General features: G+C 68.1%; 51 protein-coding genes and 9 pseudogenes (1 of these 60 only partly in view). 30 read left to right on the forward strand and 30 right to left on the reverse strand.

The genetic code is table 11. The features are described 5' to 3' along the window. Positions 1–159 precede the first annotated feature (159 nt). Together AOZ13_RS15845 and AOZ13_RS15370 are read right to left on the reverse strand one after the other, a co-directional pair. Positions 160–1,245 carry a TaqI-like C-terminal specificity domain-containing protein gene (locus tag AOZ13_RS15845; protein ID WP_449404295.1) on the reverse strand — a complete coding sequence of 362 codons (1,086 nt, stop codon included), beginning with the start codon at positions 1,243–1,245 and terminating at the stop codon, positions 160–162. Positions 1,246–1,569: 324 nt separating this feature from the next. Beyond that, a pseudogene (locus AOZ13_RS15370) lies at positions 1,570–4,280 on the reverse strand (Eco57I restriction-modification methylase domain-containing protein); the annotation flags it as partial. Positions 4,281–4,805: 525 nt separating this feature from the next. Here AOZ13_RS15370 and AOZ13_RS01705 point away from each other — a divergent pair. From AOZ13_RS01705 to dpsA (AOZ13_RS01725), 5 genes and pseudogenes are all read left to right on the forward strand, one after another. Next, the gene (locus AOZ13_RS01705; protein WP_020220785.1) at positions 4,806–6,143 is read left to right on the forward strand and encodes a ribonuclease J; all 1,338 of its coding nucleotides are present in this window, start codon (positions 4,806–4,808) and stop codon (positions 6,141–6,143) included. A gap of 515 nt (positions 6,144–6,658) precedes the next feature. Continuing rightward, positions 6,659–7,225 (forward strand): annotated as a pseudogene (locus AOZ13_RS15565) (NAD(P)H-binding protein). A 127-nt stretch (positions 7,226–7,352) separates the two neighbouring features. Further along, a complete protein-coding gene (dpsA, locus tag AOZ13_RS01715) occupies positions 7,353–7,898 on the forward strand; it encodes a DNA starvation/stationary phase protection protein DpsA (protein ID WP_020220788.1) in 546 nt (181 codons plus the stop codon). A 5-nt stretch (positions 7,899–7,903) separates the two neighbouring features. After that, a complete protein-coding gene (dpsA, locus tag AOZ13_RS01720) occupies positions 7,904–8,482 on the forward strand; it encodes a DNA starvation/stationary phase protection protein DpsA (RefSeq protein WP_049933690.1) in 579 nt (192 codons plus the stop codon). Continuing rightward, a complete protein-coding gene (gene dpsA, locus AOZ13_RS01725; protein WP_020220791.1) occupies positions 8,479–9,039 on the forward strand; it encodes a DNA starvation/stationary phase protection protein DpsA in 561 nt (186 codons plus the stop codon). The genes dpsA (AOZ13_RS01720) and dpsA (AOZ13_RS01725) overlap by 4 nt, the downstream gene beginning before the upstream one ends. 69 nt (positions 9,040–9,108) lie before the next feature. Here the strand turns inward: dpsA (AOZ13_RS01725) and AOZ13_RS01730 are convergent, their stop codons facing one another. Beyond that, positions 9,109–9,303 carry a hypothetical protein gene (locus AOZ13_RS01730; protein WP_020220792.1) on the reverse strand — a complete coding sequence of 65 codons (195 nt, stop codon included), beginning with the start codon at positions 9,301–9,303 and terminating at the stop codon, positions 9,109–9,111. A 299-nt stretch (positions 9,304–9,602) separates the two neighbouring features. On the opposite strand from AOZ13_RS01730, the gene AOZ13_RS01735 reads away from it, so the two are divergent. Beyond that, on the forward strand, positions 9,603–12,233 hold the full coding sequence (locus tag AOZ13_RS01735) for a heavy metal translocating P-type ATPase (protein WP_049933691.1): 2,631 nt from the start codon (positions 9,603–9,605) through the stop codon (positions 12,231–12,233). Positions 12,234–12,517: 284 nt separating this feature from the next. After that, positions 12,518–13,714, forward strand: a complete 1,197-nt coding sequence (locus AOZ13_RS01740; RefSeq protein WP_020221937.1) for an MFS transporter — start codon at positions 12,518–12,520, stop codon at positions 13,712–13,714. 133 nt (positions 13,715–13,847) lie between these two features. Here the strand turns inward: AOZ13_RS01740 and AOZ13_RS01745 are convergent, their stop codons facing one another. From AOZ13_RS01745 to AOZ13_RS15195, 4 genes are all read right to left on the reverse strand, one after another. Then, positions 13,848–14,345 carry an acyl-CoA thioesterase gene (locus AOZ13_RS01745; RefSeq protein ID WP_020221936.1) on the reverse strand — a complete coding sequence of 166 codons (498 nt, stop codon included), beginning with the start codon at positions 14,343–14,345 and terminating at the stop codon, positions 13,848–13,850. Between the two features lie 108 nt (positions 14,346–14,453). Further along, a complete protein-coding gene (locus tag AOZ13_RS01750; RefSeq protein ID WP_021779639.1) occupies positions 14,454–15,035 on the reverse strand; it encodes a response regulator in 582 nt (193 codons plus the stop codon). Positions 15,036–15,307: 272 nt separating this feature from the next. Next, positions 15,308–16,825 (reverse strand): arginine/ornithine antiporter ArcD, encoded by a 1,518-nt coding sequence (gene arcD, locus AOZ13_RS01755; protein WP_021779640.1) that lies wholly within the window; start codon positions 16,823–16,825, stop codon positions 15,308–15,310. 136 nt (positions 16,826–16,961) lie between these two features. Next, entirely contained in the window at positions 16,962–17,090 is a 129-nt protein-coding gene (locus AOZ13_RS15195) for a hypothetical protein (RefSeq protein WP_020221933.1), read from the reverse strand. A gap of 177 nt (positions 17,091–17,267) precedes the next feature. On the opposite strand from AOZ13_RS15195, the gene AOZ13_RS01760 reads away from it, so the two are divergent. From AOZ13_RS01760 to AOZ13_RS14705, 7 genes and pseudogenes are all read left to right on the forward strand, one after another. Beyond that, on the forward strand, positions 17,268–18,215 hold the full coding sequence (locus tag AOZ13_RS01760) for a transcription initiation factor IIB (protein WP_021779641.1): 948 nt from the start codon (positions 17,268–17,270) through the stop codon (positions 18,213–18,215). A 52-nt stretch (positions 18,216–18,267) separates the two neighbouring features. Continuing rightward, positions 18,268–18,696, forward strand: a complete 429-nt coding sequence (locus tag AOZ13_RS01765; protein ID WP_021779642.1) for a hypothetical protein — start codon at positions 18,268–18,270, stop codon at positions 18,694–18,696. Positions 18,697–18,791: 95 nt separating this feature from the next. Then, complete coding sequence (locus tag AOZ13_RS01770) at positions 18,792–20,027, forward strand: glycosyltransferase (RefSeq protein ID WP_021779643.1); 1,236 nt, start codon at positions 18,792–18,794, stop codon at positions 20,025–20,027. Positions 20,028–20,063: 36 nt separating this feature from the next. Further along, positions 20,064–20,216, forward strand: a pseudogene (locus AOZ13_RS15375) (DUF6735 family protein); the annotation flags it as partial. A gap of 58 nt (positions 20,217–20,274) precedes the next feature. Continuing rightward, a complete protein-coding gene (locus tag AOZ13_RS01775; RefSeq protein WP_021779644.1) occupies positions 20,275–21,036 on the forward strand; it encodes an alpha/beta fold hydrolase in 762 nt (253 codons plus the stop codon). A gap of 97 nt (positions 21,037–21,133) precedes the next feature. Further along, a pseudogene (locus AOZ13_RS01780) lies at positions 21,134–22,323 on the forward strand (ABC transporter substrate-binding protein). Between the two features lie 50 nt (positions 22,324–22,373). Further along, positions 22,374–22,532, forward strand: a pseudogene (locus AOZ13_RS14705) (RNA-guided endonuclease TnpB family protein); the annotation flags it as partial. 13 nt (positions 22,533–22,545) lie between these two features. Here AOZ13_RS14705 and AOZ13_RS01785 read toward each other — a convergent pair. The 4 genes from AOZ13_RS01785 to AOZ13_RS01800 form a co-directional block, all read right to left on the reverse strand. Further along, positions 22,546–23,541 carry a ribonucleotide-diphosphate reductase subunit beta gene (locus AOZ13_RS01785; RefSeq protein WP_020221291.1) on the reverse strand — a complete coding sequence of 332 codons (996 nt, stop codon included), beginning with the start codon at positions 23,539–23,541 and terminating at the stop codon, positions 22,546–22,548. 5 nt (positions 23,542–23,546) lie between these two features. Then, the gene (locus AOZ13_RS01790) at positions 23,547–26,057 is read right to left on the reverse strand and encodes a ribonucleoside-diphosphate reductase subunit alpha (RefSeq protein WP_020221292.1); all 2,511 of its coding nucleotides are present in this window, start codon (positions 26,055–26,057) and stop codon (positions 23,547–23,549) included. A 198-nt stretch (positions 26,058–26,255) separates the two neighbouring features. After that, a complete protein-coding gene (locus AOZ13_RS01795; RefSeq protein ID WP_021779647.1) occupies positions 26,256–26,597 on the reverse strand; it encodes a PadR family transcriptional regulator in 342 nt (113 codons plus the stop codon). A gap of 200 nt (positions 26,598–26,797) precedes the next feature. Then, positions 26,798–27,169 carry a response regulator gene (locus AOZ13_RS01800; protein ID WP_020221294.1) on the reverse strand — a complete coding sequence of 124 codons (372 nt, stop codon included), beginning with the start codon at positions 27,167–27,169 and terminating at the stop codon, positions 26,798–26,800. Between the two features lie 306 nt (positions 27,170–27,475). On the opposite strand from AOZ13_RS01800, the pseudogene AOZ13_RS01805 reads away from it, so the two are divergent. Then, positions 27,476–28,446: pseudogene (locus AOZ13_RS01805) on the forward strand (phosphoadenosine phosphosulfate reductase family protein). A gap of 37 nt (positions 28,447–28,483) precedes the next feature. Further along, positions 28,484–28,696, forward strand: a complete 213-nt coding sequence (locus AOZ13_RS01810; protein WP_049933695.1) for a hypothetical protein — start codon at positions 28,484–28,486, stop codon at positions 28,694–28,696. A gap of 11 nt (positions 28,697–28,707) precedes the next feature. Here the strand turns inward: AOZ13_RS01810 and AOZ13_RS01815 are convergent, their stop codons facing one another. Continuing rightward, complete coding sequence (locus AOZ13_RS01815; RefSeq protein ID WP_021779650.1) at positions 28,708–28,923, reverse strand: hypothetical protein; 216 nt, start codon at positions 28,921–28,923, stop codon at positions 28,708–28,710. Between the two features lie 118 nt (positions 28,924–29,041). On the opposite strand from AOZ13_RS01815, the gene AOZ13_RS01820 reads away from it, so the two are divergent. Continuing rightward, positions 29,042–31,645 carry a beta strand repeat-containing protein gene (locus tag AOZ13_RS01820; protein ID WP_020221515.1) on the forward strand — a complete coding sequence of 868 codons (2,604 nt, stop codon included), beginning with the start codon at positions 29,042–29,044 and terminating at the stop codon, positions 31,643–31,645. 54 nt (positions 31,646–31,699) lie between these two features. Here AOZ13_RS01820 and AOZ13_RS01825 read toward each other — a convergent pair whose 3' ends face one another. Then, complete coding sequence (locus AOZ13_RS01825) at positions 31,700–32,686, reverse strand: hypothetical protein (protein WP_020221514.1); 987 nt, start codon at positions 32,684–32,686, stop codon at positions 31,700–31,702. A gap of 81 nt (positions 32,687–32,767) precedes the next feature. Between AOZ13_RS01825 and AOZ13_RS01830 the strand changes: the two genes are divergently transcribed. Further along, positions 32,768–33,313, forward strand: a complete 546-nt coding sequence (locus AOZ13_RS01830) for a hypothetical protein (protein WP_020221513.1) — start codon at positions 32,768–32,770, stop codon at positions 33,311–33,313. 3 nt (positions 33,314–33,316) lie between these two features. Here AOZ13_RS01830 and AOZ13_RS01835 read toward each other — a convergent pair whose 3' ends face one another. Together AOZ13_RS01835 and AOZ13_RS01840 are read right to left on the reverse strand one after the other, a co-directional pair. Beyond that, positions 33,317–33,703: a hypothetical protein gene (locus AOZ13_RS01835; protein WP_020221512.1), complete on the reverse strand. Its 387-nt coding sequence runs from the start codon at positions 33,701–33,703 to the stop codon at positions 33,317–33,319. A 120-nt stretch (positions 33,704–33,823) separates the two neighbouring features. Further along, a complete protein-coding gene (locus AOZ13_RS01840) occupies positions 33,824–34,402 on the reverse strand; it encodes a hypothetical protein (RefSeq protein ID WP_020221511.1) in 579 nt (192 codons plus the stop codon). Positions 34,403–34,537: 135 nt separating this feature from the next. On the opposite strand from AOZ13_RS01840, the gene AOZ13_RS14125 reads away from it, so the two are divergent. Together AOZ13_RS14125 and AOZ13_RS01845 are read left to right on the forward strand one after the other, a co-directional pair. Next, positions 34,538–34,681, forward strand: a complete 144-nt coding sequence (locus AOZ13_RS14125; protein WP_021779652.1) for a hypothetical protein — start codon at positions 34,538–34,540, stop codon at positions 34,679–34,681. Positions 34,682–34,915: 234 nt separating this feature from the next. Next, positions 34,916–36,121, forward strand: a complete 1,206-nt coding sequence (locus tag AOZ13_RS01845) for an inorganic phosphate transporter (protein ID WP_021779653.1) — start codon at positions 34,916–34,918, stop codon at positions 36,119–36,121. A 14-nt stretch (positions 36,122–36,135) separates the two neighbouring features. Here AOZ13_RS01845 and AOZ13_RS01850 read toward each other — a convergent pair whose 3' ends face one another. Beyond that, entirely contained in the window at positions 36,136–36,468 is a 333-nt protein-coding gene (locus tag AOZ13_RS01850) for a hypothetical protein (RefSeq protein ID WP_020221508.1), read from the reverse strand. 127 nt (positions 36,469–36,595) lie between these two features. Between AOZ13_RS01850 and AOZ13_RS01855 the strand changes: the two genes are divergently transcribed. The 3 genes from AOZ13_RS01855 (at position 36,596) to AOZ13_RS01865 (ending at position 39,160) form a co-directional block, all read left to right on the forward strand. Next, complete coding sequence (locus tag AOZ13_RS01855; RefSeq protein ID WP_020221507.1) at positions 36,596–37,531, forward strand: alpha/beta fold hydrolase; 936 nt, start codon at positions 36,596–36,598, stop codon at positions 37,529–37,531. A 504-nt stretch (positions 37,532–38,035) separates the two neighbouring features. Further along, positions 38,036–38,521 (forward strand): hypothetical protein, encoded by a 486-nt coding sequence (locus AOZ13_RS01860; protein WP_021779655.1) that lies wholly within the window; start codon positions 38,036–38,038, stop codon positions 38,519–38,521. A 39-nt stretch (positions 38,522–38,560) separates the two neighbouring features. Then, positions 38,561–39,160 carry a TetR/AcrR family transcriptional regulator gene (locus AOZ13_RS01865; RefSeq protein WP_020222506.1) on the forward strand — a complete coding sequence of 200 codons (600 nt, stop codon included), beginning with the start codon at positions 38,561–38,563 and terminating at the stop codon, positions 39,158–39,160. A gap of 85 nt (positions 39,161–39,245) precedes the next feature. Here the strand turns inward: AOZ13_RS01865 and AOZ13_RS01870 are convergent, their stop codons facing one another. From AOZ13_RS01870 to glpR, 9 genes and pseudogenes are all read right to left on the reverse strand, one after another. Continuing rightward, the gene (locus AOZ13_RS01870; protein WP_020222507.1) at positions 39,246–40,175 is read right to left on the reverse strand and encodes a sulfide-dependent adenosine diphosphate thiazole synthase; all 930 of its coding nucleotides are present in this window, start codon (positions 40,173–40,175) and stop codon (positions 39,246–39,248) included. A 120-nt stretch (positions 40,176–40,295) separates the two neighbouring features. After that, positions 40,296–41,288, reverse strand: a complete 993-nt coding sequence (gene fba, locus AOZ13_RS01875; protein WP_049933707.1) for a class II fructose-bisphosphate aldolase — start codon at positions 41,286–41,288, stop codon at positions 40,296–40,298. A gap of 114 nt (positions 41,289–41,402) precedes the next feature. Continuing rightward, positions 41,403–41,849, reverse strand: a pseudogene (locus AOZ13_RS01880) (PTS fructose transporter subunit IIB); the annotation flags it as partial. A 3-nt stretch (positions 41,850–41,852) separates the two neighbouring features. After that, a pseudogene (ptsP, locus tag AOZ13_RS01885) lies at positions 41,853–43,540 on the reverse strand (phosphoenolpyruvate--protein phosphotransferase). A gap of 4 nt (positions 43,541–43,544) precedes the next feature. Further along, positions 43,545–43,822 (reverse strand): annotated as a pseudogene (locus tag AOZ13_RS15570) (HPr family phosphocarrier protein). Between the two features lies 1 nt (position 43,823). Then, on the reverse strand, positions 43,824–44,288 hold the full coding sequence (locus AOZ13_RS01895) for a PTS sugar transporter subunit IIA (protein WP_020222684.1): 465 nt from the start codon (positions 44,286–44,288) through the stop codon (positions 43,824–43,826). A gap of 51 nt (positions 44,289–44,339) precedes the next feature. Further along, positions 44,340–45,449, reverse strand: coding sequence for a PTS fructose transporter subunit IIC (locus tag AOZ13_RS01900; protein WP_021779658.1), 1,110 nt, complete (start codon positions 45,447–45,449; stop codon positions 44,340–44,342). A 73-nt stretch (positions 45,450–45,522) separates the two neighbouring features. Beyond that, positions 45,523–46,428, reverse strand: coding sequence for a 1-phosphofructokinase (gene pfkB / locus AOZ13_RS01905; protein ID WP_021779659.1), 906 nt, complete (start codon positions 46,426–46,428; stop codon positions 45,523–45,525). Further along, a complete protein-coding gene (gene glpR, locus AOZ13_RS01910) occupies positions 46,425–47,186 on the reverse strand; it encodes an HTH-type transcriptional regulator GlpR (protein WP_021779660.1) in 762 nt (253 codons plus the stop codon). Before glpR ends, pfkB begins: the two co-directional genes overlap by 4 nt. A 170-nt stretch (positions 47,187–47,356) precedes the next feature. On the opposite strand from glpR, the gene eif1A reads away from it, so the two are divergent. After that, positions 47,357–47,641: a translation initiation factor eIF-1A gene (gene eif1A, locus AOZ13_RS01915; RefSeq protein WP_020222819.1), complete on the forward strand. Its 285-nt coding sequence runs from the start codon at positions 47,357–47,359 to the stop codon at positions 47,639–47,641. A 66-nt stretch (positions 47,642–47,707) separates the two neighbouring features. After that, entirely contained in the window at positions 47,708–48,496 is a 789-nt protein-coding gene (locus AOZ13_RS01920; RefSeq protein WP_021779662.1) for an HpcH/HpaI aldolase family protein, read from the forward strand. Between the two features lie 143 nt (positions 48,497–48,639). Here the strand turns inward: AOZ13_RS01920 and AOZ13_RS01925 are convergent, their stop codons facing one another. Both AOZ13_RS01925 and AOZ13_RS01930 read right to left on the reverse strand, forming a co-directional pair. Then, a complete protein-coding gene (locus tag AOZ13_RS01925; protein WP_020222562.1) occupies positions 48,640–49,872 on the reverse strand; it encodes an MFS transporter in 1,233 nt (410 codons plus the stop codon). Positions 49,873–50,075: 203 nt separating this feature from the next. Next, entirely contained in the window at positions 50,076–51,011 is a 936-nt protein-coding gene (locus AOZ13_RS01930) for an amino acid kinase family protein (protein WP_021779663.1), read from the reverse strand. Between the two features lie 76 nt (positions 51,012–51,087). On the opposite strand from AOZ13_RS01930, the gene AOZ13_RS01935 reads away from it, so the two are divergent. Beyond that, positions 51,088–51,531, forward strand: coding sequence for a hypothetical protein (locus tag AOZ13_RS01935; RefSeq protein ID WP_021779664.1), 444 nt, complete (start codon positions 51,088–51,090; stop codon positions 51,529–51,531). Positions 51,532–51,573: 42 nt separating this feature from the next. Here the strand turns inward: AOZ13_RS01935 and AOZ13_RS01940 are convergent, their stop codons facing one another. From AOZ13_RS01940 to AOZ13_RS01950, 3 genes are all read right to left on the reverse strand, one after another. Then, the gene (locus tag AOZ13_RS01940) at positions 51,574–51,984 is read right to left on the reverse strand and encodes a disulfide bond formation protein B (RefSeq protein WP_020222579.1); all 411 of its coding nucleotides are present in this window, start codon (positions 51,982–51,984) and stop codon (positions 51,574–51,576) included. 37 nt (positions 51,985–52,021) lie between these two features. Beyond that, positions 52,022–53,332 carry an MFS transporter gene (locus AOZ13_RS01945; protein WP_020222580.1) on the reverse strand — a complete coding sequence of 437 codons (1,311 nt, stop codon included), beginning with the start codon at positions 53,330–53,332 and terminating at the stop codon, positions 52,022–52,024. Between the two features lie 231 nt (positions 53,333–53,563). Further along, entirely contained in the window at positions 53,564–53,800 is a 237-nt protein-coding gene (locus AOZ13_RS01950) for a heavy-metal-associated domain-containing protein (RefSeq protein WP_020222581.1), read from the reverse strand. Between the two features lie 59 nt (positions 53,801–53,859). On the opposite strand from AOZ13_RS01950, the gene AOZ13_RS01955 reads away from it, so the two are divergent. The 4 genes from AOZ13_RS01955 to AOZ13_RS01965 form a co-directional block, all read left to right on the forward strand. Beyond that, positions 53,860–54,807 (forward strand): DMT family transporter, encoded by a 948-nt coding sequence (locus AOZ13_RS01955; protein WP_021779665.1) that lies wholly within the window; start codon positions 53,860–53,862, stop codon positions 54,805–54,807. A gap of 81 nt (positions 54,808–54,888) precedes the next feature. Next, a complete protein-coding gene (locus AOZ13_RS01960) occupies positions 54,889–55,452 on the forward strand; it encodes a hypothetical protein (RefSeq protein WP_021779666.1) in 564 nt (187 codons plus the stop codon). 213 nt (positions 55,453–55,665) lie between these two features. Continuing rightward, positions 55,666–55,884: a hypothetical protein gene (locus AOZ13_RS14710; protein ID WP_049933702.1), complete on the forward strand. Its 219-nt coding sequence runs from the start codon at positions 55,666–55,668 to the stop codon at positions 55,882–55,884. Between the two features lie 191 nt (positions 55,885–56,075). Continuing rightward, positions 56,076–56,451 carry the start of an NADH-ubiquinone oxidoreductase-F iron-sulfur binding region domain-containing protein gene (locus tag AOZ13_RS01965; RefSeq protein ID WP_234402808.1) on the forward strand. It continues 677 nt past the right edge of the window, so 376 of the gene's 1,053 nt are visible here — the first part of the coding sequence; its start codon is at positions 56,076–56,078; its stop codon lies beyond the right edge, outside the window.

Consider the following 56,451-nt stretch of genomic DNA (forward strand, 5'->3'; position numbering starts at 1 on the left):
TGATCCCGAAGTCACTCGGTATCTGGTGTGTGCCTGATCGATGGTGAGCACTTCACTCTCGACACGCGGGTCACTCGGTATCTGGTGTGTCGGTCGCACCATCGCCTCCCCCACGCTCGACGGGAAAGCGCCTCGCGTCGCTCGGCGACGGGGACGACGCTACTCTCCGACCGCCTCTTCGACGATCTCGATTTCCTCGTCGCTCAGCCCGTAGAGGTCGTAGACGATCTCGTCGATGAGCGCGTCCGTCTGTTCGATCTTCGCGTCGAGGTCGTCCGCGCGGGCCTTCGTCTCCGCGTAGCGTTCGAGGTCCGCCGCCACGTCGTCGGGATCGGGGAGCGTGACGGCTTGTAGGCGATCCACGAGCGAGTTCGTCTTCGTCGCGTTATCGCGGAAGCCCGCGAAGCCGTCGGCCTTCTCGACGGCGACGGGGACGAACGCCTCGACGAGCGCGGCCGCGGTCTCCTCGAGGTCCGCGAGCGCGAACGCCTCCACGTAGTCGGTCTCCGTGTACCCCCACTGGTCCGTCTCGTGGGCGTCCTCGTCGTCGGGCTTGTAGCGCGCCGTCGCCTCGATCGTCACCGTCCGGCCGTCGCGTCGCGTCCGGACGTCGCCGACGCGGAGCTTCTCGTAGTCCTCCGTCGTCGCGTCGAGGACGTTCGCGGACGTCGGCTGATACAGTCCGACGTCCGGGAGCGCGGGGCCGTCGGCGTAGTTGCCGAGGTAGTCGAGGAGGGAGAGATTGAGGGCGTGGCGGCGGCGTTTCAGGTCGGAGATTGTTTTCACTTCCTCTGTGAGCCGGTCTTGACTATCGGCCTTCGCAATTGGCAAGTGTCTAACGTCATCTGGATAAACGTTCAATCCATCGCTTACTGAGTACTCAAAATAAAATTCAAGAAGTGTTGAGTTCAGTATGCCAGTGAGATATCGAATGTCTATATCCTTACCAAATTCAGAAATCGTATCGACGTTTGGAATCGAACGCCGATTTCTGATTTCTTCTGGGATTTCTGTGAGATCGGAACCCCGAACGACAAAGACAACCTTTTCATTTCCGTACATTTCATCGTTATCGCATGCTACTTTCAAATCATTCGAAATCTCACTAACAACTGCTTTATCATTCTCAAATAGCTCCGGAAAGGCAGGTCGGTGTAATTCATCCATAGCATATACCAGATATTCGCCATCGTAGTCAATCCTGAAACGTTCAATATTACGACCCCGAATAAACGGCTTGATCATAGAATCTGGTCGTTCTGTGTGCCCTAGATCGCGTGCTCCTTCGAGTGCCTCAGCCTCATTCCCAAAAACGAATTTACTGAGGGAGCCCGGTTGAGCACCGAAACTAACATATGAGAACTCCCCAACACGCTCCGAGTCGATTTCAACTTGATCCAGTATGTCCGCTTTTTCCTCTGACAATCCTATAATTATCTTGTTTTCATATGTTTCCCTGAATATTGACTGGGGACAAGTATATGCCTCTCTTCGCTCAATCCCTGATTTAAACTGCGTTATAGATCTGTTTGGCGGCTCCTTTTCTACACGAACGACTACTGGAGAGTTCGTTACTCCATCAAACACATTTGCGTCTCTCAGATCCCAGAGTTCGTCCAGAATATAGTTATTCAATATGTCTTCACGTAATATTTCCCCATAATCTGAGACTAGCCATTTATCGGGAACGATCATCGATGAACCCCCCCTTGAGCCGTCAAATCTATTGACAACTCAAGAAATGGGATATATGCGTCTATACGTCCATATTCCGCTGATGGATACGTGTCTTTGAGATAGTCTATTGTCTTCTGCTCTACATTCTCAATGGATATATACGGCGGATTCCCGATCACGGCGTCGAACCCGGCGTCCGCCAATCGTTCGCCGTCCTCGCCGTAGAACGCGACGGGGAACTCCAGTTCCCAGTGGAAGAAGGCTTCCTCCTCGGCCATCGCTTGCGCGCTCCGGAACCAGTCCTGCTCGTCGATGTCGGCCCACGCGTCGTCGCGGAGGGCTTCGGCCATGCGTTCTTCGGCGTCGTCGGGGACGTCGAGGCCGAACTCGGCGGCGGTGTGGACGTTCGCCATCGCGAGCAGGCGCTGGTAGAGCGCGTCGTCGCGGACGTCCTCGTAGACGGCCTCCATCTCCTTGATGTCCGAGAGCGTCTCGTTGTCGATGGCGAGCAGGTCCGTGAATCGCTCCATGACGTGCTCTAAGGCGCGCTGGCGGGTGTGATCGAAGGACTGCTGGAGGGTGAGTTGGCCGGCGTCGGTGTCGTCCCCCTCGGCGTCGCCGAGGACGTCCTCGATGTCGCTCCCGACGAGGGAGTTGCCCGTTTTGAGGTGGTGATCGAGGAAGGCGAGGGGCTGCTCGGCGGCGAGGGTGCGCAGCCAGAGCGAGACCTTCGCGAGTTCGGTCGCGAGCGGGTTCAGGTCGACGCCGTAGAGGCAGCGCTGGGCGACCTTCCGGCGCGCCCAGTTGATGTCGCGGAGTTCGCCCTCCTCGGTGGTGGGGTCGCTGATGCGCGCGTCGTCGCCGGCCGCGGCGGCCTGCTGGTCTTGGCGCTCTTGGGCGTCGATGATCTCGCGCGCGAGGTAGTCGACGGCGTTCACGAGGAAGTGCCCGGATCCCATCGCGGGATCGAGCACCGTCAAGTCGAAGACGCGCTCGGCGAACTCCTCGGCGAACTGCCCACCGCCGGCCTGCTCGAAGGGGTCCTGTGCGAGGAGGTCCTCGCGAATGTCGTCGACGAGCGGGCCGAGCGTCTCGTCGACGATGTACTCGACGACGTACTCGGGCGTGTAGTACGACCCGGTGGCCTTGCGCTCGCCGGCGTCCGTGCGGAGGTAGACGTCGTCCGCCTCGACCGCGACGGCGTCGTCCGCGTCGGCGGGGGCGTACTCGCCGTCGTCGAGCGTCAGCGGCTCGTCCGCGACGTCGAGGCGGTATTCGAGCAGGCCCTCGTAGATCGACCCGAGGTGGCGCTCGTCGAGCGAGGAGTAATCGACGAAGACCCGGCCGTCGTCGCCGTTGACCTCGCCGTCGCCGTCGTCGTCGGCCTCGCGACGCGCGAGGAGGTCGATGACGGCCGCGAGGTGCCGATCACCGACGTCGTGGGCGGCGAGGAAGCGCGCCTCCGCGCCGTCGTCGGGGTCGGGGTCGGTGCGGAACAGCCCGCCGTTGTACGCGGGGACGGAGAGCGTGTCGGGGTCGATGTCCTTCGCCGCGCTCCCCTGATCGATGAGTTCGAAGAGTTCGTCGAGGGTGTCCCAGAGCGTCGTCTGCCACGGCTGGTAGTGTTGGCGCGTCTCGTCGCGCTTCGTCGCGACCTCGCGCTTCAGGTCGTTGAGCGCGTAGCTGTCGGCGTAGATGTCGTTGTCCGTGGGGAGGAGGTCGCGCCCCTCGCTCTCGGCGTAGAGCACGAAGATCAGCCGGTAGAGGTAGATGAGCGAGCTGTCGTGGACGAGATCGAGATCCGAGCGATCGAGGTCGTCGTGTCGGTCGAGGAACCCCGCGGCGAGGGTGCGGATCGCCTCGTAGATGTTGTCCTGCAAGTCCTCGCCGATCGCCTCCGCGAAGACGCTCGACTCGTCGTGGACGTCGTCGAGGAAGCACTCGCCCGAGGCGTCGGGGAGGAAGGCCTCGTGGCGGAAGAAGCAGTAGAAGTCCTTGAAGTCCGCCAGATCGGCGTCGCCGCTCTCGATGCCGTCGAGGAGCGCGGAGAGGTCGATCTCGTAGTAGGAGTCGAGGCGGTGGCTCGTCGGCCCGTAGTAGAGTCGCCACCGCTTCCCGTTCGTGAGGACGGCCCACTCGACCGGCGTCTCCTGCAGGTAGGCGTGGATCTGGTAGCTGGGGTTCTCGAAGTCGCGTTTCTCCTCGCCGCGCGTGTCGAGCTTTCGCCCCCAGCGCTTCGCGTCGGCGACGGCGACGGCCTCCGCGTAGAAGTCCTCGCGGTCGAACGCCGCGTCGGCCGCCTCGGCGCTCGGGAAGAAGCCGTAGTCGGGGCGGCGCGCGTTCCGCTGTACCGTCTCCTCGATCTCGAACGGGACGCCGAGAACGTCGAAGACCGGCCGGATGACGTTCCGTTCGAGTTGCGCTTCGTTGTAGTCGGCGACGCGGTCGCCCTTCTCCGCCCACAGGTCGCGGATCGACTCGTAGGCGTCGCGAACGGCGTCGTCGTCGACCGACAGCCACGGCTCGGTCTCCCGGAGATGGTCGTCGAGATAGTGATTCGAGAAGAGATCCCGGTTCGTCCGATAGGTGCGTGTCGGTTGCATCGTCGAGTGCGCCGCGCTGAATCGCGTGTCAGCGTCGTGTCTCGACGAGGGACCTGCTCCGACCTAACCCTTCCCCTCTCCGCTCGGTGATCCCGGGGTGTCGTGACCGGCCGCCCGTCGAGCGCCGCGCAATCGCGTCCTCGTGGACGCGGTCGTCGAACTGCGCCCCGACGTCGGCGACGGTCTCGGTCCGACGTGTCCGACGCGCGCGCGCGAGTCGCGTCGTGGGCGCGTCCGTGGATCGCACTGCGAAGAATACCGATCGTGAGGACGACGGACCGCGTCGCATCGTCGCTCGTCGGCTGGCGCGGGCCGAGTGCGTCGGAACCGGTGTCGCGGCGGCGAATCGAACCCGGAAGCTCTTAAGTCCCGGTCCCCTCTGTACGCATATCCGAAAGACGTGCGGTCCGCGACGACGCGCTCGTCGGGGACGCACCGCCATGTTCGACCGCGGTGGTCGGATGGGCTGTGCGTCGTCGTCGGTCGGATGCGTCGCCGCTGGAACGCATTGATCGGCCCATACACATGGAAATCGAAATCGCGACAATCGGCGGCTATCAGGAAGTCGGCCGCAACATGACTGCCGTCCGTGCGGGCGACGACATCGTCGTCTTCGACATGGGACTCAACCTCTCGCAGGTCCTCATTCACGACGACGTCCGGACGGAGCAGATGCACAGCCTCGACCTGATCGACATGGGCGCCATCCCGGATGACCGCGTCATGAGCGAACTCGAGGGCGACGTGAAGGCCATCGTGCCGACGCACGGCCACCTCGATCACATCGGCGCGATCGGGAAGCTCGCGCACCGCTACGACGCGCCCATCGTCGGGTCGCCGTTCACGATCGAACTCGTCCGACAGGAGATCGAGGACGAGTCGAAGTTCGACGTCGACAACGAACTCATCAAGATGGAGGGCGGCGAGACGATGGAGATCGGCGACGAGGTCGATATGGAGTTCGTCCACGTCACACACTCGATCGTCGGTGCCGTCAGCCCCGTTCTTCACACGCCCGAGGGCGCGGTCATCTACGGGCTGGACAAGCGCATCGACCACAACCCCGTGCTCGAGGATCCCTTCGACATGGAGCGCTTCCGCGAACTTGGCGACGAGGGCGTCTTCGCCTACATCGAGGACTGCACGAACGCGGGCCGGAAGGGCCGCACGCCGAGCGAGTCGCTCGCGCGCGAGCACCTCCGTGACACCCTCAAGAGCTTCGAGGACTACACGGGCGGTATCGTCGCGACGACGTTCTCCAGTCACGTCTCGCGCGTCTCCAGTCTCGTCGAGTTCGCGAAGGAGATCGGCCGCAAGCCCATCCTCCTCGGGCGCTCGATGGAGAAGTACACGAACACCGCGCGTGATCTGGGCTACCCGATCCCGGACGACCTCGAAATCTACGGCCATCGGCGCTCGCGCGAGCGCGCCTTCAAGCGCATCATGAACGAGGGGAAGGGCAACTTCCTCCCGGTCGTCACCGGCCATCAGGGCGAGCCGCGCGCGATGCTCACCCGGATGGCGCGCGACGAGACGCCGTTCAAGTTCGACGAGGGCGACAAGGTCGTCTTCAGCGCCCGGGTCATCCCGGAGCCGACGAACGAGGGTCAGCGATACGCCGCCGAGAAGCTCCTGAAGATGCAGGGCGCACGCATCTACGACGAGATCCACGTCTCCGGCCACCTCCGCGAGGAGGGCCACTATCAGATGCTCGACGCCGTCCGCCCCGACAACATCATCCCCGCCCACCAGTCCCTCAGCGGCATCGCGCCGTACGTCGACCTCGCGGAGTCGAAGGGGTACACCGTCGGCGAGGACCTCCACATCTCCCGCAACGGCAACATCGTCCAGCTGAACGAGTAACGCGGCTTCTCGTTTCTCCCCGTCCCCATTCTTTCACGCCGGCCAGCGGCGGCTCCGACGTCTCAGTGCCCGACGAGCGTCCACGTCCACTCGCCGTGCGTCCGCGGACCGAGAGTCACGGGTCGACGCGTGGCGGCGTCCCGCGTTCGGCCCCCGTACCGGCTGCGAGCGGTGTCGGCTGTCTCGCTGTCCCGCGTCGCGTTCATGCGCGCTGACCCGCCGGTGACGCCGCGCTCCGGTCGGTTCCGCGTCCGGACGCGAGCACGACGCGAGCACGACGCGAGACGTGGCGTTCTCGATGGCGCGGCCGTCACCGTTGACGGCGCGGCCGGTGGTCGAGTCCCCGGTGGGTTCGATCGTCTCCGTGCCGTTCGCGCGCGAGACGCCGTCCAGTTCTCAACGGCCGAGTTCGGGGGCCTCCGGCGGGCACGCCGGTATGGACGTCTCGCGACGCGCGTGGAGTGGCGGATTCGAACGGGCACAGCGTTCTTGGATGCGCCGCAGTCAGCGTCGGCATGGACGGACTCGTCGCGGGCGCGCACGGCGCGGTCGGCCAACACGTCACGCGCCTGCTCGCGGAGCACGACGACCACGAGGCGTACGGACTGGCGCGAAAGCCCGCGTTCGACGACGGGATCGACGCGCTCGGTGCGACGCCGGTCCGGGGCGACGTGACGAATCCGGACTCGCTCGCCGACGCGGTCGCCGGTCGGGACGCCGTGATCTTCGCGGCGGGTTCGAGCGGCGAGGACGTCACCAGAACGCGGAGTCGCCCGCGGAGAGTTCGGAGGGTCTCCGCGAGTACCTCCGGGCGAAGGCGGGGGCGGAGGCGGACGCGTACCTGCGGGAGAGCGATCTCACGCACACGATCGTCCGACCGGGGTCGCTGACGGACGAGGACGGCACGGGTCACGTTCGGACGGATGCGGACCTCGATCGGGAGCGCGACGGTCCCGCGCGAGGACACCGCGGCGACGCTCGTCGCGGCGCTCCCGATGGCGAGCACGTACGACCTCACGTTCGAGGTGCTCGCCGGCGACACCCCGATCGAGGTCGCGATCGGGGACCCGCTGGACGACTGAGCGACGGGACGGGATAGCGCCAACGCACATCTAATTCGGTTTAGGAGAACCTAAATTTAGGGTGGGTGAAAAAATATTCTCTATGGAGAAAACATTTAACTACGTGGGGCGCCTTGTTGCTACCACGATGAGCACCCAGAAGACAGTCCGTCGCGAAGCGGGTACCGTCGAGGAGAACGCGCTGCGACTCGATCGGGGGAAGGCCGAGCAGATCGTCGAAGCGCTCAACACGGACCTCGCCGCGTCCTACGTGCTGTACCACCAGCTTCGCAAGCACCACTGGAACGTCGAGGGTGCCGAGTTCAACGACCTCCACGAGTTCCTCGGCGACCGCGCCGAGGAGGCCGAGGACGCCGCCGACGACATCGCGGAGCGGGTTCAGGCGCTCGGTGGCGTCCCGGTGAGCGGCCCGGCCGCCCTCGGGGAGCACGCGCCCGTCGACTTCGAGGGCGAGGACGTCTACGACATCCGCACCTCGCTCGAGAACGACCGGGAGATGTACGGCGACATCATCGAGTCGGTCCGCGACCACGTCGCGCTCGCCGAGGACCTCGGCGACTACGCGACGAGCGAGCTCCTGCGCGACGTCCTCGAAGAGCTGGAGGACGACGCCCACGACATCGACCACTACCTCGAAGACGACACTCTCGTCCTCGAGAGCGCGACCAACTGAACACGATGGCAGAGTCACGGACCGGGCGTCTGGTGCGCGCGCTCGACGGCGCGGCCGTCCGTCAGGAGTGGGGGACGATCACGGAGAACGCCGTCCGGCTCGATCCCGAGGACGCCGCACGGATGGTCGAGGCGCTCAACGCCGACCACGCCGGCGCGTTCAATCTGTTCTACGTCCTGCGCAAGCACTACTGGATCGCGGAGGGCGCCGAGCACGAGGACGTCGCCGACGTGCTGAAAGAGCAATACGAACGCGCGCGCGAGCTGAACGACGACCTCGCGGAGCGCATCGCCACGCTCGGCGGCGTTCCGGCGAGCACGCCACCGAACCTGCAGGAGTACGCGCCGGTCCACTTGGAGGCCGAACATCACTTCGACCTCCGGGCGTCCCTCGAGGGCGACCTCGAGGGCTACGCCACGCTCGTCGCGAGCATGCGCGAGCACGTCGGGCTGGCGAAGGAACTCGGCGACGAGGCGACCGTCGAACTCCTGCAGGATCGCCTCGAAGTGCTCGAGGAGGACGCGAACGACATCGAGGAGTTCCTCGAAGACGATACGCTCGTCACGGGGGGGATGACGCGATGAGCGCGCCACACCTCCGCAACCCCGGCGAGGACGCCCTTCGACGGGAGTGGGACACCGTCGGCGACAACGAGCTTCGCCTCGATCGAGCCGACGCCGCGCGCGTCGTCGAGGCGCTCAACGCCGATCTCTCCGGGCTGTACATCCTGTTCAATCAGCTTCGCAAGCACTACTGGACGATGGAGGGCGCGGAGGTCCGGCCGGTGATCGAGTTCCTCGAGGACGCCGCGGACCGCCTCTCGGAGGCGACCGACGAGATCGCGATCCGCGTCCACGCGCTCGGCGGCGTCCCCGTCAACGGCCCGATGGGGATCCGCCAGCACGCCCCGATGCGCATCGAGGGCGCGGACGTCTACGCGCTTCGCCCCTCGATCCGAAACGACCTCGAGGCGTACGCGATCCTCGTCGCACAGATGCGCGAGCACGTCGAACTCGCACAGGACGTCGGCGACGAGACGACCGTGGAGATCCTCCGCGAGCACCTGCGGACCATCGAGGAGGACGCCCACGACGTCGAGAAGCTCCTCGCGGACGACACGCTCGTCCGCGCGGAGGAGTGACGAGCGCGGACGAGTCGCCAGAACGGAACCACCCTTCCTCCGGTTCTCCCCTTCCGTTCTCCCCTCCTCCTACGGTTCGGGCGTGACGGTCAGATCCGTCGAGATCCAGCCGTCGCTGTTCCCGTCTTCCGTGAAGACGCGTCGCTCCGAGTGGAGTTCGCGGCAGTTGACCGTGGGCGTCTCAGTCGTCGGCACGTTCCGGGCATCGTGGTCGTCCGAGTCGACCGGACGCTCGACCCGAGACGAACGACGCGATGATGACATACACCCCGTTTAGGGGAGCCTAAAGAAAAAGGTACGGATATCGACTCGACTCCGGAGACACCCGTCGTACGGGAAGCTCGGAGCCGTGGAAGGGCGATCCGTCGATCCGATCGCGGAACGATCCACGCCGGCGGCGAAGCGGGGGCGCTCGAAGACGCAGTGGTACTCGAAGACGTCGATGCCGGCCGTCGCGACCGTTCACATCGCGCGCCGGCGCTTCGGAAATCGAAGTTCCCGCGCCCGTTCGGTTACGTCTCGTAACGGCAAGTCGGTTGAACGTGGAGACCGTTGGGACTACCATGACGAGAACCGAGCGGATAGACGTCCAAGGGATGTCCTGCGCCAACTGTTCGGCGACGATCGAGGACGCCCTCTCCGCCCTCGACGGCGTGCGCGAGGCGAACGCGAACTTCGCGACCGACGAGGCGAGCGTCGAGTACGACCCCGAGTCGGTGTCGCTCGCGGCCGTCTACGACGCCATCGCGGACGCGGGGTACGAGCCGATCGACGAGGCGGTGACGGTCACCGTCACCGACATGTCGTGTGCGAACTGCTCGCAGACGGTGTCGGAGGCGCTTCTGGACGCACCGGGCGTCATCGACGCGGACGTGAACTTCGCGGTTGATGAGGCTCGCGTCAGGTACAACCCCGCGACGGCGTCGATGGGCGACCTCTACGACGCCATCGAGGGCGCGGGCTACTCGCCCGTCCGCGAGGAAGCGGGCGGCGACGGGGAGAGCGACGACGGTGAGAGCGCCGCGACGGCCGCGCGACGCGCCGAGACGCGCAAACAGCGCAACCTCGCGCTGTTCGGTGCGGCGTTCGCGGTCCCCCTGCTCGCGCTGATGCTCGAAGGGCTGTTCGCGCCCGACGCCCTCCCGGCGACGATCCCGGGCACCGATCTCCCGATGGCGCTCGTCGGCTTCGTCCTCGCGACTCCCGTCCAGTACCTCCTCGGACGGGAGTTCTACGAGAACGCGTACAAGGCGGTCGTGAGGAACGGCCGGGCGAACATGGACGTGCTGATCGCGCTCGGCTCCTCGACGGCCTACGTCTACAGCATCGCGACGCTGCTCGGCGTCGTCGCCGGCGGCACGTACTTCGATAGCGCCGTCTTCATCCTCACGTTCATCACCTTCGGCAACTACCTCGAAGCGCGCTCGAAGAGCCGCGCGGGCGAGGCCATCCAGTCCCTCCTCGAGATGGAGGCCGACACCGCGCGCGTCGTCGCGGACGGCGAGGAGCGCGAGGTCGAACTCTCCGAGGTCGAGGTCGGCGACCACCTCGTCGTCAAGCCCGGCGAGAAGGTCCCGACGGACGGCGTCGTCGTGGAGGGCGAGTCCGCCGTGGACGAGTCGATGGTGACGGGCGAGTCCGAACCGGTCGGGAAGACGTCCGGCGACGACGTCGTCGGCGGCACCGTCAACGAGAACGGCCGACTCGTCGTCGAGGCGACGAAGGTCGGCGAGGAGACGGCGCTCCAGCAGATCGTGGAGACGGTCCGCGAGGCCCAGTCGCGCCAGCCCGACGTGCAGAACCTCGCCGACCGTATCTCGGCGTATTTCGTCCCCGCGGTCATCGGGAACGCCCTCGTCTGGGGCGTCCTCTGGTACGCCTTCCCCGCGACGCTCGCGGGCTTCGTCCAGTGGCTTCCCCTCTGGGGACTGGTCAGCGGCGGTCCCGTCGTCGCCGGCGGGGCGGTGAGCGTCTTCGAGTTCGCCGTCGTCGTCTTCGCCTCCGCGGTGCTCGTCGCGTGCCCGTGCGCGCTCGGTCTCGCGACGCCCGCGGCGACGATGATCGGGACGTCGATCGGCGCGACCAACGGCGTCCTGTTCAAGGGCGGCGACGTCTTGGAGCGCGTCCGCGACGTCGACACCGTCGTCTTCGACAAGACCGGCACGCTCACCGAGGGCGAGATGACGCTCACGGACGTCGTCGCGCTCGATCGGAGCGCCGCCGCGGACGGCGGCGATCCGGCGGGCGAAACGCGCGCTGACGGCGGCGGTGCCGTCGCGACCGCGGAGGGCGACGAGAGCGCGACGCTCGCCGATCCCGAGACCGACCTGCTGTACGCCGCTGCGAGCGCCGAGTCCGGGAGCGAGCATCCGCTCGCCGAGGCCATCGTCGATGGCGCGGAGGAGCGCAGTCTCGACCTCGCGACGCCCGACGACTTCGAGAACGTCCCCGGGAAGGGCGTGCGCGCGACCGTGGACGGCCGCGAGGTGCTCGTCGGCAACCCGGGTCTCTTCGAGGAGCGCGGGATCGCGGTCGACGCCGCCGCCGAGGCCCGCGACCGACTCGAGCGCGAGGGGAAGACGGCGATGCTCGTCGCCATCGACGGGCGCCTCGCGGGCGTGCTCGCCACCGCGGACACCGTGAAGGAGTCCGCGAAGCGCGCCGTCGCCGGCGTGCAGGAGCGCGGGAAGACGGTGCGAATGCTCACGGGCGACAACGAGCGGACGGCGCGCGCCGTCGCCGACGAACTCGGCATTCCCGCCGAGAACGTCAGCGCGGAAGTCCTCCCCGGCGAGAAAGCGGACGCCGTCGAGTCCATCCAGTCCGACGGCTCGCGCGCGATGATGGTCGGCGACGGCGTGAACGACGCGCCCGCGCTCGCCGCCGCGTACGTCGGCGCCGCCATCGGCTCCGGGACCGACGTCGCCATCGAGGCCGCGGACGTCACGCTGATGCGCGACGACCCCGAGGACGTCCTCAAGGCCGTCAACATCTCGGACGCGACGCTCCGGAAGATCAAGCAGAACCTCTTCTGGGCGCTCGGCTACAACACCGTCCTCATCCCGCTCGCCTCGCTCGGGCTGATGATGCCCGCGCTCGCCGCGGGCGCGATGGCGTTCTCCAGCGTCAGCGTGCTCTCGAACAGCCTCCTGTTCAGGAGGTACGATCCGGACGAGCCGTACTCGGTGCTGTAGGCTCGTCCGGATTCTGCCCGGCGAATCTACCGCTTCATCGAGGCAGTCGTGTCGGTCGTTCAAAGCGATACCATCGAGAGGGACGAGTCCACCGAACCTCAGAACCCCGCTTATGAGGCGGTCGAATTCTGGCATAGACGCTCGGAACTCGACCGCCTCATCCTCCCCCTTAACACGACCGATCGACCGACAGCAACCCTTAGGTGGGGGACGACGCTACCGACCGATATGTCGATAGCGATAGAACGACGGTATCGTGCTGGAGTCGCCTCCCTCAGAGCGCGATGACGCGGCGCGCGTCCGGGCCGCTCGGCGTGACGGCGCTCGTGAGCGCCGATCACTTCGTCTCGCACGTCTTCCTGCTCGCGCTGCCGCCGCTGTTCCCGCTGATCGCGGGGACGTTCGACGTCTCGGTGACGCGTCTCGCGGTGAGTGTGACGCTCATCTTCGTCGCGCAGTTCCTCTGTCAGGTGCCGTCCGGCGAACTCGTCGACCGCGTCGGCGGGAAGCGCGTCGTCGTCGGCGGTCTCGCGCTGACCGCGTTGAGCATCGGTGCCGCGGGATTCGCGACGTCGTACCTGCAGGTGCTCGCGTGCGCGTTCGTCTCCGGGATCGGCCAGTCGCCGTTCCACCCGGCGAACTACGCGCTCCTCGACGCCGCGGGCGACGCCTCGAGCGAGGGCAAGCAGTTCAGCGTCCACTCCTTCGGCGGCTTCGTCGGCTTCGCGGCCGCGCCCGTGCTGACCACGGGTATCGCGGCGCTCGCGGACTGGCGGACGGCGCTGATCGCGCTCGGCGTCGCCGGTCTCGTCTACGCCGGCGTTCTCGCCGTCGCGCTCGCGCCGATCCATCGGCGCGTGCTCCGCGAGACGGCGGCCGACGACGCGTCGAACGATGGAGGGTCGATCCTCGGGAGTGTCGCGCTGCTCAAGCGCCCCCTCGTCGCCGGGATGTTCGCGTTCTTCCTGCTCGTGACGCTCTCTGACACCGGCATGCAGACGTACACGACGGCGTTCGCGGTGAATCGCCTCGGTCTCTCGACGGTCGTCGGGAACACGGCGTTGACCGCGTTCCTCGCCGTGACCGCCGTGTTCGTCCTCATCGGTGGGTGGCTCGCCGATCGGTACGACGTCTTCACGATCATCGTCGTCGGTCTCGCGTGGTCGGCGCTCGTGCTCGGGGTGGGCGTCACGCTCGATCTCGAAGCGACGACGTTCGTGGCCGCGTGGGCCGTCGCCGGCATCGGATTCGGCGTCTCGCTCCCGGCGCGCGATCGCATCACGAACGCGCTCTCGGGCGCCGAGGACACCGGCAAGAGCTTCGGTCTCGTCTACACGGGCCTCCCGATCGGCGGCGCGCTCGCGCCGGTCGTCCTCGGCGCGGTGATCGCCCGACTGTCGTACTTCGACGCCGTCGTCGCGATCGCGGTCTGTTTCTTCCTCGCCGCGGTCGTCGTCGCCGCGCTGCGACGGGCGCGCTGACGCTGTGGGCCGGCCTCCGTCCCCGTTCTCGGAGCGCGCTCGCTCGCCGTGCGACAGCGGTCGACGAGGTCGCGGGATCGCGGAGACGCGCGGTGAGATGCCGTGAGCGAGACGCGTCTCGCTGTGCGCTGTGCTATTCGCTGGCGCCCTCGTCTCCGAGGCGTTCGATCAGGGCTTCGCGGTGGTCGCGGCGTTCGTCGAGTGCGCGCTCGCGGAGGGCGCGTTCGTCCTCGCTCGGGCAGTCGAGGCTCGGGACGGAGACCGGGCGATCGTCGTCGTCGACGGCGACGAAGGTGAAGAAGGCCGTGGTGACGTCCCACTCCTCGTCGACTTCGGGGTCCTCGGCGCGGACGGTGGTCCGGACGGTGAGACTCGTGTTCCCGGTGTCGAAGACGTACGACTCGACGGTGACGACGTCGCCGGTCGCGATGGGCGCGTGGAAGTCCACGTGGTCGATGCTGGCGGTGACGACTTGATGGCCGGCGAAGCGCCGGCAGGCGACGGAGGAGACGACGTCCATCCACTCGAGGATGCGCCCGCCGAAGGCGCGCCCGAGGTGGTTGGTGTCGTTCGGCATCAGGACCTCGGTCCGCTCGGTGAACGACGACCCGAGCGTCGCTGCGTCTGTCATGAACGGCCGTACGGCGGCGTCCCATTTAACCGGTGTGTCCGCGTTGCGGCGTGTCCGCGTTGCGGTGTCCCCACACTCCGCTCGACCCCACCGTGTCCGCCGTTCCGGTCAGTCGGTGACGGCGAGATCGCGGTAGATCGCGCAGGTGCGCTCGTGGTCCTGCACGAGGGCGGGCGAGGGCGTGACGCTCGCGCGGAGGTCGTCGAGTTCGTCGAGGAGTTCGGCGTACCGCTCGTCGTCGCGGAGGGTGCCGGGATCGTGTACGTCTTCGAGGGCGGCGCGCCGGGCCGCGAGCGCGTAGTAGCGCGCGACGTCGCGCTCGTAGGTGTGACGCTCGTCGAGCGCGTCGACGGTCTCGACGAGGCGCTCGGCGTCGACGGGCTTGGTGAGGTAGTCGTCGATGTCGACGGTCGCGACCTCGAGTTCGGGATCGACGCCGGTGACGGCGGCGACGAGCGCGCCGTCGGTCAGCTCGTCGAACCGATGGAGGTAGTCGAGTCCGTCGCCGTCGGGCAGGCGCCGATCGAGCACGACGACGCGGACGGCCGGGTCGGCGGCGTCCAGCGCCTCCGCCACGGTCCCGGCGGTTCGGACGGTGTACCGGCCCTCCAGCCGGGTCGCGTACAGCGCCCGGAGGTCCGGATCGTCCTCCGTCACCAGCACCACCGGCATCGTCCCCTCCTCTCCCATAGATCGGGGTTCGTGTCCCTCGGGGACATGCTTTACCCTGATATCGAATGCGTTTTAAGTATACGCCGGGAGGTCGGCCACAACGCATCCGATGGCTGACGGGGGAGCGCCCAAATGGTCGTTCCCGCGGCGACCCGCTTGCCGTGTGCGCCGTGAACCGACACGATCGCTCGCCGCGGAGGAGGGCGCGTCTGGAGGGTGCGTCTGGAGGCCGTTCGGACCATTCGTCGTCCGAGTGGTGTCCCCGGGGGACGGAGGAGGAGTGTGTCGCCTCACTCCGCCTCTTCAGCCGCCCCCGGGCGTGGCGTCTCGACGCCGTCCGTCGTGCGGATCCGCCACCCGGTGAACCCCATGACGAGGAGGATGGCGGGACTCAGGAAGCCGAAGAAGTAGTAGGGCGCGTACCCCCAGCCGGCGACGCCGATGCCGAGCGGGACGACGCCGAGAACGCCCGCCATGTAGACCCCGCCGGAGTTCCACGGGACGAACGCGCTCGTGGTGGTGCCGGCGGCCTCGACGGCCCGCGAGAGGTTCGATGAGTCGAGACCGAAGTCCTCGTAGAGACCGCGGTAGGTCATGCCGGGGACGACGATGCTGATGTACTGATCGGCGGCGAGGACGTTCATCGCGAACGCGGTGACGGCCGTCGTCGCGGTGAGCGAGCCGACGCTGCGCGCGCGTTCGGCGATGGCGTGCGCGACGGCGGCGAGGACGCCCGCGCGGGTGAGCATTCCGCCGAGCGCGAGCGCCGCGAGGACGATGGTGACGACCCACGACGCGCCGACGAGACCGGACGAGGAGAGGAGGCTGTTCACGAGGTCGGACGCCGTCGAGGGACTCGTCCCGGACTGCGCGGCGGTGACGGCGTGCGTGACGGGCGCGCTGTGGAAGGCGAGGGGGTCGGTCGTGACAACGGATCCCTCTTGAAAGACGACGGTGGTGAGGATCCCGGCGAAGACGCCGGTGCCGAGCGATGGAAGCGCGGGGACGCCGTAGAGCGCGAGCGCGAACGTGAGGACGAGCGGGAAGAGAACGACGAGACCGACGTCGTAGCTCCCGGCGAGCGCGCTCCGGATGGTGTTCACCTGCCCGGCGGGGATGTGGCCGCCGGCGTGGAGTCCGAGGGCGGCGTAAGCGACGACGGAGACGACGAAGGCGATCGCGGTGCCGACGCGCATCGCGTCGACGTGTTCGAAGAGTTCCGTCTCGGTCGCGGCGGCGGCGAGGTTCGTCGTGTCGGAGAGCGGACTCTGCTTGTCGCCCGCGTACGCCCCGGAGAGGATGGCGCCCGCGGTCATCGGCGCGGGAATGCCGAGACCGTGACCGATGCCGATGAAGGCGACGCCGAGCGTGCCGGCGGTCGTCCACGACGATCCGATGGAGAAGGAGACGACGGCCGCGAGGATGCAGGCCGCGGGGAGGAACACCTTCGGCGTGAGGACTCCGAGACCGTAGTACATGATCGCGGGGATGGTGCCGGCGGCTATCCACGTCGAGATGAGCGCGTAGACGATGAAGAGGATGAGCACGGCCTGCAAGCCCATCGTGATGCTGTCCGCGGCGCCGTCGTAGAGGTCGCGCCAGTCGAGGTCGAACCATCGGCGCGCGCAGAGCGCGGTGAGGGCGACGCCGAGCAGGAGGGGGAACTGCGGGTCGAGACCGAAGACGAGTCGGCCCGCCCCGAGGAAGACGAGCATCCCGACGACGGGAACGAGCGCCTGTGCGAGCGTCGGGCGGCGCTCCGGCGGGAGTTCGTCGTACGAGAGCGGATCGAAGTCGAGATCGCTCATATGTGCCGTACCTCCGGAATGGAGACAGACGTGCCCGTCATCGTTTCGTAGTCACGCACACTCGGTGACGCGCACTCTTGTGGGTGTCGGGTCGTCTCGGACGAGACCGGCGAAACGAGAGACCGCGATCGGCGCGTCAGGAGACGAACGCGATTCCGTCGTCGACTGTCGGGTGACAGTCGGCACAGACGTATCCGTCGAAGTCGACGTCGGTGTATTTCCAGATCTGTCGTGGCGAGCCACCGCAGCGGTCACACGTGGGCATCGCGGTTCGTGGGTTCGTCGTTGTGACCCATAGTCGTTGCGTTCGGATCGGCGTCCGCCGGTGATATCCCGTGCCAATACATCGCACGTATCCGATTCTCACGTCGTGGGAACCGGGTCGCGATACTATGTGGCAGGGGTGTCTCGCCTCAGATACGCGAGCGTTGGGTGACCTACGATGCAAGCAACGACCACGGCCGTCGGCCGAGAACGCGAAGCGAACGAGACGACCACCGAGCGCACGGACGCCTGTCCGGAGTGTGGGGCCGCGCTCGAACGCGACGACGCGCGCGGCGAGGTGTCCTGTCGCGAGTGCGGACTCATCGTCGACGAGGACGTCGTCGATCGCGGCCCGGAGTGGCGTTCGTTCAACGACGGCGGCGACGAGAGTCGCTCGCGCGTCGGCGCCCCGACCACGAACCTGATGCACGATAAGGGGCTGAGTTCCGTCATCGGTTGGCAGGACAAGGACGCCTACGGGAAGCGACTCAGCGGGCGGAAACGCCGTCAGCTCGCCCGACTGCGTAAGTGGGACGAGCGCTTTCGCGCCCGCGACGACCAAGAGCGCAACCTCAAGCAGGCGCTCGGCGAGGTCGAGCGGATGACGAGCGCGCTCGGACTCCCCGAGAACGTCGGCGAGACCGCGGGCGTCGTCTACCGGCGCGCGCTCGACGAGGACCTCCTGCGCGGGCGTTCCATCGAGTCCGTCGCGACCGCGAGCGTCTACGCGGCCGCGCGACAGGCCGGCGTCCCGCGCAGCCTCGACGAAGTCGCGACCGTCTCGCGCGTCGATCGCCTCCGCGTCCAGCGCGCCTATCGGCAGGTGAGTCGCGAACTCGGTCTCGAAGTGCCGCCGACGGACCCCCGAGAGTACGTCGAGCGCTACGCGAGCGACCTCGACCTGCCGGGCGAGACGGCGCGACGCGCCCGTGAACTCCTCGACGGCGCCATCGAGGCGAACGTCCACAGCGGCAAGAGTCCGACGACGATGGCCGGCGCGGCCGTCTACGCCGCCGCGCGCCTCACCAACCACTCGGTGACGCAGGCCGAGGTGAGCGAGGTCGCGAACGTCGCGCGCGTCACCATCCGGTCGCGCTACAAGGAGCTTCTCGAAGCGCAGGAGTGATGCGCGAAATCCGAACCGGACCGCCTAACAGCGCCGCCGCCGAACGACGGGCATGGACCTCCGACCCGTCGCGTCGCGGCGCACCGCGGCGGCGGTCGCCGCCGTCGTCGTCGCCGCGTTCGGCTGCTACTTCGTCGTCGCGGCGCTCGTCCCCGACCTCTTCGGGACGTGGCCCCGACTCGGCGTCGCCGCCGTCGTCGCCGTCGCCGCGTGCTGTTTCGCCGTCAGTTTCGCCGCCCGAAGCCTCGGTGACGGCCCGTTCCCGTGGCGACTCGCCGACGCCGCCGTCGCCGCCATCTCCGCGCTCCTCCTCGTACAGGCGATCACGTTCGCCGTCGGAACGCCGCTGTCGCTCACCGCCGACGGCATCGTGCTCGCGTTCGTCCACCTCGTCCTCTGGACGGCGGCGCTGAGCACCGTCCTGCTCGTCGGGACCGCGCTACGCTCCGTCGGCGACGATCTCCCCGAGCCGTCGATGTAGCGCCCACCCACGCTCGCCGACGGGCGACACGTCGGACACGTCGCTCCCGCGGCCGCACCGTTCATATCACCCGCGCTCGAACGCTTTGGGAACCGATGCGTGCGTCCCCGTTCGCTCCGGACAGACTCATTGCCGGCGCGTTCGCCCTCGCGCTCGCCGTCGCCACCGTCGTCGTCCTCCACGGCGACGTCCATCCGTTCGTGGCGCACGTCCTGCGGCCGATCGCGTACGCCTCGCTGTGGGCCTTCCTCGGGATCTACGGCTTCGCGACGCTCTTCTGGACGTACGAGGTCCTCGAATCGTGGCGCTACTACGACCCCCCAGCGGCCGTCTCCGATCCCGAGAACTGTCAGGTACGCGTCCTCACGGTCGATGCGGAGGCCGTCGTTCAGAAGACCGTCGACGCGCTCCCGTGGAACGTCGCACCCGGCGACCGACACGTCATCGCCGAGGAACCACTCGACATCGATGGCGCGACCGTCCACGCCGTCCCCGACGAGTTCGAGTGCCGGGCCTCCGATAAAGGGCGCGCGCTGGAGTGGGCGCGCCGGAACGTCCCCTGCGATCGCGAGTTCGTCCTCTTCCTCGACGAGGACTCCCACGTTCGGCCGTTCGAGGGGTTCCCGGACGCGGACGTCGTCCAGTTCCGCGAGTGGCCCGAGTACACGGGATCGACGCTCTCGTTCTGGTGCGAACTCGTCCGCATCGGCTATCAGGCCGAACAGCGGGGCTTCGGTCTCCCCGAGGTCCCGCTGTACGCGTGGGGCGGCGGGATCGCCGTCCGCGCGACGATCGAGGACGAGGTGACGTGGGACTACCCGACGCTCATCGAGGACACCGTCTTCGTCTGGCGCGCCGTCCTCGAACACGACGCGGAGTACGTCGTCACCCCGGATCGCTTCCGGAATCAGGCCCCGCCGTCGATCCGCGAGCTGATCGGGCAGCGACGCCGCTGGCTCTCCGGCGGTCTCCGCGACGAACCGGTCCTCCCGCGGCACTACTGGGCGCTCTACGCCTTCCGGAACGTCACGTGGGCGTTCTCCCCCGTCGCGCCCCTCCTCCTCCTGATCGTCGGCTACCTCCCCGGCTCGATGCCCGGCGTCCACCTGTTCCACGTCCTCTCGTGGGGGATGTTCGTCTACGCGCTCGTCTGGTTCGTCCGCGGCTGGCGCTACTACGACGACATCGGACTCCACCACTGGCTCGCCGTCCCGCTCTACCCGCTCGTCATCGCCGTCCACTCGGTCGGCGCGGCGTGGGGTCTCGTCGACGAACCCGACACCTTTCGCTCGACCGAGAAGCGCCCGCAGGAGCGAGAACGCGACGCGTGAAGGCCGGGAGCCGGCCCGACGCGTCCCTTCACAGGCCATGGTGCGCTGCGCACGGTCGCGTGGCGCGACGGCGAGCCAGTTAACGACGAGTATGTGCGTGGGGAGTTCGACGCGCTCACAGCCGTCGTCGGCGACCGCCTTGATGCGGCGTCTTCGCGAGGGGCTTACCGCCCTCACCGCAGAGGCTAAACGCTACTGGCGCGTCGCCCACCACTTTCGTGTACCCCCCACCCCTTCGATCGGACGTATGCCCGCACATCCGGAGCTGTTCCGACGCCGCACCGACGTCCTCGCTGACGACCGCGGCTCGGGTCCCGCCGTCGTCTTCGCGCACGGGACGTTCATGGACCGGACGATGTTCGACCCGCAGGTGGCCGAGCTGACCCCGGACTACCGCTGTATCGCCTACGACTCCCGCGCGCGAACGGACGCCTACGTCGGCGACTACGACCTCGACGATCTGGCCGCCGACTGCGTCGAACTCATGGACGGCAAGGGGATCGACTCCTGCGTCCTCGTCGGCATGAGCGTGGGGGGCTTCACGGCGCTCCGGGTCGCGCTCGACTACCCCGACCGCATCGACGGTCTCGTCCTCATCGACGCGCCCGCCGGCCCGACGACCGACGCGGAGCGCGACGCCTACGAGCGCATCGTCACCGACCTCCGCGAGAGCGACCTCGTTCCGGGCACGCTCGCCCGACAGGTCGCGGAACGCGTCACGAGCGAGACCACCCGCGAGGAGAAACCCGAACTCCTCGAGGCGTGGGCGGAACGCTGGGAGACCTACCCCGGCGACGCCGTCGCGAACGAGTACGGCGCGTGGTACGAGAAGGACGGCGTCGAAGCGCGCCTCGACGAGATCGACGTCCCCGCGCTCGTCGTCCACGGCGAGGAGGACGTCTTCGACATCGAACGCGCCGAACGCACGGCCGACGGTCTCCCGGACGCGATCTCGTGCGCGTGCCCGAGGCCGGCCACCTCTCGAACCTCGAACGCCCGGCCGTCGTGAGCGACGCGCTCCGCACGTTCCTCGACGACGTGTGCGAGAGCTGACGGATCGGGACGGAACCGGAGGTGACTTATTGTTTTAGGGCGACCTAAAACATATGGCGGAACGAACGCGGACGCGACGCGACTACCTCGTCGGGACCGGCGCCCTCGTCGGCGGCGGGCTGCTCGCCGGTTGTAGCGGCGGGACGGACGGGGAATCGACGAGCACGACCGCGAGTACGACGACCGGGACCGGCGAGACGAGCACGACGAGCGAAGCGAGCGACGGCGGACCCCACGCCGTCTCGATGGCGCCGGTCGGCGACGTCACCTTCGAGTCCGTGCCCGAGACGTGGGTCGCGAGCAACGGCAGTTGGGCGGACATGGCGATCGCACTCGGGCGGGACGCCCCCGCGGCGCTCGTCACGCCGAATCGCTACCACACCGAGGTCTACGAGGAGTTCGACGGGATCGACGTGAACGCCGACGACGTCACGATGCTCTGGCCGAGCGGCGGTCTCGACAAAGAACTGTTCTACTCCGTCGGCGCCGACGTCCACGTCATCGATCCGAACTTCATCACGAGTCGCTCGGAGTGGACGCGATCGGACATCCGGCAGATCGCCGACGACGTCGGACCCTTCTTCGGGAACACCGGTTTCACGCACGCCTACGGGTGGCACGACGGATATCGGTACTACTCGCTCTACGAGGAGTTCGAGACGCTCGCGGCGGTCTTCCAGCAGCGCGAGCGCTACGAGGCGTTCGCGTCCCTCCACGAGTCGTTCCTCGACGACGTGCAGTCCCGCCTCCCGGCCGAGAGCGAGCGCCCGAGCATCGGCATCCTGATGACCACTTCGGCGGAGCGACGACGTTCTACCCCTATCCGATGAACGACGGGACGGCATACAAGCAGTACCGCGACCTCGGCGCGTCGAGCGCGCTCACCGCCGCCGGTATCGCGGACTTCTCCCAGTCCGGGAGCACCATCGACTACGAGGCGCTGCTCGACGCCGACCCGGACAAGCTCTTCCTCTGGGGCGGCACCGGTCAGTTCGAGCGAATGAGTCGGGACGAATTCGAGGACTCCGTACTCGCGTTCATGACGGACCACGAGACGGCGAGCGAGCTTACGGCCGTGCAGAACGGCGACGTCTATCGCGGCGGCGGACTCTATCAGGGACCGATCATCAACCTCGTCTGGACGGAGCGCGCCGCGTGGCAACTCTACCCCGACGAGTTCGACCGGGACGCGGAACTGTTCGATCGCGCGCGGGTCGAATCCATCGTCAGCGGGGCGTTCTGACGGCCGACGCGGTCGATCGGTCGGTCCGCCGACGTCACGAGTTGCTGGCAGTAGGGGCGGGACGCTCCGATTCAATGCCTGTGGAGACTGCACTCCCTGTGTCCACTCCGGTGGATGCAAAGCGCGTCGTGGAAGCAGGAAGCCCCGGGGTCGCTCGGAAGACGGAGTCTTCCGTGATGACGAGAGACGGAGTCTCTCGAACCACTTGACCCCGGGGTTTGTTCACCAGTCGAGGCTGCCGCCGGACTGGTACTCCGTGACCTTCGTCTCGAAGAAGTTCTTCTCCTTGTTCAGATCGACCTGCTCGCTCATCCACGGGAAGGGGTTGGGCGTCCCGTACTCCTCGTCCATGTCGAGCTGGCCGAGGCGGCGATCCGCGACGTACTCGACGTACTCCGCGAACTGCTCGGGACTCATGCCGAAGACCTCGTCGGGGCAGGCCTCGCGGGCGTAGATCTGTTCGAGGTTGACGGCTTCGGTGATCATCTCGCGGACCTCCGCCTCGAAGTCGTCCGTCCAGACACCGGGGTGCTCCGTACGGATCTGCCCGATGAGGTCGACGCCGAAGCCGACGTGGAGGGACTCGTCGCGCATGATGTACTCGAACTGCTGGCCGACGCCGACCATCTTGTTCTGGCGCTTCAGCCCGAGCATCATCGCGAAGCCGGCGTAGAAGAAGACGCCCTCCATGACGACGTAGAAGCCGACGAGGTCGCGAAGGAGTTCGCGGACGTCGTCCTCCGTGTCGAGGGTGAAGTCGGGGTCGTCGACGGCGCGCGTCAGGTCGACGACGTACTCGTCCTTCGCCTCGATGGCGGGGATGCGGTCGTACATCCCGTAGAGGTAGTCCGGCTCGAAGCCGAGGCTGTCGCAGCAGTAGATGAACGTGTCCGTGTGGATCGCCTCCTCGTAGGCCTGCCGGAGGAGGTACTGGCGACACTCGGGCGCGGTGACGTAGTCGTAGATGGCGAGGACGATGTTGTTCGCCGTCAGGGACTCGGCCGTCGAGAAGAACCCGAGGTTCCACTCGACGAGCCGGCGCTCGGCCTCGGAGAGTTCGTCGCCCTGCCACTGGGCGATGTCGTCCTGCATCGGGATCTCCTCGGGCACCCAGTTGTTGTTCACGCCGGCCTCGTAGTACTCGCGCGCCCAGTCGTAGTCGATGGGCAGGATCTTGTTCGGGTCGTGACCGTCGTCGTCGATGTTGAGGACAGACATGAGTTCTATTGGCAGGCGTCGCAGGTCGGATCCTCGACGGCGCAGAGTTCGGTTTCGCCGTCGGCGTCGCGGGCGCGTCCGCCGTCGGACCGGGTCTCCGACGCTCCTCGCGAACCGTCGGTTCCCTCACCGCCGTCCGCGGCGGCCTCCGCGTCGCTGCCGCGGTGTTGCGTCTTGCCGTACTCGTCCATGTCGAGGGTGGACTTCTCGATCTGGCTCGCCCCGAGCGTCCGCAGGTAGTAGGTGGACTTCACACCCATCTCCCACGCCCGCGTGTACACGTTATCGAGCAGGCTCCCGTCCGTGCTCGGGAAGAAGACGTTGTGCGAGACCGACTGGTCGATCCACGTCCCCCGGTGGGCGGTGAGGTCGAGTTGGTGGCGCGGATCGATCTCGAAGGCGCCCCGGTACAGCTCCTTCAGTTCGTCCGGGATCGCGTCGATCTCCTGAATCGAGCCGTCGTGGTACTTGATCCGCTCGCGGACCTCCTCGTTCCACAGATCGCGCTCCTTCAGGTCGGCGACGAGGCGGTCGTTGATGACGGTGAAGTCGCCGCTCATGTTCGACTTCACGTAGAGGTTCGAGTAGACCGGCTCGATGGAGGGCGAAGTGCCGTTGATCGTCGAGACGGTGGCGGTCGGCGCGATCGCCATCGTGTTCGAGTTGCGCATCCCGTGCTCCTCGATGGCCTCGCGGACGACGAACCAGTCCATCGTCTCCTCCCTGTCGGTCGGGATCTCGCGACCGCGCTCCTCCTCGAGGAGATCGACGGTGTCCTGCGGGAGGATCCCGCGATCCCACTTCGAGCCCTCGAAGGAGTCGTACGTGCCGCGCTCCCCGGCGAGTTCCGCGGATCCGAGGATGGCGTGGTAGGAGACGAACTCCTGCCAGCGATTCGCCTTCTCGATCGCCTCCTGTCCGTCCATCGCGATCCCGCACTCCATCAGCGCGGCGTGGAAGCCCATCGTCCCGAGCCCGATCGGTCGGTGGCGCATGTTGGAGCGCTCCGCGTTCTCCGTCGGGTAGAAGCAGAGATCGACGACGTTGTCGAGCATCCGCATCGCGGTCTCGATCGTATCGGCGAGGCGTTCGCGATCGAGTTCCGCGTTCTCGACGTGCGTCTCGTAGTTGACGCTCCCGAGGTTGCAGACCGCGGTCTCCTCTTGGCTCGTGTTCAGCGTGATCTCCGTGCAGAGGTTCGAGGAGTGGATCGTCCCCGCGTGATCCTGCGGCGAGCGGATGTTACAGGGGTCCTTGAACGTGATCCACGGGTGGCCGGTCTCGAACAGCCGAGTGAGGGTCTTGCGCCAGAGGTCCGCGGCGTCGACGACCTCGTACTCGTCGATCTCGCCGTTCTCGGCCTGCTCCTCGTAGCGCTCGTAGCGCTCGCGGAACTCGTCGCCGTACGTCTCGTGGAGTTCCGGCACCTCGTCCGGGGAGAAGAGCGTCCACGACTCGTCGTTCTGCACGCGCTCCATGAACAGATCCGGCACCCACGCGGCCGTGTTCATGTCGGGGGTGCGCCGGCGCTCGTCGCCCGTGTTCCGCTTCAGGTCGAGGAAGTCCGGGTAGTCGGCGTGCCACGCGGCGAGGTAGGCCGCGGCGGCGCCGCGACGCTTCCCGGAGCGGTTGATGGCGCCCGTCACGTCGTTCGAGATGCGGAGGAACGGGACGGTGCCGGTGGACTCGACGCCCGTCGAGGAGATGCGCGCGCCGGCCGCGCGGACGTTCGTCCAGTCGTTGCCGAGACCGCCCGACCACTTCGAGAGCTTCGCGTGCTCCTTGTACGCGTCGAAGATCCCCTCCAGATCGTCGGGGACGGTCGTGAGATAGCAGGAGGAGAGCTGCGGATGCGTCGTGCCCGCGTGGAAGAGCGTCGGCGAGGAGGGTGTGAACTCGAGTTTCGAGAGGACGCCGTAGAACTCCTCGGCGCGCTCATTCGGCTCGTCCTCCTCGAGGGCGAGACCCATCGCGACGCGCATCCAGAAGGCCTGCGGAAGCTCCATGCGCTCGTCGTCGGCGGTCTTGAGGAAGTAGCGCTGGTAGAGCGTGTCGAGCGCCATGTACTCGAACGTCTCGTCGCGCTCCGGTTCGAGGGCGTCGGCGAGGCGTTCGAGGTCGAAGTTCTCGACCATGCGCTCGTCGAGGATCTCGCGATCGACCATCTCGGCGACGTTCTCCCGGAACGTCTCTCGATACAGGCGGTCGCGTTCGAAGCCGGTGACGTCCTCGCCCGCGACCTCGCGGAAGTACTTCTGGAGGAAGACGTCGGCGGCGGCGCGCTTGTAGGCCGGATCGCGCTCGACGCGCGCGGTCAGCGCGTCGGTGGCGGCCTCGTAGATCTCCTCGGTGGAGGCCCCGTCGTAGAGGGCGTGGTCGGCCTCCGCGACGAGGTCCGCGAACGTTTCGTCTGTCAGGACGTCCCCGTCGCCCTCGCGGTCGAGCCGCGTCCGGGCGCGCTCGAGGACGGCGTGAACGGTGTCTCGTGGATCGTCGTGTGTCTGTGTCTGACTCATCGTAGCTGTTGACTGCTCTCGCTCGATCGACGGTGTCGCCACTGGGTAGGTGTCGCGCCGATCGAACGGTGATGTATCTGTCCGGCGGGACGGCCGCCCGCGGTGTCCTTGGGCCGTCTCCGGCGGTACTACGTGTTGTCTACCCGCGTTCGAATAAAGGTTTGCAAGTGACGTTGTAGAACTACAAGCGAAATTGAATTACGGTCCAGAGCGGGCGTTCAGCCACTCGCGACGCCGGTCGAGGGTCGTCCGCGCGAACGGCGTGATCCGGTACTCGTTCGCGCGGGCGTCGTCTCCGTCTCGCTTGTCCACGAACCCCGTCTCGACGAGGCGGTCGAGGTTCGCGTAGACGTGACTGTGATTGACCGTCTCCCCGTAGTACTCCTCGAGGAGCGTCTCGACTTCGAGTCCGTTGCACGGCTGGCACTCGGCGAGACGCCAGAGGAGATCGCGCTGGAACCCGGAGAGGTCCGCCATCGCGGCGTCGTGCTCGCGGCCGCCCGTCAGCGATCGGCTCGATATTGTGTCATCAGGTGGCATTGGCTGGGGAGGGCCGGCCGAGGCCGGCATCGAACGAACTGTTGTCGGCCGACCAAATGAATCTTGCAGTGGACAGCGTCGCGCGGACGGGCGCGGCGGTACGCTGTTGTGAGTGGCCGGGCGGCTAGTGCCGTCTCTCATCGCGCACAGTCAAGACACCGTAGTCGAGTCCCACGAGCGCGGATCCGCCTCTCGCGACCCTACGCGCCGATCTGCTCGCGAATCACGTCGGCGAGCGTGTCGACGCTCCCGGGTCCCTTTCGGACGAACGCCGCCGCGCCCGCCTCCTTCGCGTCGGCCGCCGCGCTCGGGTCGTCCACGCCCGTGAAGAAGACGACGGGGACGTCGGGGCGGCGCGAGCGCGCGTCGCGCAGGAGTTCGAGCGGGTCGTGTCCGGGCAGTCGGTAGTCGAGAACGAGGCAGTCGACGTCCGCGTCGTCGAGGCGTTCGAGCGCGTGCTCGCCGCTGGTCGTCGTCTCCACCGCGCAGTCGAGGTGCGAGCGCAACCGGAGTCCCACGACGTCCGCGAACTCCGGGTCGTCGTCGGCGTAGAGGACCGTCCGAGGCGTCATACCCCATTGACATGTACCGGTGGCTTCGCTGTTCCGGCCGAATCCGGAGGGAATCGCCGGAATTTCGGGGCGCGGACATCGCGAGCGGGACGCCACCGCGGTGCCCGAACGAATGACGTCGTACCGGAGCCGCTACGGCGCTGAAACGGCACGATCACGCGGTCTCACGCGCGCGTTCGATCGCGCGTGTGACGCGACGGCACGTTCGGAGTACCCGACAAGAACCGCCGGTTTCGCGGTCCACCGGTGAACGCTGACCGCACGCGCAACCCTTTAAGTCCGCCGCCGTTTATGGAGGACACAACGATGTCAGCGGACTTCCCGGACTACCTCGACGTCGACTACACCGACGGCGAAGGCGAGGACCCCGAGGACTACCCGAGCCTCGAGGACAAGATCGAGAAAGCCGTCGAGGTCGTGCGGACCGGTCTCGAAGAGTACGAGAACCCCGCGATCATGTGGACGGGTGGGAAGGACTCGACGCTCACCCTCTACTTCGTCAAGGAGGTCGCCGAGGAGTACGGCTACGAGATGCCGCCGGCGATCTTCATCGACCACTACCAGCACTTCGACGACCTGCTCGACTTCGCCGAGCGCTGGAGCGACGAGTGGGACTTCGAACTCATCTACGCCCGCAACGAGGACGTCGGCGACTACGTCGAGGCGAACGATCTCGAACCCGGCGACGACATCGAGATCAGCGAGCTCTCGGAGCACAACCAACACCACGTCCGGGACATCCTCGAGTACGAGGAGGACACCTTCCCCTTCCTCCTCGACACCTACGTCGGCAACCACCTCCTGAAGACCGTCGCGCTCAACGACGCCCTCGAGGAGTACGACGTCGACGGCATCTTCTCCGGGATCCGCTGGGACGAACAGGAGGCCCGCGCGGACGAGACGTTCTTCTCGCCCCGTCACGACCCGGACATCTACCCGCCCCACGACCGCATCCAGCCGATCCTCCAGTTCGACGAGGCCGCCGTCTGGGACGCCTTCTGGCACTACGTCGTCCCGGAGAGCGTCGATGAGTTCCCGGACGAGGGCTACGTGCCCCAGTCCTACGACGACCTCCCGAACGACCTCAGCCACGAGGACATCCCCGTCTCGCCGAAGTACTTCAAGGCTTCCGTTCGCTCGGCTCCGAGGTCAGCACCGACAAGGCCGCCGAGGAGCCCGCGTGGCTCCAGAACCTCGAGGAGACGACCGAACGCGCCGGCCGCGCTCAGGACAAGGAGGACCTCATGGAGCGCCTCCGCGATCTGGGCTACATGTAACGCGCGCGGGCTGACGACAATACTCTCACCGCTTTCGATGACCCAGACCGACGCGAACGAGCGCACGCTCTTCGAGGGTATCGGCCGCCCGGACGCGGTGCTGGGCGTCATCACCGTCCTCCTCGTCGCGACCGTCGTCGCGACCGCGATCGCACCCTACGCGGTGCTGCCGACGCTCGCCGTCGGCTGCCTCGGCTGCCTCGGCGTCATCGGCGAGGCGCTGTTCGTCCACCCGCCCGTCGAGGGCTGAGCCGACACTCGTCACTCCGACCTCGCGCGCGCCGGAACGCCCGTGACGAGCAGCGCGCCGGCGACGCACGCCACCGCGAGCGCGGCGACGACGACCGCCGCGCCCCCGTACGGACCCGGATACGTCCCGAACACCCCGCCGACGATCACCGCCGCCGCGACGGTGACGAGGCAGAGCCAACAGACGGCGGCGGCGACGGCCCGGACGAGGAAGTCGTGGTGCGACACGAGGTGGCCATTGGCGTGCGATCGGCAAAAACGGGCCGGTCCGAACGCCGAAGCCTTTTGCCCGCGAGCGCCCTATCCGTTGAAGACGTCCGACCGGTAGCGGCGTCGGGCAAGCGCGATGACGCGGGGTAGCAACAGCGTCGTGGGAACGATCCTCCTGACCGGCATCGTCGTGGTGACGGTCACGGTGAGCGGCGTCGCCGTGCTGGATCGCGCCTACGGCGGTGGCGGCGCGGCGAACGCCCCCATTGGCTCGGTGGATGTCACGGTGCACGACGGGAGCGTCACCGTTACGCGCTGTGGCGGCGAATCCCTCGACGGCGACGACCTCGTTGCCGTGCTACGCGGGTCGAACGGGACGAAGCGCGTCCCGTTCGCGAACGGATCGTGGACGGACGACGGCGACGGGGCCACCGGCTCGTTCTCACCGGGGATGACGTGGACGTACCCGTACGAGAACGAGAGCGAGACGGCTATCGGAGACCTGACCGAGAGCGACGTCTCCGTCGTCCACACGCCGTCGAACACCGCCCTCGACACGACGGAGTGCGGCGGGCGGGTGGCGACGACTACCACGACGGCCGTGACGACTACCACGACGACGAGCACGCCGTCCACGACCACTCCCACGCCGTCGGGCGGCGACGAATCGACGCCGCCGGTGTCGCTGAACGTCACGCTCGTCGATCGGAGCGGCCCGAACGACCGCGCGGCGTACGACGTGACGTACGCGCTCGACGCCGCGGAGGCGAATCGCACGGCGAACGTCTCCGTCGCGATCCGGAACGAGGCGACGGGCGCCGTGCGGAACGACACGGATCTCGCCGCGGCGGCGGGGACGAACCGCGTCTCGTACGACGCGTCGGACGCGGCCGGTGACAACTACACCGTCACCGTCCGCGCGCACGGGACGAGCGGGGACACGCTCGACACCGAGACCGTCACCGACGTCGCGGACGGCGTCGACTCGGACGACAACGGTACCGTCGAGCGCGCGGGCGAGCCGCTGCGGGCCGTCACGCTCGCCGACCGCACCGGGCCGGACGACGGCGCGGCGTACACGATCGGATACGAGGCGACGGACGCGGTCGCGAACGTGAGCGTCGCGCTCGTCGATACGGACGGCGAATGGACGCTCGACACGTCGAACGCGTCCGTTCCGTCGAGCGGGGCGGGAGCGATCACTGTCGACCCGGCCACCGACGCCGGGGGCGACGCCGTCAACGTCACCGTACACGCGTACGACGCGAGTGGCGATCGGATCGACGCGATGACGTACGTCGATGTCGCTGACGGTCGGGACACGCACGACACGTACAACGCGTCCCCGGCCGAACGCGTCGCGGGCGTCGCGATAACGGACCGGAGTGACGCCGACGCGAACCGGGCGAGTTACGCGGTCGACTACGAGTTCGGGGCGAGCGGCCTCCATAGCGTCGTCGCGTTCCACGATCTGGACGCCGGCACGACGACGATGGTCGTCGGCGACGGCGGGACGGCGACCTACCGCGAGAACGGAACGTACGGCGACGAGTACGCGATCACCGTCCTCGCGGTCACGTCGGACGGCGCCGTCGTGGACCACCGGACGGTTCGGGACACGGCCGCCGCGTCGAATCCGGGATTCGCGTATACGGACGTGGACGGGGACGGCGTTTACGACGCCGAGGACCGGAGAGTGAACGCGAGCGACCTCGCGGACGGCTACTCGTCCGACGAGCGCCTCGTCGTGCCGAAGAGCGTCTCCGTTAGCGTCGACCATTCGCTCTCCATCGCCGCGAGCGGGATCGACCTCCGCGGGACGATCGAGACCACGAACGAGAACGGCGATGTGACGCTCGATTCCAGAGGGCATTCGCTCGAAACCGACGGGGGGACGGTCCGGACGACCGGGCAAAAGGCGAGCCTCCATGTCGAGGCCGGCGGTGGTCACATCACCTTCCGGAACGCGACCGTCAGCACGGAGGGCAAAAACGCCGGAGTGGCCGTAACGAGTCGTGGTGGTGCGGTGAGTCTCCGAGACACGACCGTCAACACGACCGGACAGAAGGCGAGTCTCGAAATCACCGGGAAGCGGATAGCGGGGACGGACATCGCCGCAATGACGGACGGGAAGATCGCCGCGCTCACCATTGACGGGGAACAGACGGTCACACTCAATCGGACAGCCCTAGACACGGATGGACAGAAGGCCGACCTCTCCATCGAGAGTGACGGTGTCGATCTTCGGGGAGCGACGATCGACACCGACGGGAAGACCGCGGGACTCACGATCGACGGCCGGAACGGATCGGCTCGGCTCGGAAACGCGAACATCACCACGACCGGACGGAAAGCGGACGTCGAGATCAACGCTGGGGAGCAGATCGGACTCGGGAACGCGACGGTTATGACCGCCAGCAAAAATGCCGGAATCCGGATCGATGGGGACGCTCGGATCGATCTCAGAAACGGTACGCTCTCGACGACTGGCCAGAAAGCGGCTCTCACCGTCGAAGGCACCGGTGTCGACCTCCGGGATGGCTCACTCAGCACGAACGGAAAGAACGCCGGAATGACAATTGATGGACGGAACGGATCGGTTCGGCTCGAGAACGCGACGGTCACGACGGCTGGACAGAAGGCAGGTATCGATATCACCGGAAATACGATAGAAGGCCGCGACGCCGCGACCATCACCGCGAACGGAAGTAGTGCGAGTGTCGCCTTCCACGAAACCTGACGGACCCGAGCATGAGTTGATCGACGCCGAGTGACGAGACGAGCGGCCGTCCGCTCAGTCGCCGTCCGGAATGCCCTCGATGTCGCCGCCGTCGTCCTCGACGACGAACTGGCCGGCGGCGCGCTGCGCGCTGTTGACGAGCGTCACGCGCAGGACGTAGGCGGCGACGAGGACGAACGGCGCGAACGCGACGGCCTCGACAGTGACGACGAGGAGGTTGCTGTCCGGGAGGTCGTTGAGGAAGTGCATGAACGCGGCGACGATCGCGGCGGTCGGGACGGCGGTGAGCACGAGGTCGCGCGAGAGGTTCGCGAGGTCGCGGCGCGTGTAGAGCGTCTTGAAGTATTCGCGGGCGGTCGCGGCGTACTGGAGGAGGCGCAGCATCTCGTCGATACGCTCGGCGGTGGCGTCGTCGAGTTCGTCGTCGTGCGCGACGCGGATCGCGCGGAGGTCGTGGATCTGCTTGTCGTGATCGTAGTCGATGGTGGCGAGCACGACGTCGAGGGTGTCCTCGGCCTCTTCGAGACCGCGGTTCATCTCGCCGGTTTCCTCGGCGAGGTTCTCGACGTAGCCGTCGAGGTCCTCGCGCAGATCGAAGTCCGCCGCGCCGAGTTCGTCTTCGAGGTGCTGGGCGCGTTCGAGGATGCTCCCGGAGAGCAGCCGGAGGAGCGCTTCGGGTTCGGCGGGGACGTGTTCGGTGTCGACGACGTCCTCCAGTTGACGGCGGTACTGGACGACGCTCTGCACGCGGCCGAACTGCTGGCCGAGCGGGTGTTGCTGTTGGGAGACGAACAGCGTGTTGACGGTGACGACGATGCTGAAGAGGAAGAACGTCCCGCTGAGGAGCGCGGAGACGAGCGACACCGTCGGACTGGAGTCGGCGAGCGGGTTCTTCGGCGATGGGAGGAGGAAGCTCGCGACGGGACCGAACAACGTGAAGCCGACGAGGAGGACGACGGTCGTGAGGATCCGCCGGTCGGCGGTGAACGCCACCCACCGGTACCAGTCGCGTCGCCATCGGTCGAAACCGTCGTCGGCCATCGACCCGGCGAACGGGCCGCACCGCTAAAAGCCGTACGGGCCACCGGAACGGATATGTAAGTGGCGTGATATCAGGGCGACGTGCCCGCCATCGAGTCGTTCGCGACGAAACGCGGCACCGCGCGCTTCGAGGACGGGAGCCTCGTCTTCGACGAGTCCGTTCGCGGGTATCTCCGCGCGCTGTATCGGGACTACTGGCGAGGCGAGACGTGGTGGCGGAAAGCGATCTTCCTCGGCTACGTCTGCTGGCTCGCCGTCGCGATCGGCTGGAGCGCCACCGTGCTCCGCGACGCCCTCCAGTCGGGCGGCGACCAGATTTGGGCCGCCGGCGGTGCGGGCGTCGTCGCCGCGCTCCTCCTCGCGCTCTGGATCGCGAACTCCCTCCGTGGCTACCGCGCGCCCGACCGACTCGCGCTCGATCGGATCGAGTCGGTGGCCGCGACGCGGGGCGAGAAGGGCCTGACGCGTCCGCGCCTCGTCATCACCTACCGCGACGACGGCGCGACGCGGAAGCGGCGCGTGTCCCTCCCGTCGCTGCTCACGCCGGACGGCGGGGAGACGTACGACCGCGCCGTCCGAGCGTTCGCCGAGCGCGGGTTCGACGTCGACGCGGACGACGAGAAGTGAGCGTCAGAGCGCGACGAAGACGGCGGCGGTGACGAGCGCGGCGACGACGACGGAGATGGCAGTGATGCGGACGGCGGACGCCCGATCGACCGCGCGGTCATCGGGATCGGAGACGGTGCCGCGTTCGTCCGATTCGCGGAAACTGTACTTCCCGAGGAGTGCGAGGAGGGCGCAGAAGGACTTCGAGGCCTGCAGATACCACTCGATGGCGAGCGCGAGCGGGACGAAGAGCGCGGGGACGAGTTCGTGCGGGATGACGTCGAGCGCCGCGCCGAGGACGAACGCGACGGCGATGAGGAAGGAGAGCGCGGCGTAGGCGTAACGGCGTCGGCGCTCGCGCCGACCGATGTTACAGACGCCCGCGCGATAGGAGGACTGAGACGTTGCCACGCTCGCGAGGAAGAACGGGACGCGCCTAAAGGATCGGTTCGCCCCACTCGCTGCCGGTAGGGGGGAGCGGTGCGAGCGGGGCGGATGCCGGCGCGTCGCCGGGAGCGTCGATCGCGTCGGTTATTTCGGGAGCGCCCAGCCGAGCCCGATGTCGAGCGTGACGGCGTACGTGAGGTACATCAGCCAGATGCCGGTGAGCACCTGAAAGAGGGCGACGGACTTCTCGCCGGTCTCCGAGCCGGTGAAACGCGCCCAGATCTCGGAGAGGTAGACGAGGGTCAGCCCGAGGAAGAGGATGGCGACCGGGACGACGCCACCGAGGAAGAAGTCCACCATCCCGAGGACGGAGACTAACAGGAAGGCGATCGCCATCCACGCGTCGGGACGGGGATCGAACCCTCTGTACATCTTCCACCCGAGGACGAACCAGTGGACGCCGTACGCGGTGAACGCGAGCGCCGCCATGTAGAGCAGGTGGTCCTGTCGGAATGCCTCGAACCACGTGAGACCGCCCCAGAGCAGGATCCCGGTGAGGAACTGGAGGAAGCCGGGCATCCAGATCCCCCACGATCCCAGCGTCTGCGCCGTCGTTTCGCCCTTCTCGGGGAATTCGAAGAGGTTCGTACCACCGACGATGAAGTACCCGGTCCCCAGCCCGAAGAACCCGAGGGCGACGGGAGCGAGTGCGCTTGCTACCATAGTCCAGCTACCACTTCCGACGCCACCTTATTAATGGTCGGACAAGGAGCGAAAAAACGCCAGAAAGTATTTATACATCCGCTATCAGAGGTCGCCGCTGGCCGCGCCCGAATCGGATCGCGTGCCGGATGAGAGTTGTGCCACGCCGAAGACGGCGGCGGCGACGACGACGCAGAGGAGTGCGGCGACGACGACCGCGACGTCGAAGCGGTAGGACGCGAGCCAGCCTCCGAGAAGCTCCCGAGCGCGCCCGGCCCGCCGCCGAGGTGGACGATGTAGAGGGTGACGAGCGGTCCGGCGACGCTCGACGCCACCGCGGAGCGCATCAGCGAGTAGAGCCAGCGATCCGAGGACGTACCCGAATCCTCCGCCGGCGACGTCACATTCCTGTCGCCCAATGGATCTCCCGGAGCGTCGCGCGAGGGCGGCGTCCCCCCGACCCGCTCATCGGACGGGATCGGTATCTTCAACAGAGTCCACCGGGACTCGGCGAGTACGAGGTATCGAGACCGGATGGCTGCCATCTCTCTCGTGCTCGCTATCGCATTCGTCGCGGCACTGTTCATGTCGTTCACCGTCGGCGCGAACAGCAACTCCGCGCCGATCGCGCCGGCCGTCGGCGCGAACGCGCTCTCGATCCTCCGCGCGGCCCTCCTCGTCGGCGTCGTCGCCGGACTCGGTGCAGTCCTTCAGGGGGGCAACATCTCGGAGACGATCGGGCGCGATCTCGTCACGGGCGTCTCGATCACGCCGCTTGCGGCCGCCGCGGCGCTCCTCACGTCGGCGGCGCTCATCACGATCGGGAACTCGCGCGGCTACCCGATCCCCTCGGCGTTCACCGTCACCGGCTCCATCATCGGCGTCGGGATCGCCCTCGGCGGCGGGTTCGCCACGCACGAGTACGTTCGCATCTTCAGCTTCTGGCTCGTGATCCCGGTCGTCAACGCGATCCTCGGCTATCTGATCGCCCGGGCGCTTCGGAGCGACGCGCTCGACGAAACGGTCGGCGTCCCCGTGCTCGCCGGCGGTGTGGGGTACGCGCTCGCCAACATCCACCTCTCCGTCCTGCCCGCACCGAGCGGAACGACCGGCTCGATCGCCGGATCGATGAGCCGGTCGCTCCACCTCCTCCCGACGACGCTCGCCCCACACTACACGCTCGGGATGTTCGTCGTGAGCCTCGCGCTCGGGATCGCCGCGCTCGGTGCGACGTGGTGGCAACTCGTTCGCGATCAGGCGACCGGGATCAAGCGCTTCCTCATCGTCCTCGGTCTCGTCGTCGTCTTCACGAGCGGGGGCAGTCAGGTCGGACTCGCCACCGGGCCGCTCGAGACGGTCTTCGAATCTGACCTGCACGCGAGCACGAGCTACCTGCTCGTCCTCGGCGGAGTCGGCATCCTCGCAGGCGCGTGGATCCGATCACCGCGCGTGATCCAAGCCGTCTCGAACGAGTACGCCGCGCTCGGCCCGCGCAGATCGATCGCCGCCCTCATTCCGGCGTTCCTCATCGCACAGCTCGCCATCGTCCTCGGCATCCCCATCTCGTTCAACAAGGTCATGATATCGAGTATCGTCGGGAGCGGTCTGGCGGCGAGTTCCTCGGGCGGCGGGGTGTCGCCCCGAAAGGCGGGGTTCACCGTCCTCTCGTGGGTCGGATCGATGGCGGGAGCCGGTCTCGTCAGCTACGGTCTCTACACCGGTCTCCACGCGATCGTCTAACTCGATTTCCCCATTCACGACGTGTTCGAGAGGAGCTGATCGAGGATCTCCTCGTGGGCGGCGCGCGTCTTCATCTCCTCCCACGTTTCGAAATCGCTCACGTCGCTGACGAACCGATCCGCGCGACGCCGACGTGTCGTCGACTCGTCGAGTGGCACGTCGAAATCGAGCGGTGCGTCCGCACGGAACGCGCCGAATGTCCCGTATTCCGTGTGTTCCCGCATGAACGGCTTCGAGAAGAACGCGTCCGAATCGACTCGCGTTCCGGCGCGGAGTTCGCCGATCCGTTCGAGGCCGCGTTCGAGCGCCGCCTCCAAGTCGTCGACTCCCTCGATGCGAACGTCCATAGCGAGCATGACGGGCGTTCGCGCCGTAAGACCTGCGGCGGTCCGACTCGGGTGGAGTCGGTCTGGAGTCGCCCCCACCGTCCCCCTTCCACCCGAACTTTTGTCGGTCGCGGGCCAACGATCGGCCATGCGACTCCTGCGAACCATCGGCGCGGCGGTGGGTGCGATCGGTCTCGCCGCCGTCGCGGACCGCGCGCTCGGCGCGTACGCCGGCGATCTCGAACCCCCGCTCGACGGTCGACGCGGATCGTTCCGCTGGCGCGGAATGGACGTGGCGTACACGGAGTCCGGCGACTCGTCGGACCCGACGGTCGTCTGCCTGCACGGCGTGAACGCCGCCGGATCGAGCGGCGAATACCGGACGATCTGGGACGAGCTATCTGAGGAATACCACGTCGTCGCCCCCGACCTCCCGGGATTCGGCTGCTCGGATCGGCCCGCGATCGACTACGACGGCGACCTCTACGCGGCGTTCACCGCGGCGTTCCTCGATCGGTACGACGATCCGGCGGTGATCGCGTCGTCGCTCGCGGGCGGCTACGTCGCGAGCGCGCTCGCGGACGGCGAGATCGATCCGCGCGCGCTCGTCCTCGTCTGCCCCTCGACGGGCGCGATGCCGGGACCGAATCCGTGGGCGCGCTGCGTCGTGCGCGCGCCGCTCCTCGGGGATCTCGTCGTTGACGTCGCGACCTCGCGGGCGTCGATCCGGCGCTCGAACGACGACCACGGCTACTACGACGTGGCGAACGCCGAGGACGAGTGGCTCGACTACCAGTGGCGCAGCGCCCACCAGCCCGGCGCGAAACACGCGATCGCGGCGTTCGTCGGCGGCTACCTGAACGTCGACGTCGACCTCGAAGACGCGCTCGCGGACTACGACGGGCCGCTGACGCTCGTCTGGGGCGCGGCCGCGGAGACGACGACGCCAGCCGAGGGCCGCGAACTCGCCGAGGCGGTCGGCGCGGACTTCGTCGAGATCGCGCGGACGGCGCTCGTGCCGCACGCCGAACGGTCCGACGCGTTCGCGGACGCGGTTCACGGCCGTCTCGACGCCGACGCGTAAGCGCGGCCGGTCGAGAGGGAGAGAGTACGTTTCGTATGCTTTCGTGGGGAGTGGTCAGTCCGGGTGGAGGGAGAGAGTACGTTTCGTATGCTACCCACGATATTCCCGCTATTGAAATGAGGGCGATATACGACTCTCGATTAGCATACGGAGCTAACGGATCACGGTTTTATAACCCGATTCACCGATCGCCCGTCGAGCGATCGGTCACTCGTCACTGTGCGATGGACGACGCGGCCGCGCCGGTAGCCGTCGTCGCCCGCGCTCCGTCGTCCGGGGTGCGGAGACGCCGAGCGGACGAAACTAACCGGCCGATCAATCGCGGACGCGGCGCTTCCGGCCGTGGTCGGCCCGCTCGCCGGGGTCGAAACCGACTTGTGCCGCGCGGGCGAACCGATCGGTCAGGACCGAGATGGGCCACGCACGCGACACCGCGACCGGAACCGAGAGCGCGACGCGCGAGGAGACAACGCTGGCGGCCGTCGACGCGCGACTCGCGTCGCTGTGCGATCCGGGAGCGTCGCTGTCGCGCGCCGTCGACGCCGCGCTCGCCGCGCGCCCCGATCGCCGGCCGCGCGCGCCGTCCTCGAAACCGCGACGCGCCGGCCCGGCTACCGACCCCGGGACATCGTCGCGGCCGCGAGCGCGATCGACCTCCTCGACGCTCGGACTGCCGTCCGACGCGACGGACTCCCCGACCGCGAACCCGGGGGCACGCGCGCCGTCCTCGTCGGCGACTACCTCCACTCGCTCGCCTTCGAGGCCCTCGTCGACACCGATACGGACGTCGCGAAGGCGCTCGTCGACGCCGTGACGAGCGGACTCCTCGATCTCTACGGGCGGGAGGCCACAGCGGAGACCGCTGGCGACTTCGATGCGGTCTCGCCGGCGCGTCGCGGCGTGTTCGCCGTCGCTGACGCCGTCGTCGACGCCCTCGACTCGACCGGCGAGGGCGGTCCCGGTCCCGGTCCCGAGCCGAGCGGGCGCTGAACCGACGCATCCAAACCCTCCGCGGCCCCACACCCGACAATGGCCGACATCCCGAGCGACCGGGAGCGCACGGACGTGGAGGACGCCATCATGCGGGCGACGTATCGTGCGCTCCGCGAGCGGGGGTACGCCGACCTCACGATGCGCGCCATCGCCGAGGAGTACGGCAAGACGACGGCGGCCATCCACTACCATTACGACACGAAGGACGACCTGCTCGTCGCGTTCCTCGAATACCTCCTCGATCGGTTCCTCACGCACGTCCACGACGTCGAGACGACGGATCCCGAAGCGCGTCTCGACGACCTCCTCGACGGTCTCCTCGTCGAGCGCGAGGACGACTACGACCTGATCGTCGCGCTCCTCGAGATGCGCGCGCAAGCGCCCTACCACGAGTCGATTCGCGAACAGCTCGCGCGCAACGACGAGTACCTCCGCTACCTCTTGCGGACCGTCATCGCCGACGGCGTCGACCGCGGCGTCTTCGACGACGTCGATCCCGAAACCGCCGCCGGCACGCTGCTCACGATCGTGAACGGCGCGCGCACCCGCTTCGTCGTTCTCGACGATTCCGACGTCCTCCACCTCGCACGCGACGCCGCCGACGCGTACGTCGAGGACATCCTCGAAGCCGAATAGCGCGCTCGCTCTCGCCCACTCGGCCCCGCGCTGCTCACGGCTCCGTCGTTCGCTATAACGCGGCCCCTCGCGTTGCTCGGCTCCGCTAGTCGTCGGCGGGCGAGGGCGCCGTCCCGGGCACGTCGACGCGTGGTGCGTCCACGCCGAGTTCGTCGAGCGCGACGTCCGCGGCGCGCTTGCCCGAGAGGAGCATCGCGCCGAACGTCGGTCCCATTCGCGTGAGTCCGTGCGTCGTCGCCGTCGAGAGCCCGCAGGTGAGGAGTCCGTCGTGGATCTTGCCCGTGTACTCGACGACCTTGTCCTCGGAGTCCGCAACCCACATGGAGTCGTGGCCGGGCGAGTCGTGGCCGGGCGCGCCGTACTCGCCGTCCTCGGTCGTGTCCATGCCCGACTCGTGTTCCTCGACGTGCTCGATGCCGGGCGCGTCGACGACGCCTCGCTCTTGCAGTTTGGAGACGACGACGGCGTCGTGACCCGTCGCGTCGATGACGAGGTCGGACTCGACGGCGATGGGATCGACGCAAGTGAGTTCGCGCGGCAGGGCGTGGATCGGCGACCAGTTCATCACGATGCCCGACACCTCGTGGTCCTCGCGGACGACGATGTCCGTGAACTCCGTCATGTTCTGGATCTTCGCGCCGGCGTCGCAGGCTGCCTTGATGAGCGCCGAACACGCGTGCGGGCCGTCGGCGAGCTGGAGACCGTCGGCTTCCTCGGCCTCCTCGTAGGGGACGCCGAGTTCGTCGAGGACGCGCTGGGCGGGCTCGCGGACGGTGAGCTTGTTCATGAGGAAGCCACCGAGCCAGAACCCACCTCCCAGATAGTTGTTCTTCTCGACGACCATCACGTCGACGTCGCGCTCCGCGAGCTCCTTCGCGCACGTGAGCCCCGACGGGCCGCCGCCGACGACGATGACGTCGGTGTCCGTGTAGTCGAGGAACTCGTCGCCCCACGAGCGGGCGATGGCGTTCGTGACCTGTGCCTCCGTCGCGTCGCTGAACCCTTCGAACGACATACCACCTAGTGTTACAACCTGTTACTTAACGATGGCGGTCGGTCCACCGTGGGGTGGAATTGGCGACGGACGCGCCGCTCTGGGTCGGGCGAACGGCGAGAGAGAAGAGGAGACGAGACGTCAGGCGTAGCGGCTCTCGCCGGCGCTTCCGGCGAGTTCGGCGAGATCCGCGTGGACGTCGGCGATGCGCTCGCGGATCTGGCGGCCCGCGACGCGCGGATCGAAGTGGTCCTTGTTCGGCGACCAGTCCGTGTCCTCGAAGAACGTATCGCGGCTGTCCGGGACCCCCTCGGGCGGGACGATTTCGGCCTCGTGCTCGCGGTAGAGGTCGAAGGCCGTCCGCGTGTACTCGTACTGGTAGCGGGTGTCCTTGTTCATCTTGCAGATGCCGTACTGCATCATCTCCTCGACCTGCTCGGGGCGCAGGCCCGAGGAGCCGTGGAGGACGAGCGGCGTGTCGAGGCCGTGGTCGTCGAGGGCGTCGCGGATGTCGCGCGCGAGGTCCGGGCGGAGTTCGAGGTCCTTGCCCTTCGCGACGCCGTGCTGGGTGCCGACGGAGATGGCGAGGAGGTCACAGCCCGTCCGCTCGACGAACTCGACGGCCTGCTCGGGATCGGTGTAGAACGCCTCCTCGGATTCGATCTCGTCCTCGACGCCCTTGATCTGGCCGAGTTCGGCCTCAATGAGGACGTCGGAACCCTTCTCATCGGCCATCTCGACGACCTCGCGGGAGCGCTCGACGTTCCCCTCGAAGTCCTCGTGGCTCGCGTCGATCATGATGGAGGAGGGGATGTCGAGGTCCATCTGGGTCTCGATGAACTCCATGTCCGTCTGGTGGTCCATGTTGAGGAAGACGCCGATATCGCGTTGCTCGGCCATCACCTCGATGTAGTCGCCCATCGATCGCAGGCCCGCCACCTTGTCGCCGTCGCCCGCGAAGCGACAGGCGCCCGCGCTCATCTGGAGCAGGAGGTCGGAGTCGACGCGCGCTGCGCCCTCCAACAACCCCAGCATCGCGTTCGGTTCCGCGATGTTGCTCGCGACGAGACCGAAGCCGTCCTCCAGCCCGTCAGCGTACACCTTCGAGAGTTCGTCGCCACCGTAGAAACCCATCTGTATTACCTCGTTCGAGTGGTCCCCCGCCACCCCTATAATTGATGCGGAAACACGCAGACCCGCGCAGAAACGAAAACTCCGAACCGAGTTAGCCGGAGATCCAGCGGCGAAGCGGCGGAAGATCCCCTTCTCGGGATCGCCGCCGCGCTGCACCGGCTCCTCGGCCGCCGCGCCGCCCGAACTGCCCCCCTCGTCCTCGCTCTCCGCGGCTTCGGCGGCGCCTTCGCCCTCGCTGATGACGCCCGACTCGCCCGCCTCCGCGGCCTCGACGGCGCGCTCGATCATCTCGCCCGCGCGGTTCACGCCCGCCTTCACGGGGCCGCGAACGACCGGCTTCCCCTCGAAGCGGTCGGTCTGGACGGCGGTGTCCGCGGTGATGATGACCGCGTCGGCCGCGGCGATGTCGTCCGCGGTGAGTTCGTTCTCCGCGCCCATGGCGCCTTGGACTTCGACCTTGATGTCGTGGCCCATCTCCTCGGCCGTCGTCTCGAGGTTCTCGGCCGCCATCTGGCTGTGTGCGATGCCCGTCGGACAGCTGGTGACTGCGACTAGCTTCATGGATTACTCTAGGAGTTCGATGACTTCGTCTTTACTGGCGGCCGCGAGCGCGTTCTCCGCGAGCGCCCGCGCCGCGTCGGTGTCCGTCTCCGTGACGCGCGCTTTCACCGCGGGCACCGTCACCGCGCTCATCGAGAGCTCGGTCAGCCCGAGACCGACGAGCAACTCGGTGAGTTCGGGATCGCCCGCCATCTCGCCGCACATCCCGACCCAGACGTCTGCGCCCGCCGCGGCGCTCGTCGTCGCGTCGATCGCTCGCAGCACGGCCGGCTGGCGGAAGTCGCCGAGTTCGGCGACGGCGTCGTTGCCCCGCTCGGCCGCCATCACGTACTGCGCGAGGTCGTTCGTCCCGATGCTGAAGAAGTCGACGTGCTCGACGAGTTCGTCCGCCATGAACGCCGCCGCGGGCGTCTCCACCATCACGCCGAACTCGGGCACCGACGCGTCGACCCCCTCGGATTCGAGGCGTCGACGGCCTCGTCGACGACGGCCTTCGCTTCCGCGACCTCCTCGACGGTGGTGACGAGCGGGAGCATCACGGCGAGGCTTCCGGTGTCCGTGTCCGCATCGGCGCGCAGGAGCGCGCGCAGTTGCGTCTCGAAGAGGTCCGAATCGGGACCGAGCGAACGCCGGATGCCGCGCTCGCCGAGGAAGGGGTTCTCCTCGTCCGGCAGGTCGAGATACGGCACGGGCTTGTCGCCGCCGACGTCGAGCGTGCGGACGACGACGCGGCCGTCCGGGAACGTCTCGATGGCCTCCCGGTAGGTCTCGTACTGCTCCTCCTCGCCCGGCGCCGACTCGCGGTCGAGGAAGAGGAACTCGGTTCGAAAGAGTCCGACGCCGTCCGCGCCGCGCTCCGCGGCGGGACCGAGTTCGGCCGGCGTGCCGACGTTCGCCGCGACTTCGACCTCGCGGCCGTCGACCGTCTCGACGGCCTCCTCGCGGATCGCCGCCTCCGTGCGCTGGCTCGCGGCCGCGACGGTGTCCTCGTCGGGGTCGACGACGACCTCCCCGGCATCCCCGTCGACGACGACCGTCTCGCCGTCCCCGACCGCCGCTAAGGTCTCGCCGACGCCGACGACCGCGGGGATGGCGAGCGAGCGCGCGAAGATGGCCGCGTGCGACGTCCGCCCGCCCGTGACGGTCGCGAATCCGGCGACGCGCTCGGGGTCGAGCTGAGCCGTGTCGCTGGGCGTGAGTCGCTCGGCGAGCACCACCGAGTCCTCGGGCAGCGAGGAGAGGTCGACGCGCTCGCCGTCGGTGAGCAGCCGGAGGAGCCGGTCACGGACGTCGCGGAGGTCGTCCGCGCGCTCCGCCATCCGGCCCTCCATGTCGGCGAACCGTTCGACGAACTCGTCGAAGGTCGCCTGCACGGCGTGCGCCGCCGGCAGTCCCTCGTCGATGCGCTCCGCGACGCCGTCGGTGATCTGCGGGTCGTTGATGAACTGGACGTGCGCGTCGAACACCGCGGCCTCGTCCTCGCCGACGCGCTCGGCGGTGCGCTCGCGCTCGGCTTCCAGCTCGGCCTCCGCTTCGTCGCGGGCCTCCTCGAACGCCGCCCGCTCCGCCTCAGCGTCGATTTCCTCCGGAGCCGGCGGCTCCGGCAGGTCGGCGTCCGGGCGGTACCAGACGACGGTGCCGACGCCGGCGAGCGGCGTGACGTCGATCCCCGCGAGTCGTCGTTCGCTCATGGTCTCAGAGCTCGTCCTCTGGCGTCGAGAGCAGTTCTTCGAGGGCGTCGAGGACGGCCTCGGCGTCCGCTCCCTCCGCGACGATCCGGAGCTTCTCGCCGCCCGCGATGCCGAGTCCGGTGACGCCGAGCATCGAGGAGGCGTCCACCAGCTCGTCGTCGCCGGCGCCTCGGGACCGATGGACACCGTCGCATCGTGTTCGTTGACCGTCTCGACGAACAGCGAGGCGGGCCGGGCGTGGAGTCCCTCCTCGGGAACGACTTCGACGACGCGCTCGGGCATCTCAGGCCACCTCCTCGATGACGATCTCTTGGACTCTCTCGGGCGTCTCGGCCTCGTGGAGGCGCTCGCGCGTCTCCTCGTGGACGAGCGAGCGCGAGAGGCTGGAGAGGATCTGCAGGTGGTCGTCGCTGGACTCCTCGGGGACGAGGATCATGAAGAACAGCGTCGCGGGCTCGTCATCCATCGCGCCGAAATCGACGCCCTCGGAGGAGCGCGTGAACGCGAGCGTCGGCTCCTCGACGCCGGTCGTCTTCGCGTGCGGGATGCCGATGCCCATGCCGACGCCCGTCGTGGACTCCTCCTCGCGTGCGAGGAGGTCGGCGAGCGCCTGCTCGCGATCGGAGACGCGGCCCGCCTCGACGGCGAGGTCGAGGAGGTGTTCGATGACGGCTTCCTTCTCCGCCGGCGGTTCGTCGAGGGAGATCAGGTCGACGTTGATCAGCTCCTTCAGATCAGTTTCGTTCATCGTTTGTGATTGGTGTTGCGCGGAGGGTAAGCGTTCCGCACTCGGTGTTCGTTAGGCGCTCCCGACGCGTTCGTCGTAGGCCGGCGTGATGACGTACTCGATGATCCCGGTGACGAGCGCGCCGAGCACGATACAGCCGAGGAAGACGAACGGCTTGTTCGAGAGCGGGATGACGAAGATGCCGCCGTGCGGGGCGGGCATCGTCACGCCGAGACCCATCGCGACCGCGCCGGCGATGGCCGAGCCGGCGACGATCCCCGGGATGACGCGGCCGGGATCGGAGGCGCCGTAGGGGATCGCTCCTTCTGTGATGAAGCAGAGACCGAGCGGGAGCGCGCTCTTCGCGTTCTCGTACATCGAGGCCTCGTACTTCTCGGGGGCGACGAGGTTCGCGATTGCCATGCCGAGCGGCGGCGTCATCCCGCCGATCATCACGGCGGCCATCGGCGCGTAGATCTGCTCGCTGATGAGACCGGTCGCGAAGACGTACGCGACCTTGTTGATCGGCCCGCCCATGTCGAAGGCCATCATGCCGCCGAGGATGGCGCCGACGATGAAGGCCTGCCCGCCCTGCATTCCGCGGAGCCACGTCGTCAGCGCCGCGTTGAGAATCGAGACGGGGATGCCGACGACGAACAGCATGACGGGGAGGAGCACGAGCGTCGTCGCGACCGGGATGATGAGGACCGGCATCATCGGCTCGATGAACTCCGGGACGTCGCGCTGCTTGAACCAGCGTGCGACGTACCCCGTGATGAGACCGGCGACGAGCGCGCCGAGATAGCCGGCGCCCGCGGCGCCGCCCTGAATGCCGATTATCTTCCCGGCCTCCTTCAGGACGTCCCCCTGCTGGATGAGGTAGGAGAGGACGAACCCGGGGGCGAGACCGGGCCGATCGGCGATGGCGTACGAGATGTACGCGCCGAGGACCGGCACCATGAGCATGAGTCCCGCATTACCGACCTGCGCGAGGAACCAACCGAGCGTTCCCGTCGCGTCGAAGACCGTCCGGACGTCACCGAAGACGGACGCGGACGCGTAGCCGAGCGCGAGGAAGATCCCGCCGATCGTGACGAACGGGATCATGTGCGATACGCCTGTCATCAAGTCGTCCTTGATGGAGGTCAGGTAGTTCCGATACGCTGTTGACAGATCTGGCATGGTCTATCACGATAGTTGTACGAGGGTGGTTAAAGGCGTTCGGATATGCGTTCTTCTGCGTGCTTCTGCTCGACTAGCGGCGCCGGACGCGCACGCCGTCGCGAACGGTCTCGATGCCCGCCAGATCGGGGACGCTCGTCCCCGCGACGCCGACGACGCGCGACGCGACCGCGACGCCCGTCGCGAGCGCCGTCTCATCGGACGCCCCGCCGTCGTACGCCGCGAGTACGCCCGCGAGGAGCGAGTCGCCCGCACCGACCGTGTCGACGACGTCGACGGCCAGCGCGTCGGCGACGAACGCACCTTCGGGACCGACGAGTATCGCGCCGTCGCCGCCGAGCGAGGCGATCACGCGCTCGTACCCCATCGATCGGAGTTCCTCCCCGGCCGCGACGCAGTCGTCCACGCTCTCCGTCGCCATCCCCGTCGCCTCGGCGAGTTCCGCGCGGTTCGGCTTGCAGAGCGCGTAGTCGGCGTCGAGTTCGGCGAGCATCGCCCCGCCGACGTCGACGGCCGTCGCCCACTCACCGGCGTCGGCGAGCCGATCGACGTCGGCGGCCGTCACGCCCGGCGGCAGGCTCCCGCCGACCACGAGCACCGGCGGCGCGACGTCCGCCACGCGCGCGAGCAGGTCGTCGACGGCCCCCTCGGAGACCCGGGGGCCGTTCTGATTGATCTTGTACTCGCCGTCCGGCGCGAGGATCGTCTGGTTCAGCCGCGTCGACTCCTCGACCGGAACGAACGACGTGTCGAGGTCCGCCGCGAGTTCGTCCGCGAGCACGCGTCCGAAGGGATCCCCGAGAAAGCCGCTCGCGACCGTCTCCGAGCCGAGCGCGCGGAGGTACTGCGAGACGTTGATCCCCTTCCCGCCCGCGTCGACGCGCGCGCCGTCCGTCCGGACGACGGTATCGGCTTCGAGGGGGTCGTCGAGTTCGACCGTGTAGTCGAGCGCCGGGTTCGGCGTGACGGTGAGGATCACGTCGTCACCTCCTCGCTCACGCGCACGTCCGCGGCGTCGAGCGTCTCCGCGAGGCGATTGGGGAGCGCGGCGTCCGTGATGACGTGATCGACGTCCCCCAACTCCGCGAACTGGATGAAGCTCCGCTCGCCGACCTTCGTGGCGTCGCAGACGAGGACGACGCGATTGGCCTTCTGGACCATCAGCTCCTTCATGCGGGCCTCGTTCTCGTTCGGCGTCGTCAGCCCCGCCTCGACGTCGAGACCGTTCGTCCCGAGGAAGAGGAGATCGAAGTTCGTCCGCTCCATGAACGACTCCGCGGTCGGCCCGACGAGCGCGCGCGTGCGACTCCGGAGCGTCCCGCCGGTGAGCTTCACCTCGTCGACCGTCTCCTCCAATTCGACCGCGAGCTGCGGGGAGTTCGTCACCGCCAGCAGATCGCTCGGAGCGCGTCGGGCGATCTCCATCGTCGTCGTGCCCGCGTCGAAGAAGACGACCTCCGTGTCCGCGAGTTCCTCGACGGCGCGCGTCGCGATGGCGCGCTTCGCCTCCAAGTTCTGGACCTCCCGCTCCCCGTACGGCCGCTCGCTCGCGACCGACGACGTGGGCAACGCCCCGCCGTGACTCCGCTCGATCAGCCCCTCCTCCGCCAGCGCCCGCAGGTCGCGCCGGATCGTCGCCTTCGAGTAGTCCAGCTCGTCGGCAAGCTCCGCGACGGACTGGCCGTCGTGCGTCGACACCAGTTCCACTATCTTCCGTTTTCTCGCTTCCGGTAGCATTGCTAGACGTGGTCTCTATCGAGAGAAGACGCGCACCTCCTATAACTATTTATTTCCGATCGTGTTCGTTTCCGCTCGTCTCATCGTGAAACGGTCTGCTGGACGCGTTGTGGGACACGGTACCACGACGAAGGGGAACCGTTTAACCGTGTAGCCGGCCTATTTCCTCTATGAGCGACAATCAGGGACGTCGGAACCTCAGGATGCCCGACGACGATCAGGTGTTCGCGGTCGTCACCGAGATGCTCGGTGGCAGCCGCGTCCAGCTCCGCTGTGCGGACGGCGAGGAACGCATGGGGCGCATTCCCGGCCGGATGAAGTTCCGGACGTGGATCTCGGAGGGCGACGTCGTCATCGCCGAGCCGTGGGACTGGCAGGACGAGAAGGCGAACGTCGAGTGGCGCTACGACGACGACGCCGCCGAGCAGCTGCGACAGGAAGGCCACATCCAGTAGCGTCGTCGCGGGGACCACGACCACGCCGGCCCGGACGCTTTTCTTCTCGCCGCGCGTCGCCCCGACGTGGATCCCCGACACAACGATCTTCGACGGACGCTCGCGGACGGCGACCCCGCTTTCGGCGTCCTCGACAACACGTACAGCCCCGCGGTCGTCGAAGTCGTCGGCGAACTCGGCTTCGATTTCGTGTGGATCGACCTCGAACACGGCGGGCCGAGTCCGTGGGACGCCGACGCGCTCTCCGGTCTCCTCCGCGCGGCCGAACTGACCGACACGGAACTCCTCGTGCGCGTTCCCGAGGCGAATCCCGCGATGGTCCGCAAGGCCCTCGACGCGGGCGTGCGCAATCTCTTCCTCTCGCGCGTCGAGACGGCCGCGGAGGTCCGCGACGCCGTCGCGGCCGCGAACTTCGAGTACGACGACGGGCCGGGCGAGCGCGGTCTCGGCGGCCCGCGCGCCGCGCGCTACGGCCACGCGGACGACTACGTCGGCACCGAGGACGAGGAGGTCCTCGTCGGCGTGACGATCGAGACCGCCGAGGCCGTCGAGAACATCGACGAGATCCTCTCCGTCCCCGAACTCGGGTTCGTCTTCCTCGGCCCGAACGATCTCTCCGTCGCCTACGGGAGTCCGGGCGACCTCGACGATCCCGAAGTCGAGGCGGCGGTCGAGACGGTCCGCGAGGCCGCGATCGAGCGCGACGTCACCGTCGGCGGTCTCACCTTCGGCATGGACGACGCCGTCGCGAAGGTCGATGACGGCTATCAGCTCCTCCACGTCGGGAGCACCCTCGGCGCCGTCTCCGGGCAGTTCAGTGGGTGGCGAGAGGAGTACGAGGACGCGAAACGGTAGGTTCGCTTCCTCGAAAAGGCGAACGCTGAGCGAAGCGAGGCGCGAGCAACGAGGGCGTCCAGTAGGACGCCCTCGGAACGGCGAACGGCGGAGCCGCGAGCAACGAGGAGGTGACGACGTGCGGGCGCGCGTTTCGTGGTCCCCTACTCTCCTGTCGCCCCGTCGCGACTGTCGTCGGGGACCTGCGTGTGGACGACGAGCGCGGCGAGCAGGGAGAGGACAGCGGTGGCGGCGAACGGGACGGCGAAGCCGTATCTGGTGAGGGGGCCGGCGACGATGGGTCCGACGCCGGCGCCGAGACCGAACGCCATCGTGAGCACGGAGAGCGTGGAGGCGTCGTCGCCGCCCGTCGCGTAGTCGCCGGCGAGGGCGAGCGCGGGCCCGAACGCCATCGCGGCCCCGATGCCTTGGAGGGCGCGGAGGACGCCGAGACCCCACGGCGTCGCGACGAATCCCTGTCCGAGGAGGGTCGGGGTGACGAGGAGGAGACCGGCGACGACGAAGCGCTTGCGCCCGTGGCGATCGGAGAGCCGGCCGGCGATGGGTTGCGTGCAGACGAAGGTCGCGACGAAGGCGGCGAACTGCGCGCCGAAGGCCGCGGCGCTCTGGTCGAGGCGGGCGTCGATCGTCGGCTCGATGGCCGCGAAGAAGGCGATGCCGAGCGCGAGGACGAGCGTGGCGACGCCGAGCGCGAAGACGGGATCGAGACCGCCGGAGCCGTCCGTCACGGCGAATCCGAGGTCCCTTGCCGCGGCGGCGCTCGTGCTCGCGGGGTCGCGGACGAGCGCGAGGACGACGACGAGACCGATGGCGGCGGTGGCGGCCGCGACGTCGAAGGAGAGCGCGAACCCGCCGAGCGTGTGTCCGAGGAGGTCGTAGGGTCCGCGGGCGACGAGGAGGCCGGCGACGAGCGGGCCGACGCCGAAGCCGACGAGGCGGAGGGCGTTGAAGATCCCGAAGTGGACGCCGCGGGTGTCGGGCGTGCTGTACTCGTTGATGAGCGCGACGCTCGCGGTGACGGTGCAGCCGACGCCGAGACCTTGGACGACGCGGACGGCGAACAGCCCGAGATAGGTGTCGGTGGCGAGGAAGGCGAGGTCGGTGGCGAGGAGGACGAGGAGACCGGCGACGACGAACGCGCGCCGACGGCCGAGCTGATCGGAGAGCCGGCCGGCCCACGGCTGGATCACGGAGTCGAAGACGCCGAAGGCGGCGAGGACGACGCCGCTGAGGACGGCGACGGAGAGACCGAGCGACGCGCCGCTGACGTGACCGCTGGCGACGTACAGCGGGAGCGCGACGATGAGGAGGGCGTTCCCGAACGAGTCGGCGAGGCGCGCGATGCCGAGTGCGATGACGCGGTGGTCGAGGCTCACGCGAGACGCCTCCGGCGTCGAGTGTGCGTCAGTCGGATCCCCGATCCGACGCAATTCACGCGATTCCCCCTCGCGGCGTGCATGTGCGGTCGTTGGCGGGCCGCCCACAAATCCTCCTCGAATCGATGATACCGCCGCCCTCTCCGGATCGGCGACGTCGGCACACGTCTCGACTCGCTGACGCTCGTCCCTTCCCGAGTCGGCTACGCCGGTCGGACGGTCGTGCCGGCGTCGCCGTCGAGCGCGGCGGCGAGCGAGTCGGGTGCGGTGACGATCGCTCGCCCGCCCGTCTCGTCGACGAAGCGCGCGCACGCGGTGACCTTCGGTCGCATGCTGCCGGCGGGGAACTCGCCGACGTCGCGGAGGGCGCGCAGTTCGGCGGGCGTGGCCTCGCGGATCGGCGTCGGGTCGTCGCTCGCGTAGTCCTGATAGACGGCGTCGATGTCGGTGAGCATGACGATGGTGTCGGCGTCGACGACGTCCGCGACGAGGCGGGTGGTGTGGTCCTTGTCGACGACGGCGGGGACGCCCTCGAACGCCTCGTCGCCGGTCTCTTCGTCGCCGTGCGGGACGACTGGGACGCCGCCGCCGCCACCGCAGACGACGGGTCCGTCGCCGTTCGCGACGAGCGCGGCGAGGTGGTCGGATTCGAGGATCTCGATCGGGTCCGGCGAGGCGACGACGCGCCGATACGCCGTCCCCGCTCCGTCGCCGTGGACTTCCGCAGTTTGGAACTCCTTCTCGGCGGCCTCGTCGGCGGTGTAGTACGGTCCGACGGGCTTCGAGGGGTCGTCGAAGCCGGGATCGTCGGGGTCGACGCGGACGCGCGTGACGAGGGGCGCGGGCGGCCCGCCGAAGGCGTCGCCGAAGCCCGTCTGGAGGAGGTAGCCCACCTGCGCTTGCGTCTCGGCGACGAGGACGTCGAGGGGTTCGGCGTCGCCCTCGGATTGCTCCTCGGCGAGCAGGCGGTTGCCGACCTGCGGACCGTTGCCGTGCGTGAAGACGAGGTCGTGCCCGCGTTCGCGGAGGGGCGCGAGGGCGTCGCGCGTCTCGCGGATTCGGGCGCGTTGATCGGCGATCGTTCCCTCGCCCGAGCGCAGGATCGCGTTCCCGCCGAGCGCGACGACGAAGCGGCTCATGCGTGTGGGTGGCGGGCGACGGCCGAAGGGCGTTGCGGCCGCGTTGGAGAATCGCGGCGCACGCGATCGATGTGAAATGACGCGGGAATCGGCGGCGGCGACGGTCGGCCTCGGCGTCTCACCGGGCGCCGAGAAACGCTTATCCTGCCTCGGTCGAAACGGGAACCGTGATCGCCCTCCATCGACATCCGCTGGCCGTCGGCGTCGTCGTCGCCGCCGTCGCGGGCGGGGTCGCGCAGCGTGGTTCGCCGATCCGTGGCTGAGCGTCGGCGTCGGCGTCCTCTTCTTCGCGGTCGGCTACTACGCGGTGGCGTACCGCCGGATCGGCGTGTCGCTCGGGTCGCTCCCGCGCCGTGAGCGCGCGGTCGGCGCGCTCGGACTCGTCGCCTCGTCGCTCGTCCTCGGCGAGTCGTCGCAGGTGTTCGGTCTCACCGATCACGAGACGTACCTCTACGCGGCGACGATGTTCGCACAGATCCTCCTGTTCGCGTCGTTCGCGGGCGTCCGCCGGGATCGCTGACCCGGCGCGATACACCACTATGTCCGCAGAAATCGGGCGGTATCAGGTGCGATCCCGACGCGTGCGGACGGCGAGTCCGAGCGTGCAGAGACCGATCAGGCAGAAGGCGATGAGCGACTGATTGGGGATGGTGACCGGGCGGATGTAGACGGCGGCGCACCCGCCGAAGGTGCAGGTGCCGCCGGCGACGACCTGCAGGTAGGACTGGTAGGCGGCGAGCGCGGCGCCGCCGACACAGAAGGGGAGGACGAGTCGGTAGATCCCGGTGTCGGCCGTGTAGTAGGCGTACGCGAGCACGGCGACGAGCGGATACATGAGGATCCGCTGGTACCAGCAGAGCTCGCAGGGCGTGAGACCGAGTCCGAGGCTGTACGTCAGACTGCCCGCGGTGGCGACGGTCGCGACGATCGCGGCGGCCGCGAGGAGCGACCGCGAGCGGGGGAGCGAGAGCACACCGGCCGTTCGAGGGGGATCCCCTTTACTCGTCCGCTCAGTCGGCGGCCGCGGGTTCGGCGTCGGCGCGCTCGCTCGACCCGTCCGTGTTGACGGTCTCGTCGACCTGCGTGTAGACGAGGAGGCAACCGAGGAGAGCGAGCACGGCGCCGAAGGCGAAGGGCGCCGCGTAGGAGGTGCCGAACGGGAGCGAGATCCCGGCGAGGTAGCCGGCGGAGAGCGGGCCGACGGCGGTGCCGAGACCGAACGCCATCGTGATCACGGAGAGCGTCGTCCCGGAGCTGCGGCCCTTGGCGATGTCGCCGGCGAGGGCCATCGCGGGCGCGAAGACGGCGGCGCCGGCGACGCCTTGCAGGAAGCGCGCGACGATCATCGCGAGCGGGGTCGTGACGAACCCCTGCACGAGCGTCGTGGGCACGAGGAGGAGCAGGCCGGCGATGATGAACGGCTTGCGGCCGTACTCGTCGCTCCACGTCCCGATGGGCGCTTGGAGGACCACCTGCGCGAGGACGAACGCCGAGAACTCGATGCCGAACATGGTCGCGCTCTGCCCGAGCGTCGTGTTGATGTGGTGTTCGAGCGGTTCGAGGAGGGCGATTCCGACGGCCATGAACAGCGAGGCGACGCCGAGCGTGAAGACGGGATCGAGGAGCTTGTCGTCGCGGACGTGATTGAAGACGGCGAGGCTGAACTCCTCGCCCGCGTCGGCCTCGTCGTCGACTTCGGGGTCCTCGACGAGGAGGTAGACGCAGACCGCGCCGAGGAGCGCGCTGATCGTGGCGACGTAGAACGCGGCCTCGAAGCCCGTGACCGCGCCGCCGAGGTAGGGACCGCCGGCGACGACGCCGCCGGCGACGACGCCGCCGGCGACGACGGGACCGAGTCCGAATCCGAGCATCCGGAAGGTGTTGAAGACCCCCATGGACTCGCCGCGCGCGGTGTCGCTCGCGAGCTCGTTGACGAGCGCGATGGTCGCCGGGACGGTCAGCGCGACGCCGATCCCCTGCGCGACGCGCACGAGGAGGACGGCGCCGTAGCCCCCGACGAGCGTGTAGACGAAGTTCGACACCGTGAGGACGAGCAATCCGGCGATGACGAAGATCCGGCGTTTCCCGGTGCGATCGGAGAGGTTCCCGGCGAACGGCTGGATCGCGCTGTTGAAGAAGCCGAACGCGGAGAGGATGATCCCGGTGATGAGGGCCGGCGCGAGTCCGAAGGTCCCGCCGGAGACGACGCCGCTTGTGATGTAGAGCGGGAGGACGACGATGAGGAACGAGTTCCCCAGCGAGTCCACCATTCGCGCGAACGCGAGCGCGAGGATGCGCCGGTCGATGTCGAGGTAGCCCACTAGCGGCTCACCTCGCGTCCTGCGTCCGTTTTAGTGTGTTCGTCGTACATAGTGGATAGTGACTGAACAGTTAGTCAGCCTGTATTGACTGTATGGTCAGTCATGCGTATAAGGGTTGTGGCGGGCGACTCGATCGCCGGGTGGAACGCGGTATCGGGTCGCACGGATCGGTCGTTCGGGCGGAGGCGTGCGGGAGACCGGGACGAGTGGCAGAGGGAGGAACGCGGAGCGCTATCGGACGCGGTAGCCGGCGGATTCGAGGACCCATTCGGCGTCGCCGACCGCGACTTCCCCTTCGGCGACGAGTTCGACGGTGGACGCGTCCGCGTCGGGACGGACTTCCCGCACGCCCGGCGCGCGTTCGATGCGCTCGGCGAGGCGGGACTCGTCGGCTGACCGGAGACCCACGACGGAGAGCTCGTAGCGGTCGTACGAGACGTCGTCGCGGGGGGACGTCGAGCGGGACATACCCCGACGTAGACGCGCGCGACGCATAAGCTTACTCGCCGAAACGGGCCGCGAGACGAATGAACGGATACAAACCGCCCGACGACATCTGGACGGACGTGCTCGGGAGACGCGACGCCGCGCTGTACCTCGGCTTGGCGGCCGCGTGGGGGACGGCGTTCGTCGCGACGGACGCCGCCCTCGACGCGGTCCCCCCCGTGCCGCTCGCCGCGGTCCGGTTCGACCTCGCCGCGCTCGCGCTGTTCGCCGTCGTCGTCGCCACGGGACGCACGCTCCGCCCGCGCGGGTGGGGCGACTGGTCGCCGATCCTCGTCGGCGGACTCTGCAACATCGGTCTCCATCACGCCCTGCTGTTCGCGGGCCAGCGGACCGTCCCGCCGGCCGTCGCCGCGACCCTCCTCGGTCTCGTCCCCGTGCTGACGCCGGCGGTGACGCGCTTCACACGCCCGGACGAGCGGCTCTCGCCCGCCGGCGTCGTCGGCGTCCTCGTCGGGTTCGGCGGCGTCGCGCTCATCGCGAACCCCGATCCGTCGAACCTCACGGCGAGCGTCGGCGTCGGTCTCGTCCTCGCCTCGGCGGTCGTGTGGACGGCGGGCGCGGTGTTCACCGACGAGAGTGACGCCGAACTCGGCGGACTCGCCCTTCAGGCGTGGACGCTGCTCGTCGGCGCGCTCGCACTCGACGCCGGGACGCTCGTCGTCCCCGGCCAGTCGTTCGCGGCGGCGTCGTTTCCGCCCGTGACGACGGCGTGGGTGCTCTACCTCGCGCTCGTCCCCGGCGCGCTGGGCTTCCTGCTCTACTTCCGCCTGCTCGATCGCCTCGGTCCGATCGAGATGGGACTCATCGAATACGTCATCCCGCCGTTCGCGGCGCTGTTCGGCTGGGTCGTGTTCGGGGAGACGATCGGCGCGGCGACGGTCGCGGGGTTCGCCGCCATCGTCGTCGGCTTCTGTCTCGTGAAGGCCGACGTCCTACGGCGGCGGCTCCGCGCGTGGACGGACGCGTGACAGTCCAATCGCGAGTCCCAGCGGGGGGCCTCGCGCACCGTGCCGGAACGATTATGCGGCGGCCGGATCACACGATCACACATGAGCGAAGACCTCGCCGAGACAGCGGAGGATCTCGCGAACGACCTCGTTCGCGATGACATCGTCGTCCTCTCGCGTCCGGACGTCAATCACCGACTGAAGACGCGCCTCGACGTCTCGAAGGTCGATCACGACGTCGTGACCGGGTCGTTCGAGACGGCGGGCTGGGAGTACAGCCGCCACCTCTACTACCACCCGCAGGGTCTCCGCGACGCGGCGACGGACCTCGCGAGCGACCTGCGCTCGGACGGACGCCTCCTCGTCACCCACGAGGAGGTCTGCGACGAACTGGCGAAGGAGAGCGAGGAGGAGGAGCCGGTCCGCGATCACGTCACCGGGTGGACGAGGGGCGGCTTCGACGAACTCGTCCGCGGGGCGCTCGACGAGGCCGGGTGGCGCCACGAGGCGGTCGAGCGCCGCGGCCACGAACTCCGCGTCTACCTCCGCCCGCTGTACGACGTCTTCGAGGAGAGCTACCCGAGCGGGAAGTCGCCGCTCACGACGAACGAACTGTTCTCGCACTACCTCTCCTCCTCGATGGCCGAGGCGCTCGAAGACCGGTAGCGACGCGCGAACTCCCACTCACTTATACGTCGGGAGCGGACACTCTTGCCCGAGCTGGAGTGGTACGTGATAGATCGTCTCATAACGCGGCGCAGTCTGGCGATTTTTCGTTCGGAAAGGCGCGTCGGCCGCCCGAGGAAAGGGGCGGAAGGGGACGGAGCGAGTAACTATTTTTGGCTGGGGCGAGAACCCCGAGACGAATGGTGACACGTAGTGACTGATATCTCCGAGCGAACGACCGCGGTACGCGTCGCCGGGGCGGGCGCCGCCGACCTCGTCGCGGGCGTCGGGAGCGAGGACGTCCCGGCGGTCGCGGTCGGGTCGACGGGGGCGCGCGCGCTCGAACCGCTCGTCGTGGCGACCCGCGAGGGATCGTCGGCGTTCGTGGCGAACGCGGGCGCGGACGCCGTCGCGGACGCGTCGAGGCGCTGACCGATGGGTCGCTCCCCGACGGCGCGGACGCGCGAGTCGACCACGACGAGGCGCCCGGGACGCTCCCGATACCGACCCTCGCCGTCTTCGACGGCGAGCGAACCGTTCTCGCGCGCTGCGGGTGGACGGATCCCCGCGATCCCGACGACTACGCGAGCGCCGTCGGCTTCAGCGACGCGGACGCCGACGCCGTGCTCGACGCCGCCGAGGACCTGCGCGGGCGCGGGTGGGGCGACTGGTGTACGGACGACCCGTACGCCGACCTCTGGGCGGGCGTCCGAGATCGCGACGGGCCGACCTCCGTCGTCGTGAACGCCCACGGCAACCCCGGGGACGCCCTCCTGCTGGAGAGCGACCCCTACGCCGTGCTCGACGGCGCGAGCGCCGCGGCGCGCGCCGTCGGCGCCGACTACCTCTACTTGTACGCGAGCGAGGCCGACGAGACCGCGCTCGAACGGGCGCGCGACGCTGCCGAGTCCCGCGACTACGGTCTCCCGGTCGAGGTCGTCAGCGGGCCGGACGTCTACCGCGCCGCGGAGCCGACGATGGCCATCGAGTCCATCGAGG

The sequence above is a fragment of the Halarchaeum acidiphilum MH1-52-1 genome (genome assembly GCF_000474235.1).
GTDB lineage: Archaea > Halobacteriota > Halobacteria > Halobacteriales > Halobacteriaceae > Halarchaeum > Halarchaeum acidiphilum.

Bases quoted from the DNA above. Each gene is read 5' to 3' on its own strand.
- AOZ13_RS15845 (WP_449404295.1), bottom strand. From the start codon at position 1,245: ATGATCAAGCCGTTTATTCGGGGTCGTAATATTGAACGTTTCAGGATT.
- AOZ13_RS01705 (WP_020220785.1), top strand. From the start codon at position 4,806: ATGGAAATCGAAATCGCGACAATCGGCGGCTATCAGGAAGTCGGCCGC.
- dpsA (WP_020220788.1), top strand. From the start codon at position 7,353: ATGAGCACCCAGAAGACAGTCCGTCGCGAAGCGGGTACCGTCGAGGAG.
- dpsA (WP_049933690.1), top strand. From the start codon at position 7,904: ATGGCAGAGTCACGGACCGGGCGTCTGGTGCGCGCGCTCGACGGCGCG.
- dpsA (WP_020220791.1), top strand. From the start codon at position 8,479: ATGAGCGCGCCACACCTCCGCAACCCCGGCGAGGACGCCCTTCGACGG.
- AOZ13_RS01730 (WP_020220792.1), bottom strand. From the start codon at position 9,303: ATGTCATCATCGCGTCGTTCGTCTCGGGTCGAGCGTCCGGTCGACTCG.
- AOZ13_RS01735 (WP_049933691.1), top strand. From the start codon at position 9,603: ATGACGAGAACCGAGCGGATAGACGTCCAAGGGATGTCCTGCGCCAAC.
- AOZ13_RS01740 (WP_020221937.1), top strand. From the start codon at position 12,518: ATGACGCGGCGCGCGTCCGGGCCGCTCGGCGTGACGGCGCTCGTGAGC.
- AOZ13_RS01745 (WP_020221936.1), bottom strand. From the start codon at position 14,345: ATGACAGACGCAGCGACGCTCGGGTCGTCGTTCACCGAGCGGACCGAG.
- AOZ13_RS01750 (WP_021779639.1), bottom strand. From the start codon at position 15,035: ATGGGAGAGGAGGGGACGATGCCGGTGGTGCTGGTGACGGAGGACGAT.
- arcD (WP_021779640.1), bottom strand. From the start codon at position 16,825: ATGAGCGATCTCGACTTCGATCCGCTCTCGTACGACGAACTCCCGCCG.
- AOZ13_RS15195 (WP_020221933.1), bottom strand. From the start codon at position 17,090: ATGCCCACGTGTGACCGCTGCGGTGGCTCGCCACGACAGATCTGGAAA.
- AOZ13_RS01760 (WP_021779641.1), top strand. From the start codon at position 17,268: ATGCAAGCAACGACCACGGCCGTCGGCCGAGAACGCGAAGCGAACGAG.
- AOZ13_RS01765 (WP_021779642.1), top strand. From the start codon at position 18,268: ATGGACCTCCGACCCGTCGCGTCGCGGCGCACCGCGGCGGCGGTCGCC.
- AOZ13_RS01770 (WP_021779643.1), top strand. From the start codon at position 18,792: ATGCGTGCGTCCCCGTTCGCTCCGGACAGACTCATTGCCGGCGCGTTC.
- AOZ13_RS01775 (WP_021779644.1), top strand. From the start codon at position 20,275: ATGCCCGCACATCCGGAGCTGTTCCGACGCCGCACCGACGTCCTCGCT.
- AOZ13_RS01785 (WP_020221291.1), bottom strand. From the start codon at position 23,541: ATGTCTGTCCTCAACATCGACGACGACGGTCACGACCCGAACAAGATC.
- AOZ13_RS01790 (WP_020221292.1), bottom strand. From the start codon at position 26,057: ATGAGTCAGACACAGACACACGACGATCCACGAGACACCGTTCACGCC.
- AOZ13_RS01795 (WP_021779647.1), bottom strand. From the start codon at position 26,597: ATGCCACCTGATGACACAATATCGAGCCGATCGCTGACGGGCGGCCGC.
- AOZ13_RS01800 (WP_020221294.1), bottom strand. From the start codon at position 27,169: ATGACGCCTCGGACGGTCCTCTACGCCGACGACGACCCGGAGTTCGCG.
- AOZ13_RS01810 (WP_049933695.1), top strand. From the start codon at position 28,484: ATGACCCAGACCGACGCGAACGAGCGCACGCTCTTCGAGGGTATCGGC.
- AOZ13_RS01820 (WP_020221515.1), top strand. From the start codon at position 29,042: ATGACGCGGGGTAGCAACAGCGTCGTGGGAACGATCCTCCTGACCGGC.
- AOZ13_RS01825 (WP_020221514.1), bottom strand. From the start codon at position 32,686: ATGGCCGACGACGGTTTCGACCGATGGCGACGCGACTGGTACCGGTGG.
- AOZ13_RS01840 (WP_020221511.1), bottom strand. From the start codon at position 34,402: ATGGTAGCAAGCGCACTCGCTCCCGTCGCCCTCGGGTTCTTCGGGCTG.
- AOZ13_RS01845 (WP_021779653.1), top strand. From the start codon at position 34,916: ATGGCTGCCATCTCTCTCGTGCTCGCTATCGCATTCGTCGCGGCACTG.
- AOZ13_RS01850 (WP_020221508.1), bottom strand. From the start codon at position 36,468: ATGGACGTTCGCATCGAGGGAGTCGACGACTTGGAGGCGGCGCTCGAA.
- AOZ13_RS01855 (WP_020221507.1), top strand. From the start codon at position 36,596: ATGCGACTCCTGCGAACCATCGGCGCGGCGGTGGGTGCGATCGGTCTC.
- AOZ13_RS01865 (WP_020222506.1), top strand. From the start codon at position 38,561: ATGGCCGACATCCCGAGCGACCGGGAGCGCACGGACGTGGAGGACGCC.
- AOZ13_RS01870 (WP_020222507.1), bottom strand. From the start codon at position 40,175: ATGTCGTTCGAAGGGTTCAGCGACGCGACGGAGGCACAGGTCACGAAC.
- fba (WP_049933707.1), bottom strand. From the start codon at position 41,288: ATGGGTTTCTACGGTGGCGACGAACTCTCGAAGGTGTACGCTGACGGG.
- AOZ13_RS01895 (WP_020222684.1), bottom strand. From the start codon at position 44,288: ATGAACGAAACTGATCTGAAGGAGCTGATCAACGTCGACCTGATCTCC.
- AOZ13_RS01900 (WP_021779658.1), bottom strand. From the start codon at position 45,449: ATGCCAGATCTGTCAACAGCGTATCGGAACTACCTGACCTCCATCAAG.
- glpR (WP_021779660.1), bottom strand. From the start codon at position 47,186: ATGCTACCGGAAGCGAGAAAACGGAAGATAGTGGAACTGGTGTCGACG.
- eif1A (WP_020222819.1), top strand. From the start codon at position 47,357: ATGAGCGACAATCAGGGACGTCGGAACCTCAGGATGCCCGACGACGAT.
- AOZ13_RS01930 (WP_021779663.1), bottom strand. From the start codon at position 51,011: ATGAGCCGCTTCGTCGTCGCGCTCGGCGGGAACGCGATCCTGCGCTCG.
- AOZ13_RS01935 (WP_021779664.1), top strand. From the start codon at position 51,088: ATGACGCGGGAATCGGCGGCGGCGACGGTCGGCCTCGGCGTCTCACCG.
- AOZ13_RS01950 (WP_020222581.1), bottom strand. From the start codon at position 53,800: ATGTCCCGCTCGACGTCCCCCCGCGACGACGTCTCGTACGACCGCTAC.
- AOZ13_RS01955 (WP_021779665.1), top strand. From the start codon at position 53,860: ATGAACGGATACAAACCGCCCGACGACATCTGGACGGACGTGCTCGGG.
- AOZ13_RS01960 (WP_021779666.1), top strand. From the start codon at position 54,889: ATGAGCGAAGACCTCGCCGAGACAGCGGAGGATCTCGCGAACGACCTC.